This is a genomic window from Nocardioides zhouii (assembly GCF_004137345.1).
GTDB classification, from domain to species: Bacteria; Actinomycetota; Actinomycetes; order Propionibacteriales; family Nocardioidaceae; genus Nocardioides; species Nocardioides zhouii.
On record NZ_SDWV01000009.1, the window covers coordinates 115,344 to 171,693 of the forward strand.

Below are 56,350 nucleotides of genomic sequence, written 5' to 3' on the forward strand. Positions count from 1 at the left end.
GACCATCCAGACAGCCGACAGCGAGCTCAAGGCCCGACACCGCACCATGTGGGCATCGGGCGACTACCCGCACATGGTGGACACGTTCCTGCTCCCGCTCGGACCGCGCCTGGTCGAGGCGTGTCCCATCGAGCCCGGCACGCGCGTCCTCGACGTCGCAGCCGGAACGGGGAACGCCTCGATCCCGGCTGCGCAGCGCGGTGCGACGGTGACGGCCAGCGACCTGACGCCCGAGCTGCTCGACGCCGGCCAGGCCCGGCCGGAGGCCGCGGGGCTCGACCTCACGTGGGTCCCTGCCGACGCCGAAGCCCTGCCGTTCGACGACGCGGCGTACGACGTCGTGATGTCGTCGATCGGCGTGATGTTCGCGCCGCACCACCAGGCGGCGGCCGACGAGCTCGTACGCGTGTGCCGACCCGGCGGGACCATCGGCCTCCTGAGCTGGACTCCGGAAGGGATGCTCGGAGCGCTCTTCGCCACGATGAAGCCCTTCGCGCCGCCGCCGCCTCCCGGAGCATCCCCGCCGCCGCTGTGGGGCAGCGAGGAGCACCTGCGTGGCCTGTTCGGTGGGCGGGTCGAGCTCCACACGCTCGAGAAGCAGACCCTCGAGATCACCGCCTTCACCCAGCCCCACGACTACGCGGCGCACTTCAAGGCCTACTACGGCCCCACCATCGCGGTGCGTGCCAACGCCGAACGGGAGGGTCGAGCGGCGGAGTTCGACGCAGCCCTCGACGAGTTCTGCGACACCTGGAACCGCGGAACCACCGACGCGGCACGCTTCGAGAAGGAGTACCTCATCGCCGTCGGCACCCGCGTCTGAGACCGCGGCCGACTCAGGATCCGGCGGGCACGAGCTGCGCGCGAAGGTGGTCGATGACCTGCCCGTGTGCGACCTGCGGGGAGAAGAGGACGATCTCGGCGTCCTGGCGAACCGCGACGCTGTGCCCGGCGGGCCAGAAGAAGACGTCGCCTCCCGTCATCTGCTCGCTCTCTCCACTGGAGTAGCTGACGACGACCTCGCCAGAGATCAAGTAACCCCAGTGTGGCGACTGGCACAGGTCGTTCTCGAGGCCCACGAGCAGCGGTGCGATGTCGGTGCCGGCGCCGAGGGAGAAGTACTCCGCGCCGATGGCTTCGTCAGCATTGGTCGAGCCGAAGTCGGGCAGCTGTCGAGCAACGGCGCCAGGCACGTCGATGCGGGTGGGAATGTCCTGCTTGGCAAGGTGCATGTCATGGTCCTCTGATCGGGACGGGCGGGGTTGTCCGTCACCACCAAGGCGTGACAATCGATGTCACAATGCGACAGTGACCGACGTGGAGGCCGCGAAGGCAGCGCTCGAGCACGGTGACTGGCCAGCGGCCCTCGAGGCGGTCGGGCGCGTGCGCTCGCCCACCGATGACCCGGACGTACTGACGGTGCGCGCCCAGGCGGCGTACGGGGTCGGCGAGCTCGAGCTGTCCATCGGCTCGTGGGAGGACCTCTACTCTCTCCGCCTCCAGGAGGGAGCAGAGGCTGACGCGGCATGGGCGGCTGGCATGGTCGCGATGTTCTTGATGATCGATACCGGGTTGATGGCGCCGGTGCGCGGCTGGCTCCGACGGGCCGAACGGCTCCTGGCGAACCATCCCGACGCGCCGGCTCACGCCGTCGTCGCGATGACGCGCACCTACGAGCGCGTGATGTGCGGGGACCCCGTCGGTGCCTTGGCCTCAGCGACCCTCTCCATCGAACTCGGTCGGCGCTTGGACGTACCCCCTGCGGTCACTATCGGTCAGACCGCGACAGGTCGCCTGCTGATCGCCGAGGGACTGGTCGACGAGGGACTTGAGCTCCTCGATGACGTCGCGGTGCAGCTGATGCTCGGCGAGGTTGATCCGTTGACGACCGGGATGATGTATTGCGAGCTCATCTGCGCTGCACAGGGGCTCTTCCTCCACGACCGGGCGCGGGAGTGGACCGAGGTCATGGAACGGTGGAGCCACGGCACGGCCTACGGGGGCATCCATGGCCGCTGCCGCGTGCACAGGGCAGAGCTCCTGAGACTGACCGGACCCTGCGACGTGGCCGAGGCGGAAGCCCTCGGCGCATGCGAGGAGCTCCGACCCTGGATGCGACGCGAGTTCGGCTGGCCGCTCGTCGAGCTGGGGAACATCAGACTGCGCAAAGGTGATCTCCTCGGCGCGGAGGAGGCCTTCCTTGCTGCACACGAGCATGCGTGGTGCCCGCACCCGGGGCTCGCCCTGCTACGGCTCGCCCAAGGCGATGTGGTGGTGGCTGCCGACCTGGTCTCGAACGCCATCGAGCACCCCATCGAGGTGCCGTGGAAGGAACGGCCGCCGTTCGGCGACCTGCGTCTCGCACCCCTGTACGACGCGCAGGCCGAGATCGCAGCAGCGGCGAAGGACGCATCGACCCTCACCGTCGCGGCGACAGCCCTTCGTGACATCGCCGGGCGATACCCAAGCCCGGGACTGGCGGCATCGGCCGCGCTGGCCACCGCCCGCGAGGCACTGCTCGACGGTGACATCGACGCCGCGATCGACGCCGCCTCCGCAGCCATGGCCGCCTGGACGGACATGGGAGCACCGTACGAGGCGGCGCAGGCGCGAGTGGTGCTTGGCCAGGCGCACCACCTCGCCGGTGGCACGGCACGCGCGCACGTCGAGTGGACGACCGCCATGGCGAGCTTCACCGGGTTCGGTGCGATCGGTCGGGCGGCCCAGATGCGAGAGCTTCTGGCCGCGGCCCCTGAGACGCTGCATCCGAGGCCCGCTGTCATCGAGCCCCCTGCAGCGGCAACCGCGGTCCTCCGACGAACCGGTCGAGGCCACCTGGTGTGCTTCCGCGACCGGGAGGTGGTGATGCCAGACCTGAAGGGCCTGCGCTACCTCGAGCGACTGCTGGCCGAGCCGGGCCGCGAGTTCCACGTGATCGACCTGGTGGCGGTCGAGCACGGGACTCTTCGCGTGCGGTCGACCGAAGGACGCAGGCAAGGTGACGTCGCGCCGGCACCTGACGTCGGTCTGCCGGTGCTCGACGACGAGGCACGGAACGCCTATCGGAGACGCTTGGTCGAGGTGGAGGAGGACCTCGCCGAGGCTGAAGCGATGCACGACCTGGCCCGCCGGTCGTTGGCGCAGCGCGACCGGGACTACCTGGTGGCCGAGCTCACCAGGGCCGTAGGTCTCGGTGGCCGAGCTCGTACGGTCGGAGGCACGTCCGAGCGAGCGCGCAGCAGCGTCACGCGCTCCCTCCGCTACGCACTGAGCAAGCTCAAGGCTTCCCACAGCGAGCTCGGCGCCCATCTGGGCCGCACGGTGCGCACCGGTACGTACTGCAGCTACGAGCCGGACCCACTCGCACCCGTGTTGTGGGACCTCGGCTCGCCACCGACACCTGCTTCACCAGAAGCCCGTACCGCGAGGAGTGGCTCGCAGCGATCGACTGTCCTGTGATCCGGGTCGACACGTCTCGCCCCGCCCGGTTGACGAGCTGCTGGTCGTCCTGACGTGGAGTGAAAAATCCATCGGGCGGTGGTGTCGTATCGACCTCGACGCGTTCGTAGTAGGGGTGAGAGGCCGCCCAGCAGGGGTCGCCCGCAGCCGATGGGGATGACCGACATGCACTACCTCCTTTCCGTGATCGACGACTCCGCCAACCCGAGCCCGGCCGACGAGCCCGGTGCGGTCGACACCTTCAACCAGCAGCTCAAGGACGACGGCTACTGGGTCTTCGCCGGAGGTCTCGAGCGGCTCGACGCCTCGACGGTCGTCGACGCCCGCTCGGGCGAGACCGCGATCACCGACGGTCCGTTCGCCGAGACCAAGGAGTTCCTGGCCGGCTTCTGGGTCATCGAGGCCGACGACCTCGACGTCGCGCTCGAGCTGGCGGCGGGCGGGTCGAAGGCGTGCCACCGCAAGATCGAGGTCCGGCCCTTCGACGGGATCGCGTGAGCGACGTCGACGAGGTCATCGCCCGGGTCCACCGCGACGAGTGGGCCCGGGTCGTGGCCACCATCGCCCGGCGGTTCGGCGACCTCGACATCGCCGAGGACGCGGCGGCCGAGGCGTTCGCGACCGCCGTCGAGCGCTGGCCCGCCGACGGCGTACCTCCCCATCCCGGCGGCTGGCTCACCACGACCGCGGGCAACAAGGCCCTCGACCGCGTACGCCGGGAGGGCCGCCGCGACGCGAAGCAGCAGGAGGCGCAGATGCTCACCGACCAGCTCGCCGGACCCCCCGAACCGGTCGGCGCCATCGACGACGACCGGCTCCGGATGCTCTTCACCTGCGCGCACCCCGCCCTCGCGGTGGAGGCCCGGGTCGCGCTGACGCTGCGGATGGTCGGTGGCCTGACGGTCGCCGAGATCGCGCACGCCTTCCTCGTGCAGGAGACGACGATGGCCCAGCGGATCACCCGCGCGAAGGCCAAGATCAAGGCCGCCGGCATCCCGTACCGCGTGCCGGCGACCGCCGACCTGCCGTCGCGGGTCGCGGGCGTCCTGGCCGTGCTCTACCTCGTCTTCAACGAGGGCTACCTCGCCACCGGCGAGGACACCGATGCCGTCCGCGCCGACCTCACCGCCGAGGCGATCCGACTCACCCGCCTGGTGCGCGAGCTGCTGCCCGACGACGGCGAGGTGGTCGGGCTCCTCGCGCTGATGCTGCTCACCGAGGCCCGACGCCCCGCCCGCGTGTCCGCCGTCGGCGAGCTGGTGACGCTCGACCAGCAGGACCGCGGCGCGTGGGACTCCCGTCTCATCGCCGAGGGGCACGTGCTCGTCCGGGAGCGGCTCTCCTCTGGGCAGGCGCCCGGCCGCTACCAGGTGCTGGCAGCAATCAACGCCGTGCACACCGACGCGCGGGACGCCCGCGACACCGACTGGTCGCAAGTCGTCGCGCTGTACGACCAGCTCGTCCGGCTCGACCCCTCGCCGGTCGTCGCGCTCAACCGGGCCGTCGCGGTCGCCGAGCTCGACGGACCGCACGTCGCACTTGCGCTGGTCGACCCGCTGTCGCTCGACGGCTACCACGCCTTCCACGCGACGCGCGCCGACCTGCTGCGCCGACTCGGCCGCAGCGCCGAGGCGCGGGAGGCGTACGACCGGGCGATCGCGCTCGCCGGCAACACAGCCGAGACGGCGTACCTCACCCGACGGCGCGACGAGCTGGTGCGCTGAGCGTCGGCGACCGGGTGGCTGGGACAATCGAGGCGTGACCGCCCCCCGCCGACCCGGCCTGCTGACCGACCTCGGCGCGGCGGCCCTGACCCTCGTGCTGGTCGGCATCGCGGGCGCGCTCGGTCTGTGGCAGTACGACGCGTGGCAGGCGCACCGCGACGCCGAGGCCCGCGACCTGACCGGCACCGCCCCCGTGCCGCTGGACGACGTGATGGGCAGCGACGACCCGTTCCCCGGCCAGGACGTGGGCCGACCGGTCGAGCTGTCGGGCACCTGGATCGACGGCGGGTTCTGGGTGAGGGACCGCGCGCTCGGTGACCGGCCGGGCTACTGGGCCGTCGCACCCCTGCAGGTCGGCGACGCCGCGCTGCTCGTCGTACGCGGGTGGGCGCCCGAGCCCGACCCCGCGCTGCTCGCCGCGAGCGGCGACGCCGACGTCACCGGCTGGCTCCAGGCGCCCGAGGGCAGCATGGCCACCGACGACGACCCGGAGGACGACGTGTTCCCGGAGATCCGGGTCGCCGACGCCATCCAGCGCGTCGACGTCGACCTCTACTCCGCGTACGCCGTGAGCCAGGAACCGGCCGCCGGGCTGGAGGCCGCGGAGCTCGAGGCGCTGCCGAGCCCGAGCCGGTTCACCGGGGTCCGCAACCTGCTCTACGCCATCGAGTGGTGGATCTTCGGGGCCTTCGCCGCGTTCATCTGGTGGCGCTGGCGACAGGACGCGACGGCACCCCAGGTCGCCCCGCTCGGGCAACCGGTCGACGGATAGGCAGTGCCCGATAAGTTGGCGAGCGTGTCCCGCAACCTCACCGCCTACCGCGTGATGGCCACGATCGTCGGCGTCCTGCTCGTGGTCCTGATCCTCGTCGGCGTCCCGCTCGCCAACTTCGACGGCTCGCCCATGTGGGGCGTCTTCGACAGCACCCCGGCGTGGGTGACGACCGGCTCCGACGTCAACGACCTCGGCGAGCTGATCACGACCTACCTCGGCGTCGCGCACGGCTGGCTCTACATGATCTTCCTGCTGAGCGCCTTCCTGCTCTCGCGTCGCGCCGGCTGGGACCTGCCCTTCACGCTCGTCACGCTGGTCTGCGGCACCATCCCGCTGCTGTCCTTCTGGGCCGAGCACCGCGCGACGCAGCGGGTGCGCGCCGAGCACCCCGAGCTGGTGTAGGTCCGTGACCACCGCCTTCGTGCTCGGTGGCGGAGGCGTCCTCGGTGCGGTCGAGGTCGGCATGCTGCGCGCGCTCCTCGAGCGCGACATCGTCCCCGACCTCGTGCTCGGCACCAGCGTCGGCGCCCTCAACGGCGCGATGGTGGCCCGCCAGCCCGACCTCGCGGTGGTCGAGCGCCTCACCGACCTGTGGGTCGCGACCGCGCGCAGCCGCGACGTGTACGGCGACCGCCCGCTGCGTACGGTGCGCCGGGCCGTGTCGACCGGCACCCACATCTACTCCTCCAGGCCCCTGCGGACGCGGCTCGAGGAGGAGTTCGGCGACAGCCGGTTCGAGGACCTGCCGGTGCGGCTGGGCGTCTGCGCGGCGAGCATCGAGCGGGCCGCCGAGCACTGGTTCACCACCGGGCCCATCGTGCCGGCGATCCTGGCGAGCGCCGCCGTCCCCGGGCTGCTGCCGCCGGCCGAGATCGACGGCGAGCACTTCCTCGACGGCGGCCTGGTGAACTCCGTGCCCGTCGGTCGCGCGGTCGAGCTCGGCGCCACCCGCGTCTTCGTCCTGCAGGTCGGCCGCATCGATCGCCCGCTCACTCCGCCGAAGCGGCCCTGGGAGGTCGCCCGGGTCAGCTTCGAGGTCGCGCGCCGGCACCGGTTCATGCGCGACATGGCCACCATCCCCGACGGCGTCGAGGCCCACGTGCTGCCCGCCGGCGGCACCTCGTCGCGCGACGACTCCCTGCTGGCACACCGGGACTTCAGCGGCGTACAGGCCCGCATCGACGCGACGTACGTCGCCTCGCGTGCCTATCTCGACGACGCTCTCGGCCGGTCGTGAACCACCCCGCCGTCTGGGCGCTGCGCCGCCTGGTCGTCGCGCCGGCCGTGATCGGGCTGACCATCGCCCTCTGGGTGACGTTCCCGCTGTGGCTGCTCACCGCGGCCGCCCTGTCGCCGCTGCTGCCGGGGCGGTGGCGGGCGCTCCGGCTGCTGTGGGTCCTGGTCGTCTACCTGACCTTCGAGACGCTGCTCCTGGCCGTGATGCTGGGTCTGTGGCTCGCCAGCGGGTTCGGCTGGCGGATCCGTTCGCCGTACTTCGCCGGCATCCACTACGACCTGGTGCAGGGGACGCTGCTGGTCTTCTTCCGCGAGGCACGGCGCGTCCTGGCGCTGCGGATCCGCACCGACGGCCCCCACCCGCCGCGGGTGCCCGCGGGTCCGGTGCTGGTGATGTGCCGCCACGCGGGGCCCGGCGACTCGTTCATCCTGATGTACGCACTCCTCCACTGGTACGCCCGCGAGCCGCGGGTGGTCCTCAAGAACACGCTCGCCTGGGACCCGGCGATCGACGTCGTCCTGCGGCGGATCCCGGCCCGCTTCATCTCGCCCAACCCGGAGGCCGGCGAGGACCTCGAGTCGCAGATCGCGCACCTGGCGACGGGCCTCGACCACAACGACGCCTTCGTGATCTTCCCCGAGGGCGGCAACTTCACGGCCGCGCGCCGCGAGAAGGCCATCGCGCGGCTGCGCAGGCTCGGCCTCGAGCGGATGGCGGTGCGCGCCGAGGACATGACCCACGTGCTGGCGCCGCGCCCGGGCGGCGTACTGGCAGCGCTGGACGCCGCACCCGACGCCGACGTGCTGATGGTCGCGCACACCGGCCTCGACCACCTGGTGACGGTGAGCGACCTGTGGCGCGAGCTGCCGATGGACAAGCAGATCACCATGCGGTGGTGGCAGGTCTCCCGCGACGAGATCCCCGAGGGCCGCGACGAGCGGATCGAGTGGCTCTACGGCTGGTGGGAGCAAGTCGATGCGTGGATCGAGGAGAACCGCGTCGACTCCTGAGCGGTGGTCCAGCCACACTCTGCGCGCCGGGACAGTGGGTGGACCACCGCCACGACCGTGAACGCAACTCGAGCGGTGGCCCAGCCACATCTCGTACGCCGAAAGTGTGGGTGGACCACCGCTCGAGGCAGGGGTGCGTGCGGGGGGCTACTTCTTCTTCGGGACGTCCTCGATGTCGATGATCTCGGCGGGCTCGTCGGGAGTGGTCGCGTCGTGCGCGCCCTCGACTGCGTCGCTGATCGCCTCACCGGGGGCGCCGCCACCGATGTCGTCGGTGGCCGGCGGGTCGGCGGTCACCACGTCGTCGGCGGTGACCTCCTCGATCGGGTCGTTGAGCGGGTCGGCGTTCGGGTCGACCGACGTCGTGGCCGGGGTCACCGGCGCTGCCGGGGCGGCCGGCTTCGGCGGGGCCGGCGGGACGTACGTCGACTGCCAGTTGGCGCTCTCGTCCTGCTTGCCCTTGAGCTTGCTGAAGATCACGCCGCCGATGGCGAGGAGGCCGCCGAGCAGCAGCACCTTCTTGAGCTTGCCGCCCTTGGGCTCGGGCTCGATGCCACGCAGCTCGTTGGCCCTGGCGATCGCGGCGTCACGGCCGGAGGCCGCCCGCTCGGCGGCGATCGCGGCGCCGGCGGAGGCCTTCTCGGCGGCGCTGGCGCGGTAGTCGGCCAGCAGCGGTGCGGCCTTCTCGCGGGCCTCGGTGGCCTTGGCGGCGGCAACCGCGGCGCCGGCAGTGGCGGCCTCGGCGGCGCGCGCGCGGCCCTCCTCGATGAGGGGCGTCGCCTTGTCGCGCGCGTCGGTGAGGGCCGGCCCGGCCTTGTCCACGGCCTGCTCCCACGCCGACTCCAGCTGGGGGATGACGGTCTCCGTGAGCTGGTCCGTGAGCTGGTCGACGTAGTCGTGGGCGCGGTCCATGAGGGACTTCTTGCGGCCGAAAGGCATGCCTGACCTCCTAAGTCTGTGAGCCTCCATCTCACCATGCCCACCCTGAGCCGACCAGCCCCGTCCGGGTGGGGGGACCCGGCACCGGCTGGGGCACGGGCCGGAGCGTGGGTGCCGCGTGGCAGGATCGAGGCGCACGCTCGGCGTGCACCCAGACCCAGCAGTTGACCCACATGCGAGAGGCACATCCCATGGCCGACCAGAAGGCGACCCTCAAGACCAACCGGGGCGACATCGTCATCAACCTCTTCCCGAACCACGCCCCCGAGACCGTCGACAACTTCGTCGGCCTCGCCGAGGGCACCAAGGACTACCGCGACGACGCGGGCCGCAGCGGGGAGAAGTACTACGACGGGCTCGGCTTCCACCGGGTGATCGACGGGTTCATGATCCAGGGCGGGTGCCCGCTCGGCACCGGCACCGGCGGCCCGGGCTACACGTTCAAGGACGAGGTCCACCCCGAGCTCGTCTTCGACAAGCCCTACCTGCTCGCGATGGCCAACGCCGGCCCCGGCACCAACGGCTCGCAGTTCTTCATCACCCTCGGCGCCACCCCGTGGCTCAACCGCAAGCACACGATCTTCGGTGAGGTGGCCGACCAGTCCAGCCGCGACGTGGTCGACGCCATCGGCACCACCGCGACCGGTGCGATGGACCGTCCCGCCGAGCCCGTGGTGATCGAGTCCGTCACCATCGAGCGCTGACCGACCACCCACCGCCCCCGAGCCACTGACGCCGTGACCGAACCGACCGAGGGCGTGCCCGCGACCGGGGTGCCGACCTGTTACCGGCACCCCGATCGCGAGACCTGGATCCGCTGCCAGCGCTGCGACAAGCCGATCTGCCCCGACTGCATGCGCGACGCAGCCGTCGGCTTCCACTGCCCCGACTGCGTCAAGGCGGCCAGCAAGGGCTCGCGCCAGAACCGGGCGATGTACGGCGGCGAGCGCAGCGCCGACCCGCGCCTGACGACGTACGTGCTGATCGGCATCAACGCCGTGGTGTGGCTCGTGATCGCGGCCACGGGCGGTGGAGCCTCACGACTCGCCAACCTGTTCTCGCTGGCACCGACAGGGCTGTGCGAGCTGTCCGACGGGTCGGGTCGCTTCTACCCGGACGTGACGGACCGGGCCACGTGCTCGACGCTCCCCATCACCGAGTGGCACGCGGGCGTCGCCGACGGCGCCTGGTGGCAGCTGATCACCAGCAACTTCACCCACGTGGAGATCTGGCACGTCGCGCTGAACCTGTTCGCGCTGTACATCTTCGGTCCCGCCCTCGAAGGGATCATCGGACGGGCGAGGTTCCTCGCCGTCTACCTGATCGGCGGGCTGGCCTCGTCGGTGCTGGTGCTCTTCCTCAGCGGTGAGCACAGCTCGACCCTCGGGGCGTCCGGGGCGTTGTTCGCGTTGCTCGGCGCGCTGCTGGTGACGGCCCGCAAGGCCCGGCTCAACTCGCAGTGGCTGGTGCAGAACCTGACCCTCGGCGTGATCATCACCGTCGTCGGCTGGCGGATGATCTCGTGGCAGGGGCACCTCGGCGGGTTCCTCGGCGGCCTGGCCGCGGCGGCGATCATCGCGTACGCGCCGAAGTCGAACCGTTCGGTCGTCCAGTGGAGTGGGCTGGCCGTCCTCACGGGCGTCCTGCTCGTCCTCACCGGCCTCCGGATCAGCATGCTCGCCTGAGCGAGATCGATCTCCGGCCGGATCCCCCGCACCGCGTCGTACGACGGTGGTGGCGGGGGCTCTGTCGTCGGCGGAGTTACCCACAGGTGTGTACACAGCTGTGGATAACTACACGCGTGTAATTCTCCACAGGAGTTGTCCACAGTGTGGAAATCCGAACGCCTGCACGAGCGGTGCGTGAGGCGGCCTCCGAGCGCGCGGAAGCCGCCTCACGCACCGCTCCCGGTGCGGCGTACGCCCGAAATCGACTCGAGCGGTGAGAGAGACGCCTTCCCTTCCCCAGGAAGGCGCCTCACTCACCGCTCGAGGCGCGGGGCCCGTTCAGCGGGCCGAGGGAGAACCTACTCCCACTTGGTCGCGAAGCTGAACCCGACCGCCATGAACGCGATGCCGACGACGAGGTTCCACTGGCCGAGGTCGTTGAAGAGCCACAGGCTGGAGAGGTCGTCGGAGAACACGTAGAAGGTGCAGATCCACAGCAGGCCGATGAGGAAGCAGGCCAGCATGCCGATGACGACGCCGCGGCCACGGCCGAGCGGGGTCGAGGGGTGCGCGGAGACGATCAGGCCGAGCATGAGCAGCCCGAAGCCGATGGCGTAGTTCCAGTCGCCGAGGTCGGCGACGGCCTTGGGCGAACCCTCGACCGGCGGGAAGGCGAGCGGGTTGCCGCGGGCCTGGGTGTAGTAGAAGACGAGCCAGGCGATGCCGGCGACGACCAGCAGCAGGCTGATCAGGAACCTGACGGTGAAGAGCGTGCTCTTCTCCTCGGTGGTGATCGCGCTGGACTTCGACACTGCTGCTCCTGTGGTTCGACGAGTGTGGTGGGCGAGGGTGCACGCCGTGGCGCGCCGCTCCGGGGCGCCGGAGCGCCCGCCGGGGGGTTAGCGTAGTCGGCATGTCGCCGGAGCCCCATTCATCCCCCGGACGTCGCCGCGTCTGGCGGGTGGCGACGCCGCTGGTCGTGCTGATGAGCGGGACCCTGTTCGGGGTGAGCGCTGAGCAGAGCGACGGGCTCGACCTGAGGGGCGGCAGGCTGACCGACCTGGCGTCGGTCGTACGCGCCGAGCGTGATCGGGCGGGCGACCTGACCGCCCAGGCCGCCGACCTCAACGCCGAGGTCGAGGACCTCAGCACCCAGCTCGGCGACCGCTCGGTCTCCCGGGTGCAGGACGAGATCGCCACGCTGGTCGACCCGGCCGGGCTGACGGAGAAGTCGGGGTCGGCGATCCAGGTCACCCTGGACGACGCGTCGTTCGAGGTGCGCGAGGCGTACGAGGACAATCCCAACGACCTCGTCGTCCACCAGCAGGACATCCAGGCGGTGGCCAACGCGATGTGGAGCGCGGGCGCGACGGCGGTGACGATCCAGGGCCAGCGGCTGATCTCCACGACCGGCATCAAGTGCGAGGGCAACCAGGTGACCCTCCACGGGCTGCCCTACTCCCCGCCCTACGTCATCGTGGGCATCGGGGACCAGGCGCGGCTCGAGGCCGAGCTGATCACGGACCCGATCCTCGCGACCTATCGCGACTACACCGACATCCCGGGCGGTGGCGTGTCCTGGGACATGACGGCCCTGGACTCCGCGGTCGCGCCGGCCTACGCCGGACTGCTCGACCTCACCTACGCGACCCCGATCCCGGAGTGACCCGCCCGCTCGGCGTGGTCGGCGGCTCGGTCGGGACCACCGGCGTCGTGGGCGTCTCGGTGGGGGTCTCCGTCGGCGTCTCCGTGGGAATGACCGGCTCCTCGTAGGCCGACACGAAGATCACGATCGTCGTCCCCTGGTCCTCAGTGCCGCCGGCCGGGATCTGGTCGACGACCGTCCCCTTGGGCTCGACGGAGGTCGCGTCGGTGCGTACGTCCGGCACGAAGCCGGCCTCGCGGATCGTCCGCTCGGCCTCGCCCTGCTTGAGGCCGCGGACGTCCGGGACCTGCTCGGGACCGTCGGAGTAGGTGAGCACGATCGTGGTGCCCTCCGCGACGGCAGTGCCGGCGGTGGGGGTGGTGGCCAGGACCTGGAACTTCTCCTCGTCGGAGTCCTCCTCCTCGAAGCGCACCTTGAGGTCGGCGGCGAGCATCAGCTCGCGCGCCTCCTTGCGGGGCCGGCCCACGACGAAGGGGACCTCGACCTCGGGCTTGCCCAACGAGAGGACGAAGTCGATCGACGTCCCGGGCTCCTGGAACGTGTCGCGGTCGGGGTCCTGCGACATGACGGTGTCGGCGGGGACGGTGTCGGAGGTGTCGCGGGTGACCCGTCCGACGTCGAAGCCGCTCTCCACGATCGCGAGTCCGGCCTCCTCCTCGGTCATGCCGACCAGGTTGGGCACGGCCTCGCGGGTGGGCGCGTCGTCGAACAGGGCGTCGTTCATGAAGTAGGCGCCCGCGAGCAGCAGGGCGACCACCAGGAGGCCACCGAAGAGCCACCAGCCGGCGCGGCTGCGATGCGGCTCGTCCCGGCCCGGGGGCGGGGCGCCGACGGCGGCCGCGGCCATCGTGGTCGTCGCGTCGGCAGGCGGAGGGGCGTACGTCGTCTCCTCGACCGGGACCACGGCCGGGGCCTGGATCGGGTGGCCCGCGAGGTAGCGCTCGATGTCGGCCTTCATCGCCGCGGCGCTCTGGTAACGGTCCTCCACGCGCTTGGCGAGGGACTTCATCACGATCGCGTCGATCTCGGCGTCGAGCTGGTCGTCGAGGTCGGACGGCGGCGGGGCCTGCTCGCGGACGTGCTGGTAGGCCACGGCGACCGGGCTGTCGCCGACGAAGGGCGGGCGGCCGGTGAGCAGCTCGTACAGGAGGCAGCCGGTGGAGTAGACGTCGGAGCGCGAGTCGACGGTCTCGCCGCGCGCCTGCTCGGGGGAGAGGTACTGCGCGGTGCCGACGACGGCCGCGGTCTGGGTCATCGTGGACGAGGCGTCGGAGATCGCGCGGGCGATGCCGAAGTCCATCACCTTGACGTCGCCGGACGGCGTGAGCATCACGTTGCCGGGCTTGATGTCGCGGTGGATGATGCCGGCGCGGTGGCTGTAGTCGAGTGCCGACAGCACGCCCGCGGTGATCTCCAGGGCCCGCTCGGGCAGGATCCTGCGGCCCTCGCGGACGATGTCGCGCAACGTGCGTCCCTCGACACACTCCATGACGATGTACGGCTGCGCGACGCCGGAGCCGTCGGTCGCCATCTCCTCGCCCGTGTCGTACGTCGAGACGATGGCGGGGTGGTTCAGCGAGGCCGACGACTGCGCCTCGCGTCGGAAGCGGGCCTGGAACGTCGCGTCGCTCGCGAGGTCGGTGCGCAGTCGCTTGACCGCCACCGTGCGGCCGAGCCGCAGGTCCTTGCCCTTGCGGACCTCGGCCATGCCGCCGCGGCCCAGGGTCTCGCCGAGCTCGTAGCGGCCACCGATCAGGGTCGGCTCCGGCTGCGTCATCCTGCCTCGCCTCCTTCCTCGTCCTTCTGCCCGGGCGGGACCTTGCTCCAGTAGCTGACGGTCACCGAGTCGCCCTCCTGCAACGTGCCCGACGGCTCCACGGACTCCACGATGCCGTCCGGCTGGTCACCGGGGTTCTCCAGCTCCACGGGGACCGGCTCGAGGCCCAGCTCGCGCAGCTCCTTCTCGACGTCCTTGCGGTCGCGCCCGACGTAGGACGCGGGATCCACCTCGACGGTTGCCGCCTCGGGCTCGGTCGGCGTCTCACTGGGCGTCTCCGACGGAGTCTCGCTCGGCGTGTCCGAGGGGGTCTCGGAGGGGGTCTCACTGGCCGACCGGCTGGGCGTCTGCGCCGGCTCGTCCGTGCCGGACGTCTGCTCGGTGTCGCGGGAGCCGAGCCAGACGGCCACCAGCACCGCGAGGAGCACGGCGGCGATGCCGAGCACCAGGGGCCAGGGCACCGCGGACGGCGTACGTCGCTCGCGCGGGGCCGGGGCGGGAGCTGGGGTCGGCCGGGCGGCCGGAGCCACCGGCATCACCTGGGTGCCGTCGGCGGCGACCGGGGCCACGGCGGGTGCGGCGACGGTCGTCGCGGCCGCCGCCGATCCCGGGTCACGCAGCGCCTGGGCGAAGGCCGCGCCGTCGGCGAACCGGTCGCCGGGCGCCTTGGACAGGGCGCGGCGTACGACCGCGGCGAGGTCGCCGGGCACGCTGTCGGGCAGCTCGGGGACGGGGTTGCGCAGGTGGGCGATCGCGGTGGCGACCGGGCTGTCGGCGACGAAGGGCTTGGCGCCGACCAGGCACTCGTAGGCGACGACCCCGAGGGCGTACACGTCGGAGGCGGCGGTGGCCGTCCCACCCTCGGCCTGCTCGGGCGAGATGTAGGCGGGCGTGCCCATCACCTCGCCGGTCTGCGTGAGCCCCATGCCCTCGGCCGCGCGGGCGATGCCGAAGTCGGTGACCTTGACGCGACGGTCGGGCGTGACGAGCAGGTTGGCCGGCTTGACGTCGCGGTGCACGATGCCGGCGGCGTGCGCGACGCCGAGGGCGGTGGCCGCCTGGGCGACCAGGTCGCGGGCCACGTCGGGGTCGAGCGGGGCACCGGGTCGCAGGAGGGCGGAGAGCGGCTGGCCCTCGACGAGCTCCATCACCAGGTAGGGCCGCGGCGTCGACGACCCGTCGTCGAGCGAGCTCGCGCCGTAGTCGTAGACGGAGGCGATGCCCGGGTGCTGGAGGGCCGCGGCGTGCCGTGCCTCGATCTCGAACCGCTGCCGGAAGAGCGGGTCGTCGGCGTACTCGGTCTTGAGCACCTTCACCGCGACCGGCCGGTTGAGCACCGTGTCGCGCGCCGACCAGACCTCGCCCATCCCGCCGGTGGCGATGCGCGACTCCAGGACGTAGCGGCGGGCCTCGTCGACGTGTCCCCCCGGCGTGAGCGCGGTCACGGGGTGATCACCGCCTCCATGATCGCCTTGGCGATCGGCCCGCCGAGCGCACCGCCGCCGATCTCGTCGGGGGAAGTGTCGCTCGACTGCACGAGCACCGCGACGGCGACCTTGGGGTCGTCGGCCGGGGCGAACGAGACGAACCACGCGTACGGCGGGCGGTCGCCCGAGGACTGGGCCGTGCCGGTCTTGCCCGCGACGTCGACGCCCGGGATCTGCGCGGGGGCGGCCGTGCCGTCGGCGACGGTGGCCACGAGCATCTTGGTCAGCTCGTCGGCGGTGGTGCTGGAGATGGCCTTGCTGATGCTCTGCGTGTCGGTGCGGTCGAGCACGGACAGGTTGGGGGCGCGGACCTCGTCGACGACGTACGGGCGCATCACGTCGCCGTCGTTGGCGATGGCGGCGGCGACCATCGCCATCTGCAGCGGCGTCGCGGTGACGCTCGACTGGCCGATGCCGGACATCGCGGTCTGCGGGGCGTCCATGTCGCGCGGGTAGAGCGACTGCGCCTGCCCGGCGAGGTCCTCGAGCGAGGTGTCGTTGAAGCCGAACTTCTCGGCCTGCTCGGCCATCGCGTCGTTGCCCAGCTCGTTGGCGAGCGTCAGGAAGGTGACGTTGCAGGAGACCTGGAGGGCCTGGGTCAGGGTGATCCGGCGGCCGCCGCAGTTGCCGTCGTCGTAGTTGCCGATGGTCGTGTCGGACTGCGGCAGCTGGAACCGGTAGCCGCCCGGCACCATCGAGTCGGCGTCGTAGTTGCCCGACTCGATCGCCGCGGCCGCGGTGACGAGCTTGAACGTCGACCCCGGCGGGAGCGTGGTGCCGATGGCACGGTTGATCAACGGTTCGCGCTCGTCGGCGTTGAGCAACTTGCCGAGGTCGGAGACCGCGGTGAAGTCGTGGGAGGCGAAGCCGTTGGGGTCGAACGTCGGGGTGGAGGCCATGGCCAGCACCCGGCCCGTCGTCGGCTCGAGCGCGACCACGGCGCCCTGCGCGTCGCCCGGAAGGTTCTCCAGGCCGGCCCAGGCGGCGTCCTGCGCAGCGGCGTTGATCGTGAGCAGGACGTTGCCGCCCTTGGGGTCGGTGTTGCTCAGCAGGTCGACGAGGCGGGTGACGAAGAGGCGCGAGTCGTCGCCGGCGAGCACGGAGTTCTGCGAGCGCTCCACCCCGGTCTGGCTGTACCAGGAGAAGTAGCCGGTGATCGGGGCGTACTTGAACGGCTCGGAGTAGGTGCGCTGGAACTTGTACTTGTCGTTCGAGGGCACGCTGCGGGCGATGGCCTCCTTGCCGACGAGGATCGCCCCGCGCTCGCGGGAGAACGTCGCGGTGATGATCCGTCGGTTGCGCGGGTCGTCGGACAGCCCGTCCGCGCGGACGTACATCAGGTAGGTCGCGTTGACCATGAGCGCGAGGAACAGCACCAGGCAGAAGACGGACACGACTCGGATCGGCTTGTTCATCGGAGCTTCACCACCTGGGTCGTCTCGCTGTCGTCGGAGGCGTCGTCGGCCGGTTCCAGCCGTGGCGCGGGGCGGCGGGCCTGGTCGGAGATCCGCAGCAGCAGGGCGATGATCACCCAGTTGGCGACCAGCGAGGAGCCGCCGTAGGACAGGAACGGGGTGGTGAGGCCGGTCAGCGGGATCAGTCCGGTCACGCCGCCGATGACGACGAAGACCTGCAGCGCGACGATCGAGCCGAGCCCGACCGCGAGCAGCTTGCCGAAGCCGTCGCGCGAGATCAGCGCGATGCGCAGCGCGCGCTCCACGATGAGGCCGTAGCAGACGATGATCGCCATGACTGCCGTCAGGCCGAGCTCCTCGCCGATGGTGGCGAGGATGAAGTCGGAGTACGCGAACGGCACCCGCTCGGGGAAGCCGTTGCCGAGGCCGCGGCCGATCAGCCCGCCCCAGCCCATGCCGAACAGGGCCTCGACCGGCTGGTAGCTCACGCCGGGGTAGTAGTCCATCGGGTGCAGCCAGATGTCGAAGCGGTTCTGCACGTTGCCGACGAACGTGTACGCCGCCAGCGCCCCGGCCCCGAACAGCAGGCCGCCGACGACCAGCCAGCCGGCGCGCTCGGTGGAGACGTAGAGCATGGCGAGGAAGAGGCCGAAGAACAGGAGCGACGACCCGAGGTCGTTCTGCAGGACCAGGATCATCATCGAGACGCCGAACATCGCCATGATCGGGCCGAGGTCGCGCCCGCGCGGGAGGTCGACGAAGACCACGCGCCGTCCGGCCAGGGCCAGGGCGTCGCGGTGGAGGACGAGGTAGCCGGAGAACGCGATCACCAGCATCACCTTGGCGACCTCGCCGGGCTGGAACGAGAACCCGGCGACGTTGATCCAGATCCGGGCGCCGTTGATCTTGTTGCCGATCACGGGCAGGAAGGGGAGGACCAGCAGCAGGATGCCGATCAGGCCGGCGGTGTAGGTGAACCGCTGGAGCACGCGGTGGTCGCGCAGCAGGAACAGTGCACCGATGAAGAGCACCACCCCGAGGGTCATCCAGGTCAGCTGCTGGCGCGCGAAGGTGTGCTGGTCCTCCCCGAGCGCCTCGTACGTCAGGTCGAGGCGGTGGATGACCGCGAGGCCGAGCCCGTTGAGCGCGGCGACGAGCGGCAGCAGCACCGGGTCGGCGTACGGCGCGACGATGCGGACCGTCACGTGGGCGGCGACGATCAGCCCGGTGAGCCAGCCGCCGTAGCCGACGAGGTCGGTCGGCACGGCTCCCTCGACGCCGAGGCCGACCGCGGCGTACGCGCCGATCCCGACCGCGAGCGCCAGGACGAGCAGGAACAGCTCCGCACCCCGGCGACGCCGGTGCACGAAGCCCATGAGGGATCCGGTCTGACTCATCGCAGCCCGCCCGTCACTCCGCCTCGACGTCCTGGATCGCGGCGTAGTTGTCCACGGTCGAGCGGGCGTCGTCGAGGTCGTCGGCGTCGATGCCCTCGCGCACGGTCTCGGCGTCGATGTCGCTGAGCCGGTCGAGCGAGACGTCGGAGACCTCGTACGCGTGGGAGAGGGAGAGGCCCGGGAGGTCTGCGTCGATGCCGCGGAAGATCACTACGTTGCCGTCGACCTCGCCGACGTAGAACTGCTGCTGGCTCCACGACCAGCCGGCCGCGAGGACGACCCAGGCCAGGCCGAGCAGGAAAGCGGCGACCATCAGCCGACGCAGCCACGTGTAGCGGCCGGGGGGACGCGGTGCGTAGCGCATCGCCTCCGGGTCGATCGGGTCACCCGCGAAGGCGCCGGGAGGTACGTCGCTGGGCACGGGCGGGATCTCGCCGGTGTCGCCCGAGCGGTGGCCGCGGAAGAGGCCGCCGACGGCGCCGGAGAGCGGCATCCGGCGGGGCAGGTCGGCCGCGGCGCCGACGAGCAGCGGCTGGAGGTCCTCGGGTGGCGCCTCCTCGGCGACCTCGGCGACGATGCAGGTGACGTTGTCGGTGCTGCCGGCCTCGAGGCTCGCGCGGACCAGCTCGACGGCCGCGAAGTCGGGGCTGCCGCTGCCGAGGATGTCGGCCATCCGGGCGTCGGTCAGCGTCCCGCAGGCGCCGTCGCTGCAGACGAAGACCCGGTCGCCGACCTCGGCGGGGAACTCGAAGAGGTCGGGCTCCTCGTGGCGGATGCCGTCGAGTGCCTTGAGGATGAGGTTGCGGTGCGGGTGGGTCCGCGCCTGCTCCTCGGTGATGCGGCCCTCGTCGATGAGCGACTGGACGAAGGTGTGGTCGTGGGTGAGCTGCCGCATCTCGCCGCGGCGGTAGAGATACGCGCGGCTGTCGCCGATGTGCCCGACGCCGAAGCGGGTGCCGTCGAAGAGCACGACCGTGGCCGTGGTGGACGTGCCGTTGAGGGCCGGGTCCTCCTCGACGAGCTCGGCGATGCGGTCGTCGGCGCGGTGCACCGCACCCGCGACCTGGCCGAGGAGGTCCTCGTCAGGCTGCTGGTCGAGCTTGCGCAGGGCCTGCACCGCGGTGCTCGAGGCGAGGTCGCCGCGGACCGCGCCGCCGACGCCGTCGCAGACCGTGAGCAGCCACGGACCGGCGTACCCGCTGTCCTGGTTCTCCCGGCGTACGCGTCCGACGTCGGAGATCGCGGAGTAGTGGAGGTACATCACTTCCGCAGCTCCAGGATCGTCTTGCCGACGCGGACCTGGACCCCGAGGCCGATGGTGGTGGGCTGGGTGATGCGGACCGGGCCGACGTAGGTGCCGTTGGTCGAGCCGAGGTCCTCGACGAACCAGTCGTCGCCGCTGGCGGCGATGCGGGCGTGGCGGGTGGAGACGTAGTCGTCGTCGAGCTTGATCGCGGCGTCGCTGCCGCGGCCGATGAGCAGCGGTGCGTCGGTGAGCTCGGCGCGGGTGCCGGGGTTCTCGCCCTCGACCACGAGGAGGTGGGTGGGTGCGCCACGTCGGGGCTTCTTGTTGGCCTTGGCGCTCTTGCGGCGCTCGGGCACGGGGGCGGCACCGCGGGCGGTCTCGGGCACGCGCGCGCCGAACATGTCGGAGCGGATCACCGAGATCGCGGAGAGCACGAAGATCCAGAGGATCGCGAGGAACGCCGCGCGGATCAGGAACAGGGTCAGCTCAGACATTCCAGCCCCCGGCCTCGTCGCGGCCGCCGTCGATGCGGACCGTCATCTCGGTGTGCCCGATCTTGATGGTGGAGCCGTCGCGCAGGCGCGCCCGACGGACCTTGGTGCCGTCGACCAGGATCCCGTTCGTCGAGCCCAGGTCGACCGCCTCGACGCCGTCGATGGTGACCTCGAGCTCGAGGTGGCGCCGGCTCACGCCCGGGTCGTTGATCCGGAGGTCGGCCTCGGTGCCGCGGCCGATCACCAGGCCGGGCGGGCGTAGCGGGTGGCGGGTGCCGTTGACCTCGAGGGTCGCGTGCGACGAACGCGTACGTGTGCGCTGGTCGTTGTCGGTGACGCTGGCCTGCGCCTTGCTGCGGATCCGGAAGCGACCGGTGGTGAGGTCGTCGGCGGCCTCGAAGGCCACCGAGATCGGACCCGTGAAGACGTAGCCCTGCGCGTCGGCGTGGTCCTGCAGCTGGTCGACCAGGTCCTGCTCGAGCGCGCGGCCGAGGCCGAGCATCCGGTCGAGGTCGGTTGGGGACATCTCAACGTGGAAGTCGTTGGGCACCAGGCGGCGCTGGCGGCTGAGCACCTGGGCGTTGTTGTCGCACTCGCGCTGGAGCGCGGCGGCGATCTCGACCGGCTGCACGGCGCTGCGGAAGGCCCGCGCGAAGACACCGGAGATCACCGACTCGAGGCGCTGCTCGAAGCGTTGCAGGGCGTTCACGCCGGTCCTCCTCTCCTCGCGCTCGGATCTTTGTCTGGTCGGGGCTCGTGGTGGGCAGGCCTCACACACCGCCCGGCCGGTGCCGACGAGCGTACCGGCCGGTCGCCGTCGTACGACGGTGCCGCCCCGCCGTTGGGGTGGCCGTGCCTTCGCTGTCGGTTTCCCCGGGTACCCGGGGAAACTGGAGCCTCCACCCCGAAGTTTCGGGGGTGAGGCTCCAGTTTGGGACAGGAAGCCCCGGGCACCCTCAGCCGATTGGGAAGGCCCGAAACCCTTGGGGTAACCTGAGCCCGCTTCTTGCGCGAGTGGCGGAACGGCAGACGCGCTGCGTTCAGGTCGCAGTGTCCGAAAGGGCGTGGGGGTTCAAATCCCCCCTCGCGCACAGCGACGAAGGCCCCGGATCTCCGGGGCCTTCGTGCATTTCGTGGACCGACTACTTCGGGATCCGGATCTTCTGACCGGGGAAGATCAGGTCCGGGTTGTCGATGTTGTTGACCCGCGCGAGCACGTGGTAGTCCACGCCGTGGCGGGCACCGATCTCGGACAGGGTGTCGCCGGACTTCACGGTGTAGACGTCGTCGGCATGGGCCGCCTCACGGGCGTCCTGTCGGGCTTCCTGCCGCTCCTCCTGCCGCTCCTCGCGGGCCTCCTGGCGGGCTTCCTGACGCTTCTCCTTGCGGGCGTTGGCCTTCTCGAGTGCGCGCTGGGCGCGCTCGTCCGCCTTGCGGTCGGCCTCGGCGGACTCCTCCTGGGCCTTCTGTGCCTCTGCCTCGGCATCCTGGCGAGCCTGGTCGGCCTGCGCCTTCTCCTCGTCCGTAGCGGTCGGGAGACCGGCCTTGTTGGCCGCCTCGTCTGCCTTGCGGCGCGCCTCGTCGGCACGGGCCTGGGCCTCGACCTTGGCCTTGTCGGCCTCGGCCTGTGCCTGCTCGGCCTCCTGCTGCGCCTCCGCCGCCGCCTCAGCGTCGTCGGTCGTGAGCGCGTCCTTGATCTTGTCCCACACAGACATCAGGTGGTCCTCTCGTTGCGGCCCGACGGGGTGGTCCCCGTCGCGTGGGCCGTCCTCGAACCTAGGTCGCCGCGAGAGGTGCCACCACGCACCGACAGGTGAGGTGGACCCGCGTAGTCCGGCATCGCTAATCAGCAACAATGACTTGTCGCATGACAACGACCCTTGCAGTCCGTCACGGTCTGCGGTTGACTCGCCCCAAGCCGATCGGAGGAGTCCCCGTGCCAGATCCCCAGCTCGACAGGTGGTTCACCAGCGGTGCCGTGCTCACCGCGCGTCCCGCGTCCGGACCGGCCGGCCTCTGCCTCGTCGTGGAGGACGGCGCCGAGCATGGAATCGGCCGGGTCCTCGACCTGCGCACGCTCGAGCTCGGCCCGGTCCTGCCCTTCGAGGTGGGCTTCGACTCCCTGCTCTCGCCCGACGGCAGCTGGGTCGTCGGGCTCGACGACGACGGCGGCAGCGAGGTGGGCGCCCTCGTCGTACGGCACGTCGACGGCACCCGGGTGCAGACCCTCACCGACCGACCGCCCTTCGTCCTGCGCGGCCTGGAGTACGCCGCCGACGGGACTCACCTGCTCGCCACGATCGTCGACGAGGGTGGCCACCACCTCCTCCACGTGCCGGTGACCGACCCGACTGCTGCCTCGGTGCTGTTCAGCTCGCCCGAGGAGAGCTGGTACGGCCACCTGTCCGCCGACGGCACGCTCGCCTGCGCCGACACGACCGACCACGTGCCCGGCGTACGACTCCCGGCGGTGACGGTGATCGACGTGGTCACCCGCGCGGTGGTCGCCGTCGCCGACGACCTCCCGGACGGCGGACCCGTGCGGGCGGTGCGCTTCTCGCCCGCACCCGGCGACCCCCGGGTGCTGCTGGCCACCGAGCGCAGCGGCTTCGCGAGGCCAGCGCTGTGGAACCCGCTGACGGGCGAGCGGCGCGACTACGAGCTGCCCGAGCTGGAGGCGGACGCGATCGTCCTCGACTGGCACGCAGGCGCCGGAACGATCCTCGTCGTCGATGCGCTCCCGGGCCGGCACCGACTGCTCGCCGTCGACGAGCACACCAGCGAGATCCGGGTGCTGCGCGACGTGGGCGGCAGCGCCTGCGAGCCCGACGTCGCATCGGTCTTCCCGCACTACGCCCAGTCCTTCCTGGCCCCCGATGGTCGCGCGGTCGTGCTCGCGTCCGGCTGGACCACGCCCCTGCACCTCCAGGTCACCGACGGCACGGACACCCACGTCGTGCTGCCGACGGTCGACGTCCCTCGCGGGATCCCGCTCGAGTCACAGCTCGTCGTGAGTGCCGACGGGACGCCCGTGCAGCTCTGGTGGGCCGTGCCCGACGGTCCTCCGCGCGGCACGATCCTGCAGGTCCACGGGGGGCCGAACCTCGTCACCCTGGACCGCTACCACCCCGACGTGCAGGCCTGGCTGGCGAGCGGCTTCGCCGTCGGCTGCCTCAACTACCGCGGATCGGTGACCTTCGGCCGCACCTTCCGCGAAGGGTTCTGGGGCGTCGGCGGCGACCGCGAGATCGAGGACGTCGAGGCCGCGCTCGACTGGCTGCGTGCGCGCGGGCTCGCCGACCCCGCGTCGACGTTCATCACGGGCGCGTCGTACGGCGGCCACATGAGCCTGCTGTCCGTGGGGCGGTTGCCCGACCGTTTCGCCGGTGCGCTCGCGATCGTCGCGATGGCTGACTGGGAGTCCGCCTGGGACGAGATGAACCCCGCCCTTCGCAAGACCTGGACCAGCTTCATGTCGCTCGCACCCGACGGGTCGTTCGACTCCTCGCGGATCACCGAGACGCTCAAGCGGTTCTCCTCGATCAACTACGTCGACCGGGTGCGGGCCTCGGTCTGGCTGCACCAGGGCAGTCGCGACACCCGCACCCCACCTGCGCAGGCGCGCAGCTACGGCGACAAGCTGCGGGCGGCAGGCGGCGACGTGCTGGTCGAGTGGTTCGACGCGGGCCACGAGCCGACCGGCAGCGAGGCGGCCCTGCACGAGTGCACGCGGCTGCTGGAGCTCGTCGAGGCACGGCTGGACGGCACTCCGTGGCGCAACCTCGGAGCGACCGATGGCTGAGCCCGGCACCGACATCGGCATCGCCGGTCTCGAGCACCGGCGCCTCGAGCGCGACGGCGTCGGGATCGCCACCTGGGCGGGCGGCAGCGGCAGCACGGTCGTGCTGCTGCACGGCTATCCGCAGACCTCCCACATGTGGCGCCACCTGGTCCCGGCGCTGCTCGAGGACCATCACGTCGTGCTCGCCGACCTCCGCGGCTACGGCCGCTCCGATGCGCCGGAGCCGGGCCCCCTCGACGCGACGTACGCCAAGCGCGAGATGGCCGCCGACGTCGCCCTCGTGCTCGACTCGCTGGGCATCGACTCGGCCCACGTCGTCGGCCACGACCGCGGCGCCCGGGTGGTCCACCGCTTCTGCCTCGACTTCCCCGAGCTGGTGGCGAGCGCCGCAGTGCTCGACATCGTGCCGACGCTGCACATGTTCGACCACGTCGACCGCGCGATGGCCGAGGCCTACTTCCACTGGTTCTTCCTCACCCGTGACCGCGGGTTGCCGGAGACGCTGCTGCGCGCCGACCCGGACGCCTGGATCCGCAGCAGGTTCGACGGCCGGCACCGCGACGGCTTCGCGTTCGAGCCGAGCGCGATCAAGGCGTACGCCGACGCCTTCCGGCGCCCGGGCGTCGTCGAGGCGACCTGCGCCGACTACCGCGCAGCCGCGGGGATCGATCTCGAGCACGACCGTACGGACCGGACGTCGGGTCGCACGGTGGCGCGACCGCTGCTCGTCGGTTGGGGCACGAACGGCTACGTCGGGCGGTCGTTCGACGTCGCGGCCGTCTGGCGGGAGTACGCCGCCGACGTACGCCCCGTGGCGATCGAGGCGGACCACTACGTCGCCGAGGAGAACCCCGCAGCGACCCTCGCGGCGCTCCGTGACTTCTGGGCGTCGGTTCAGTGACGGTCGGGGCAGGGCGCGCGCTGGAGCGGCTGGAGCGGCTGGTCTCGATGGAGACGCCGTCGAGCGACGCGACCCGGCTGGACGCGGTGCACGACGTGGTCGCCGGATGGGGCGCCGAGGTGCTCGGACGCGACCCGGAGCGGGTCGTCGTCGACGGCGTGCCCCACCTGCTGTGGCGTACGGAGGAGGCGCCGGCCGTGCTCCTGCTCGGCCACCTCGACACCGTCTTCGCGGCGGGCACCATCGACCGGCGTCCCTTCCGGGTCGCCGACGGCCGTGCGACCGGACCGGGGGTCTTCGACATGAAGGCCGGGGTGGTGACCGCTCTCGAGGCGCTCGACGGGGTGGCGCGCCCCGAGCGCGTCGCCCTGCTGCTCACCGGCGACGAGGAGGTCGGCTCGATCACCTCGCGAGCCCTCATCGAGGAGGTCGCCCGGTCCGCGGGTGCCGTCCTGGTGCTGGAACCGAGCCTCGGCGGAGCCCTCAAGGTGGGCCGCAAGGGCGGGAGCTTCTACCACCTCGACTTCCACGGCCGGGCCGCCCACGCAGGCCTGGAGCCGGAGCGCGGGCGCAACGCGCTGCTCGAGCTGGCGAGGTGGGCGCTCGAGCTGCCGGCGCTCGCCGACCCGGCTCGCGGCACGACCGTGACGCCGACGGTCGCGTCGGCCGGCACCACCGTCAACGTCGTGCCCGACCGCGCCACGCTCACCGTCGACGTACGCGCCACGACGCTCGCGGAGCAGACCCGCGTCGACGAGGCGGTGCGCGCGATGGTCGCGCGGCACGACGGCGCCGACGGCGTGGTCGTCCGGGTGGACGGGGGCATCAACCGGCCGCCGCTCGAGACGTCGGGTTCCGAGGCCCTGGTCGCGTTGTGCCGCGGCGAGGCCCGACGCCTCGGCCTCGACGAGCCGGAGACCGCGTCGGTGGGTGGGGCGTCCGACGGCAACTTCACCGCCGCGCTCGGCATCCCCACGCTCGACGGCCTCGGCCCCAACGGCGACGGCGCCCACGCCGAGCACGAGTGGGTGGAGGTCGCCTCGATCGCCGAGCGCGCCGCGATCGTCGCCGGGATGGTCGCCGTGCTCACCGGCGCCCGGGAGTGAGCCTCACACCTGTGTGTCGGAGAGTCCCGTGCCGGCCTGGATCCGCGAGACCACCGAGTCGATCAGCATCTCGACACCGAGGTCGAACAGGCGCGGGTCGCCGAGGCTGAGCAGCTTGTCGGACGTGCGTGCGATGTTGGGGAACTCCTCCGCGGTGAGCTGGCGGTACTCCACGGTCCACGACAGCTCGTCCATCGTGCGGGTCTTCTCGGGCAGCGCCTGCAGGGATGCCTCGAGGGCCGAGACGGCGCGGGTGAAGTTGCCGAAGACGCGCGTCGCGACCACGGCCGACTCGTCGTCGAGTCCGGCGCGGCGGAACGCGTCGAGGGCGAACTCGACGTTCTTGAACTCGGTGGGACGGCGGGTCGTGCGGGCGGCCATCTGCAGCGCGAGCCCGGGGTAGCGGAGGTAGTGCTCGTGGATCAACCGCGAGATCAGCCGGAGGTCCTCGCGCCAGTCACCGGTCGAGACCAGGTCGGCGCCGTAGGACTTCGCGCGCAGCGAGTCGATGAGCTCCAGGACGAGCTCGTCCTTGTCGCGGAAGTGCCGGTAGATCGACGTCGAGTGCGCCTGGAGCTCCTCGCCGAGCGCACCGAAGGTGAGGCCCTCGAGCCCGTCGCGCTCCGCGATCTTCTCGGCGGCCGCGATGATCACGGTCCTGCTGAGGCTGTCCCGTGGACGACGCTTCTTGGGCGTCGCGTCGCGGGAGGGCTTTGCGCTCGTCATAGCACCCGTCTCTTCTCTGGCTGGACCCGCCGAGCGTAACTCACGCTCGCAGTCAGTGGCATTGACTATCAATGTGCCTACAACCCTTGCTAACCGGCGGCGGACCGTCCTAGCATGCCGTTGTCCGGCGGATCAGAGCCCGCCGCTCCACCCAGGAGGTGCGCATGTCGCGCAACCCATGTCCTTCGGTTGGTCAGCAGGCGCGCGGCACGCGGCGGGCTCCGGCCCTCGCAGTCGCCCTGGCGGCGATGCTCGTGAGCGCCTGCTCCAGCGGCGGCTCCGGCGCGCCGCAGCAGGACTCGGCCGACGTCCCGGTGGCCGACGGCGGCGAGATCGTCATCGGCGCCGAGCAGGAGCCCGACTGCGCCGACTGGCTCGGCACCTGCTCGGGGTCCATCTGGGGCTCGTACATCATGCAGATCACCACGGTGCCGGTGGCGTTCAACACCCGCCGCGAGGGCGAGGACTGGGTGCCGGCCGCGTCGTCACTGCTCGCCTCCGAGCCCACCACGGAGGTCACGGACGGCGCGCAGGTGATCACCTACGAGATCAACCCCGACGCGGTGTGGTCCGACGGCACCCCGATCACCTCGGCCGACTTCGCGTACACCGCGCTCGAGATCCGCGACGGCAAGGACATCCTCGACAAGACTGGCTACGAGAAGATCGAGAAGGTCGAGACCCCGGACGACGCCACCGTGGTGGTCACCCTCGACGAGCCGTACGCCTCGTGGAAGCAGCTGTTCAGCTCCTCGTACGGCGTCCTGCCCTCGCACCTGCTGGAGGGCAAGGACCGCGGTGCCCTGATGAAGGACGGCTACGACTGGAGCGGCGGCCCGTGGCTGATCGACGACTGGACGCGCGGCACCTCGGTCACCCTCGTCCCGAATCCCGAGTGGTGGGGCGAGGCCCCGAAGCTCGACAAGGTGACCTTCCAGTTCATCGGTGACACCGCTGCGGCCTTCCAGGCGCTCAAGAGCGGACAGGTCGACGCGCTCTACCCGAGCCCCCAGCTCGACGTGATGAGCCAGATCGACGCCGGCATTCCCGGCACCCGGTCCGAGGCGGACGCGCAGACCGGCAACCTGGAGGCGATCTGGCTGAACAACACCGCGTTCCCGTTCGACTCGCAGGCGGTCCGGCAGTCGCTGGCCTACTCCATCGACCGCAAGGCCATCGTGACGCGCCTGTTCGGCTCACTGGACGTCACCGAGCCGGCGCAGTCGTTCTTCACGCCGCTGCTGAGCACCTTCGCCTCCTCCGACTTCGACGCCTACGTCCTCGACCTCGACAAGGTCGACGAGCTGATGACCGGCGACGGCTGGAGCAAGGACTCCTCGGGTGTGTGGAGCAAGGACGGCCGCACCGCGTCGTTCGCCATCGAGACCCTCGCCGGCAACAAGCGGCGCGACCTCACCCTGCAGATCCTGCAGGAGCAGCTCGCCACGGCCGGCTTCGAGATGACGATCAACGCCACCACGCCGGCCGACCTGTTCGGCAAGGCCGCCCCCAACGGCGACTTCCAGGCGGCGCTCTACACGCTGATCGACACCTTCCCGGAGCCGCTCAACCTGTCGTCCACCCTGAAGTCGACCAACGCGCCCTCGGAGGCCAACGGCTTCTCCGGCATCAACTTCGGGCGGGTCGACATCCCCGGGCTCGACGACGTGCTCGACGCGATCGACCGGGAGACCGACGAGTCGGCCCGGGTGGCGGCCGCACACGAGGCAGACGCCCTGATCGCCGAGGCCGTCCCCGCGGTCCCCATGGTGGCCGTGCCCAACGTCCTGCTGTGGAGCGAGAAGCTCGCCGGGCCGATCGCCATCAACCCCTCGGAGGGTCCGTTCTGGAACCTCGAGGCCTGGGGCCTGGCCGAGCAGTGACGGGTCGGGACGAGACGATGCGGGGACACGGAGGGGGCCGAGCGTGATCGCGTACGTCGTGCGGCGCCTGCTGCTCTCCGTCCCGATCGTCCTCGTCGCGTCGTTCGTGCTCTTCCTCGCGGTGCGCGAGACGTTCGACCCGCTGGCCAAGCTGCGGCAGTCGCGCGACCCCGGGGTGCTCGAGCGGGAGACGGTCCGACTCGGCCTCGACCGGAGCGTGCCGGAGCAGTACGTCCTCTGGCTCAAGGGCTTCCTCACCGGCAACTGGGGCGTGAGCTCGCGCACCGGCGAGGACGTCCGCACGGTGATCTTCGCCGCCCTCGGTCCGACCCTCCAGCTGATCACGTGGGGCGTCCTGTTCGCCGTGGTGATCGCCGGCGCGATCTCGGTCTACTCCGCGACCAAGCAGTACTCCGCGGGCGACCACGTGCTGACGACGCTGAGCTACATCGGCATCGCGCTGCCGGCGTTCTGGTTCGGCCTGGTGCTCATCCAGCTGCTCGCGGTGCTGCCCCGACAGTGGTTCGGCCTCGACGAGCCACCCCTCTACTTCGTCGGCCTCCACTCACCGGGCCGGACCGGCTTCGACCTCGACTACCTGCGCCACCTCGTGCTGCCGGTCCTCACCCTCACCATCACCCTCGTCGCGTCGTGGAGCCGCTTCGGGCGAGCGTCGATGCTCGACGCCCTCTCCAGCGACTACGTACGCACGGCCCGCGCCAAGGGTGTGCCGCGCCGGCAGGTGATCCTGCGCCATGCGGCCCGCAACTCGCTGGCGCCGTTCGTCACCGTCGTCGCACTCGACGGGGCGCTGCTGTTCGGTGGGCTCATCGTCACCGAGCAGATCTACTCCATCCCCGGCATGGGCCGCCTCTTCCTCGACTCCCTGCTGACCGGCGACGTGTTCGTCCTCCTGCCGTGGATGCTGGTCGTCGCCGTGGCAGTCGTCCTCTGCAACCTGCTGGCCGACGTGGGCTACGCACTGCTCGACCCGAGGGTGAGGCTGCGATGAGCGCGGACATGGGCACGGTCGCCCAGATGGCCGAGGTCGCACCGGCGCAGGTGTCCGGGACGCGCGAGGTGCTGCGCCGATTCGTACGCCACAGGTTGGCCGCGATCGGCACCGTGGTCCTGCTCCTGCTCGTCGTGGCCTGCTTCGGTGCCAGCTGGATCGCTCCCTACGAGAAGGGTGCGCAGGACCTGCTGATCGGTCCGACCGGCCCGTCCGCCCAGCACCCCCTCGGCACGGACGAGCTCGGTCGCGACTACCTCACCGAGCTGCTCTTCGCCGGTCGCATCTCGCTGGCCATCGGCTTCTTCGTCGCGGTCTTCGCCACCGTCCTGGGCACGGCGGTCGGTGCGATCGCCGGATACCGCGGCGGGGCGCTCGGCGAGCTGATCATGCGGGTCACCGACCTGTTCCTCATCGTCCCGGGCGTGGCGATCCTCGCCCTGGCGCTGGAGGGACTGGGCTCGTCACCGACGACGATCGTGCTCGTGCTGGCCGGCATCAGCTGGACCTACATCGCCCGCGTGGTCCGTTCGCAGGTGCTGTCGCTGCGCGAGAAGGAGTTCGTCGAGGCAGCGCGGGTCGTCGGCGCGTCGACCACCCGGATCCTGGTCCGCCACCTGTTGCCCAACCTGGCCGGACTGATCGTCGTCAACATCTCCCTCGCCACGGCGACGGCGATCATCGTCGAGTCCACGCTGAGCTTCCTCGGCTTCGGCGTGCAGCCACCGCGCACGAGCTGGGGCAACATGCTCAGCCAGGCCGCCGGCCTCGTCGGCACCGAGCAGGTCTACCTCCTCTACTTCCCCGGCCTCTTCATCCTCGTCACCGTGCTCGCGGTGAACTTCGTCGGCGACGGCCTGCGCGACGCGCTCGACCCGCAGGGGAAGCAGCTGTGAGCGCCCCGGTCCTCGCCGTGGACGCCCTCGGCGTGGTCTTCGAGACCGACCGCGGGCCGGCCGTGACGGTCGACGGTGTCAGCTTCGAGGTGGCCGCGGGCGAGACCGTCGGGATCGTCGGCGAGTCGGGCTCAGGCAAGAGCACCACCTCGCTCGCCGTGATGGGGCTGCTCCCGCGCAACGCACGGGTCACCGGGTCGATCAAGCTGCAGGGCGAGGAGCTCGTGGGCCGCCCCGACACGGAGATGCGCGAGCTGCGCGGCAAGCAGGTCGCGATGGTCTTCCAGGACTCGCTGGCCGCGCTCAACCCGGTGGTCACCGTCGGCGACCAGCTCGCCGAGGCGGTCCGCGTCCACCACCCCGGAACCCGGTCCTCGGTCCTGCGCGGCCGAGCGATCGAGCTGCTCGAGCTCGTCGGGATCCCCTCGCCGCACACGCGCGTCGACCGCTACCCGCACGGGTTCTCGGGCGGCATGCGCCAGCGAGCCGTCATCGCGATGGCGGTGGCCAACGAGCCGAGCCTGATCATCGCCGACGAGCCCACCACAGCCCTGGACGTGACCGTGCAGGCGCAGATCCTCCAGGTCCTGCGCACCGTCCAGGACGAGACCGGGACGGCGATCATGCTGATCACCCACGACCTCGGGGTGGTCGCCGGCGTGGCCGACCGCGTGCTCGTGATGTACGCCGGCGGGCTGGTCGAGCAGGGCTCGGTCGAGCAGGCCTTCTACGAGCCCAGCCACCCCTACACCCGCGGCCTGCTCGCCTCGCTGCCGCGGACCGACCGCCGCAGCCGCGACGATCGCCTCTTCCAGATCGCCGGCCAGCCGCCACGCCCGACCGACCTGCCGCCGGGCTGCCGCTTCGGCCCGCGCTGCGAGTTCTTCGAGGCCGACCCCTGCTCGGTCACGGCGCCTCCGGCCGCAGAGGTCGGGCCGGGGCACCTCGCCGCCTGCCACTTCGTCGACAAGGTCGTCGCGTCGTCGCTCGACGCGGGGGAGCGGGGCACCGGTGACTGACGCACTGGTGATCGACAACCTGGTCACGGAGTACCCGATCCGCGCCGGCGTGCTCGGCCGCACCGTCGGTGCGGTGCAGGCCGTCGCCGGCGTCTCCCTCCGGATCGGGCAGGGGCGCACCTTCGGCCTGGTCGGCGAGACCGGCTGCGGCAAGAGCAGCCTGGGGCGCAGCGTCGTACGCCTGGTGGAGCCGACGTCGGGCCGCGTGCTCCTCGGCGGCGACGACATCACCGCGCTGGGCGAGCGCGGCTTCCGGGCCGTACGCCGCCGGGTCCAGCTCGTCTTCCAGGACCCGTACGCCTCGCTCAACCCCCGCATGACGGTCGGGGCGATCGTGGCCGAGCCGCTGGTGATCCACGGCCTGCGGCGAGGTGCCCGTGCGGAGCGGGTCACGGAGCTGCTCGAGCTGGTCGGGCTCGACGCGGGCCATGCGACCCGGCACCCGCACGAGTTCTCCGGGGGCCAGCGCCAGCGCATCGGCATCGCCCGGGCGCTGGCGGTCGAGCCGGAGGTGCTGGTGCTCGACGAGCCGGTCAGCGCGCTGGACGTCAGCGTCCAGGCCGGCGTGCTCAACCTGCTCGACGACCTCCAGCGCGAGCTCGGCCTGACCTACCTCTTCATCGCCCACGACCTCGGCGTCGTACGCCACCTGAGCCACGAGGTCGGCGTGATGTACCTCGGTCGCATCGTCGAGCAGGGTCCGGTCGACGCACTCTACGAGCGGCCGCTCCACCCCTACACGCAGGCGCTGCTCTCCGCCGTGCCGATCCCGGACCCGCGCATCGAGCGCACGCGCGAGCGGATCGTGCTGACCGGCGACGTGCCGAGCCCGGTCGACCCACCGTCGGGCTGCCGTTTCCGCACCCGCTGCTGGAAGGCCACCGAGCTGTGCGCCGAGGTGGTGCCGGAGCCACGGCTCATCGACGAGCGCCTGGTCGCCTGCCACCACGTCGACACCCCCTGACCCGCATCGCTTCCCGAGGAGACCCCCATGGCCCGGCCGCACCGCATCGCCGTCATCCCCGGCGACGGCATCGGGCAGGAGGTGGTGCCCGAGGGACTGCGCGTGCTGCGCGCGGCCGCCGGCCGGTTCGACGTGCCCCTCGAGATCGAGGAGTTCGACTTCGCCTGCGCCGACCACTACGTCCGTACGGGCGCGATGCTGCCCGACGACTGGTTCGAGACGCTGTCCGGCTTCGACGCCATCTTCTTCGGCGCCGTCGGGTGGCCCGAGGTGGTTCCGGACCACGTGTCGCTCTGGGGCTCGCTGCTCCAGTTCCGCCGGCGGTTCGACCAGTACGTCAACCTCCGCCCGTGCCGCCTCGTCCCCGGTGTGCCCAGCCCGCTCGCGGGACGCGAGCCCGGTGACATCGACTTCCTCGTCGTCCGCGAGAACACCGAGGGCGAGTACTCCAGCATCGGCGGCCGGATCTTCGAGGGCACCGACCGCGAGGTCGTGGTGCAGGAGACGGTCATGACACGGGTCGGCGTCGACCGCGTGCTGGAGTACGCCTTCGAGCTCGCGCGGTCACGTCCCGCGCGGCACCTCACGTCCGCGACGAAGAGCAACGGCATCTCCATCTCGATGCCCTACTGGGACGAACGGTTCGCCGAGGTCGGTGCGCGGTATCCCGATGTCCTCCGCGACCAGTTCCACATCGACATCCTGGCCGCCAACTTCGTCCTCAAGCCGGACCACTTCGACGTGGTGGTCGCGAGCAACCTCTTCGGCGACATCCTCTCCGACCTCGGCCCGGCGTGCACCGGGACGATCGGTATCGCGCCGAGCGCCAACATCAACCCGTCGAGGGAGTTCCCCAGCCTCTTCGAGCCGGTGCACGGGTCGGCGCCCGACATCGCGGGACGTGGCATCGCCAACCCGGTCGGCCAGATCTGGTCGGCCGCGATGATGCTCGAGCACCTCGGGCACCCCGAGGCCGGCGCCGCGGTGGTCGTCGCCATCGAGGACGTGCTAGCCCGCGGTCCGCAGGGTGCACCGCTGACCCCCGACATGGGCGGCTCCGCGACCACCGTCCACCTGGGCGCGGCGATCGCCGCCGAGGTGGCCAGAGCCGGCTGAGGTCAGCTCTGACATTCTCGGGACGTGGCCCCGACCGACGACGACAAGTGGCTCGTCGTCGACGGCCGCCGCTGGCGGCGTACGGACCCGGCCATCCCGCCTGACGCACTCGCCCGGCTGAAGTCCCACCTCGGCCGCGGCCGATCAGGCGTCCGCACCGCCGACTCCGACGCCGAGCTCGCGGCGACCCGGCACCGCACCCAGCTCGCTAAGGTCGGGCTCGGCGAGCGCGGCACGGCGTGGTGGGAGCAGACCGACGACGAGCGACGGGAGCGCTGGGAGTCGGCGCTGGCCGAGCTCGACGCGCTCGACCGGGGGGACGGCTGATGGACGTCGAGGACTACCGCGTTGCGCGCCATCGGCGGCTCGTCGAGATCGCGATCGAGCTCGGCGTGCCGACGGACCGTGCTGCGGGCGTGGTCGACCGGGTGATCGAGGACCAGCGACGTCGCATCCTCCGGGCCGCAGACCCCGACGAGGTGGTGGTCCCCGCACTCCGCGAGGAGGTGCTCGGCGGGAGGTCTCGCGGTCCCTCGCTCGCCGTCGCCGCCCTGGTCGCCGTCGTCGCGGCGGCGTTCGCAGTCCCTCTCCTGACCGGTCCCCCCGACCGCGAGGAGGTTGAGCGGAAGGTTGCGACGATCCCCTCGCTGGTGGGCCTCACCTCCACCGAGGCAGTGCGTGCGCTGGGTCGTGCCGGCATCGCGACACGAGTCGATCCGGTGCCCCAGTGCGACCCGGCCGGGCAGGTGCTCGGGTCCGTACCTCCGTCCGGTGACACGGTCCGGCCCGACGAGGTGGTGACCGTCGTCGCGACAGCGGCGCCGACCTGGAGCTGTCCGGCCGACGCCGCCGGACGCGTCCAGGCGTGGGCGTTCCTTCGCTTCCTCGTCTCCGGTTCGGGCCGCCCGCGCCTGGCTCCCGAGGTGCGGCTGTACGTCGACGGCGAGGCGGCCGGGACGGCCGACGGGACCCAGCCGGCCACGTCGTCCGACTGGCGCTGGCGCGTGCGCGATCCGGTCGTGGCGTACGCCGTGCGCCCGGTGGCCAACGACCTCGGGCAGCCAGTCGTCTCGATCACGCGGGGACCACTGCCGGCCACCACGTGCGGACTTCCCACGCCGATGCCGTCCGGCGTCGCGGCGGCGCCCACCCGGGTCGTGCTCACGATCGACAGCGCGGGACCGGAGCACGCGTGCCAGCTGACGATCGACCTCTACGAGGACGACGACGGAGCAATCGCGGTGGTCTCCGTGATCCTTCCCGGCGGCACAGGTCTCGGGCCGCCCCCCTGGGTACGCACCCGCGACGACCTCGACGACCTCGACGACTGACCCACTGGCATGCTCGCCGGGTGACCGACCCCGCGCACGAGCAGGCACCCCGACCGTCGGCCGAGGGCCTCGCGGAGCCGATGCGCTCGCGCTGGAGCGCCAGCGTGTACGACGACCGCCACCGGTTGGGCGAGGCCGAGATCGAGACCCTGCTGCATGCCGCGCAGTGGGCGCCGAGCGCCGGCAACAGCCAGCCGTGGCTGTTCTTCGTGTGCGTCCCCGGGACGCCCAACCACGACCGGCTGGTCGCTACGCTGAGCCGGGGCAACTCCGGGTGGGTGCCGCGGGCCTCGGTCGTCTTCCTCACCGCCGCGCACGTACGCACCGGCGAGGAGCCCGACGCGCCGGCGTTCAGCGACTACGCGTTGCACGACGTCGGCCAGGCCGCGGCCCACCTGACCCTGCAGGCGCGGGCGATGGGGTTGCACGCCCACCAGTTCGCGGGCTTCGACCACGACGCCCTCGCTGCGGCCCTCGGCGTACCGCCCACCCACCAGCTGCTCACCGGCATCGCCGTCGGCGCACCGGGCGACCCGGCCGATGTCGACGAGCGCACGGCGGCCCGCGACCACCGCGACCGGGTGCGCAAGCCGCTGGCGGAGTGGGCGTTCTGGGGAGGGTTCGGCGAGGGTCAGGTGGCAGACTCGGAGGCATGACTTCTCTCAACGACTTCTCGGCGCCCGCGATCGACGGCACGGACACCGACCTCTCGCAGTACGACGGCAAGGTCGTGCTCGTGGTCAACACCGCCTCGCAGTGCGGCTTCACCGGCCAGTACAAGGGCCTGCAGCAGCTCCACGACACCTACGAGGACCAGGGCCTCGTCGTGCTCGGGTTTCCCTGCGACCAGTTCGGCAACCAGGAGCCGGGCAACGAGTCGGAGATCTCCGACTTCTGCGAGCGCAACTTCGGCGTGACGTTCCCGCTGTTCTCCAAGGTCGACGTCAACGGCGACGAGGCGCACCCGCTGTTCGACTGGCTGAAGGACTCCAAGGGCGGCCTGCTCGGCAGCAAGATCAAGTGGAACTTCACCAAGTTCCTCGTCGGTCGCGACGGCCAGGTCATCAGCCGCTACGCCCCGACCACCGAGCCGGAGAAGCTGAGCAAGGACATCGAGAAGGCGCTGTGATCCGCGCCGGGGTCCTGGCCGCGGCGCTCCTCGCCGCGACGGTGACCTCGGCGCCCACTGCGTACGCGGACACGGTGGTCGGCAGCGGCACCCCGGCGTCGTGCACCTCGCAGGCGGTCGTACGCGCCGTCGCCGCCGGTGGTCTGATCTCCTTCGACTGCGGCCCGGAGCCGGTCACCATCGCGATGAAGCGGACGGCGAAGGTCGTCAACACCTCCGCACGGGTCGTCCTCGACGGCGGCGGGCTCGTCACCCTGAGCGGCCAGGGGGAGCGGCGCATCCTCTACCTGAACACGTGCGACCGCGCGCAGGTCTGGACGACGTCGCACTGCAACGACCAGGCAGAGCCGCGCCTCGTCGTACGCCGGATGCGCTTCGTCGACGGCAACGCGACCGGCGAGACGACCGACGGCGGCGGGGGCGGCGCGCTCTTCGTGCGGGGTGGCCGGCTGAAGATCATCGACTCGCACTTCGCCGACAACCGGTGCGACCGCACCGGCCCGGACGTCGGCGGGGGCGCCGTACGCGTGCTCGACCAGCACCGCGACCGGCCCGTCGTCGTCCGCCGCTCGAGCTTCACCGGCGGCCGGTGCAGCAACGGCTCGGCGCTGAGCAGCATCGGGGTGTCGTGGCGGATCGTGTCGTCGACGTTCACCGACAATGCGGCGATCGGCCGCGGCGCCAACCCCGCGCGGTCCGGCACGCCGGGCGGCGGCTCGGGAGGTGCCATCTACCTGGACGGCAACGACATCCACCTGACCGTCGAGGACTCGACGATCACCGGCAACCACGCACGCGAGGGCGGCGGCGCGATCCTCTTCGTCTCCAACGACCGCACAGGCACCCTCACCATCGACGGCTCGCGGCTGATCGACAACCCGAGTGACGGCTTCGAGACCCTGCCGGGCATCTTCTTCCTCGGCGCGAGCCGGACGATCACCGACAGCGTCGTCCGCTAAAGCGTCGGCGCGTCGGGCCCGACCCGTTCGGCCAGCCACTCCGCGACCTGCGCCTCGCTGGGAGCGAGCCCGTCGCTGATGACGTGCGGAGCGACCCGCGAGAAGAAGTCGGTGACCATGCCGTCGGACTCGCGCACCAGCATCCCGGCGGCCTCGCCGTCAACGATCCACGATCCGAGCACCACGCGATTGCCTTCGAAGCTCGGCAGGTCGGTGTAGGCCTGGTAGACCCAGCCCTCGTCGCCGTAGCCGCCCGTCATCACGACGTCCTCGATCATGTCGTCGAGGTGGATGCGGATGTTGTCGCCCTCGCGCCCGTGCAGCGGCTTGGCGACCCAGCGCTCGAGGTCGCGCGGCTCGTCGAAGTACGCCGGCAACAGCAGGCGGTGGCGCGGGTAGAGCTCCCACAGCACCGGCAGCAGCGCCTTGGTGCTGAGCAGCGCCTTCCACGGCGGCTCGATCCACCGGGCCGGTCTCGCCTCGGCCCGGTCGACGATCATCCGGCCGAACGGCTCGGCGAGCATCTCCTCCCAGGCGTAGAGCTTGAAGGCGTTGCGGATCGGCTCGTCGTGCACGTCGCGGTACTCGCGCGCGTCGGGGTTCCAGCCCACCTCGGCCATCGGGTGCGCGAGGGCGAGCCACCCGGCCTGGACGGCCGTGTCCATCAGGTAGTGGACAGTCATCTCCATCTCGCCGCCGTCGTAGGCGTCGGCCTCGCCGAGGTCGTAGAGGAAGTGCATGCGGTCCCCGTCGAAGTGCCCCGAGCGACGCAGCCGGCGCCAGCCCGCCACGAGCCGGTCGTGGACCGAGTTCCACTGGTCCATCTCCGGCATCACGTCCTCCATCCAGCGCCACTGGACGACGCCGGTCTCGACGAGGCCGGTCGGGGTGTCACCGTTGATCTCGAGCATCTTGATCGAGCCGTCGGCGCCGTAGGCGAGGTCGAAGCGCGCGTAGAGCGCCGGGTCGCCGGCCTCCACCGAGCGGCGTACGACGCCGAGCGAGCCGGGCGGCAGCCCGAGCCGCTCGGCGGTCATCGTCGTGGCCATGTGGGAGACGGCCGCCAGGCACATCGCCCACAGCTCCTCGGTGGCGACCTCGAGGGCCTCCACCTCCTCCGTCGTCACCTCGTACCAGGCGTCCTCGTTCCAGTAGGGGAGCTCGGAGCCGTCCGGCATCTTCGTGGTCGGGAAGACCAGTCCCTGCTCGACGACGGTGTCGCGCCAGCCCTCACGGGCCTTCGAGCGGTGCCGCCACATCAGGCGATGCTGGCGCAGACGATGGCGCCCACCGAGAGCGCGACCGACGCGGCGACGTAGGCCAGCGGCCGCACGGGGCCGGGCTCGGTGATGATCCGGCGCAGGTCGCCGGGAGTGATCGCCTCGACGGCGAAGAACATCAGCGTGTTGAGCGCGATGCCGAGCGCGCCGAAGGACACGGTCCAGGCGAGCGCCCAGCCCAGCGAGGTCTCGCCGTTGGTCCAGATCGCGGTGAAGAGCACGGCCGCGTTGGAGACCAGCCACGCCGAGGTGACCACGCCGGCCGAGCGCGAGTGCGCGTGCACCGACTCCAGGCCGTTCTCGTCCACGCCGCGTAGGTGGGTCCCGAGGTGGCCGGGGGTGGCCAGGTCGAGGACGTAGTAGGCCGCGACGAGCATGGCGCCGCCGATGAGGGCGTAGGCGACGGCGTGGAACAGGGCGTTGAGCAGGTCGGTCACGGGGTCTCCTGTGGCGCGGGATCGTGCGGGCGTACGGCGGTCATGGGTGCGGGCGCGGGCTCATCCACCGAAGCTGCGGTTGCTCCCGCCGAACCCGCCCTTGGTCGTGCTGGATCGCACCGTCGAACCGCCGGTGGTGGGCAGGCCGCCGCGCTGGACGGACCCGTTGAGCGTGGTGCCACGGAAGGTCCCGCCACTGACGGTCGAACCGACGCCGGGCACCACCGCCCGCGCGGCGAGGTAGTACCAGAAGAAGCCGGTGCCGGTGCCGTTGTAGTCCGAGTCGTCATCACACTGGTCGTCCTCGACCCGCTGCTCGGTGTCGGGGTCGACGCACACGGCCGCGTAGTCGGCGCTGGTGGCGCACCCGGTGAGGGTGGAGGCCATGACGGCGGTGATGCCGAGCGAGATGCTCGCCGACCGCATCCGGCGGCGTGCGGTGGTGGTCGTGGTGGTCATGGGCCCTCCGTGGCGACGAGGTCGGCGTACTCCGGGTGCTTCTCGATGTACGACGCCACGTAGGGGCAGGTCGGCACGACGCGCAGCCCGCGTGACCGGGCGTCGTCGAGCGCACCGCCGGCGAGGACGGCCGCATAGCCGTGGCCGCTGTGGGCCGAGCCGACCTCGGTGTGCACGAGGGTGATCACGTCGCCGTCGAGGTGGTAGGCCACGATGCCGATCAGCTCGTCGGGCGAGCGGAGCTCGTAGCGGTGCCGGTCGGGAGCGTCGGCGAACTCTATGTCCACAACCCCGAGCGTAGACGCAGGTGACTTGTGCGTAACCCCGGCGGAGGGGGAGGGTGCGGACATGGCAGCAACCGCGTCGTCGTACTCGATCACCATGCGGTTGTACACCGCGCCCGACCACGGCGTCGTCGGCGCGGTCGCGACCCAGATCGCCGCGTCGGGGGGTGTGGTGACCGCGATCGACGTCACGGAGTCGCGTCACGACCGGCTCGTGGTCGACGTGACGTGCTCGGCGTCCGACGCCCCGCACTCCGAGGAGCTCGTCGCCGCGGTCGCCGCGGTCGAGGGCGTGACGGTGCACAAGGTCAGCGACCGGACGTTCCTGCTGCACCTCGGCGGCAAGATCTCGGTGCAGTCCAAGGTGCCGCTGCGTACGCGCGACGACCTGTCGATGGCGTACACGCCCGGGGTCGGCCGCGTGTCGATGGCGATCTACAACAACCCCGAGGACGTCCGCAAGCTCACCATCAAGGGCAACTCGGTCGCCGTCGTGACCGACGGCTCCGCCGTGCTCGGACTCGGCAACATCGGCCCCGGCGCCGCGCTGCCGGTGATGGAGGGCAAGGCCGCGCTGTTCAAGCGGTTCGCCGACATCGACGCCTGGCCCATCTGCCTGGCCACCCAGGACACCGACGAGATCGTGCGCGCCGTCGAGATGATCGCGCCGGGCTTCGGCGGCATCAACCTCGAGGACATCGCCGCCCCGCGCTGCTTCGAGATCGAGCGGCGGCTGCGCGAGTCGCTCGACATCCCCGTCTTCCACGACGACCAGCACGGCACCGCGATCGTCGTGCTGGCGGCGCTCACCAACGCGCTGCGCTGCGTCACCAAGGAGCTGGCCGACGTCAGGATCGTGGTCTCCGGCGCGGGCGCCGCGGGCACCGCAATCGTCACCCTGCTGCTCGCGGCCGGCGCCGTCGACGTCGTGGTCGTCGACCGCGAGGGTGCGCTGTCGGCGGACGACGGCTCGCTCTCGTCGGCTCACTCCGAGCTCGCAGCCGCGACCAACCCGCGCCGGGTGACGGGCTCGCTGCAGGACGTCCTGGTCGACGCCGACGTCTTCGTCGGCGTCTCCGCTCCGGGCATCCTCGACGCCGAGTGGATCCCGTCGATGGCCCCCAAGCCGGTCGTCTTCGCGCTCGCCAACCCCGACCCGGAGGTCGACCCGGCCGAGGCCGGCAAGTACGCCGCGGTCGTTGCATCGGGCCGCTCCGATTACCCCAACCAGATCAACAACGTGCTGGCCTTCCCCGGCGTCTTCCGCGGGCTCCTCGACGCCGGCGCCGAGGACGTCACCATCGACATGCTGCTCCGCGCCGCCAAGGCGATCGCCGACACGGTGAGCGCCGAGGAGCTGCACCCGGCCTTCATCATCCCGAGCGTCTTCCACCCCGACGTGACCAAGCGGGTGGCGGCCGCGATCAGCGGGCCGATCGGCGGCCCGTCCGGTCGCAAGGACGGCTGAGGCCGGCCACTCCTGGGGGAAGTCTTGCGCGATGGGGCCGTTGCAACGGCCGATCCGCGCAGGAGTCCCCGCTGAGGCGGTGACTCCTGCAGGGGGCTAGCCGGTCACCTTCCGCGGCCACCAGAACTTCTCGTCGAGGGTCAGGGCGAGGGCGGGCACCAGCACCGTGCGTACGACGAGGGTGTCGAGCAGCACGCCGACGAAGATGATCGCGCCGAGCTGGGCGAGCACGACGAGCGGCAGCACGCCGAGCACGGCGAAGACCGCCGCCAGCAGGATGCCGGCGCTGGTGATCACCCCGCCGGTCGCGGTGAGCGCCCGCAGCATCCCCTTCCGGGTGCCGTGCTCGCGCGCCTCCTCGCCGGCCCGGGTGACGAGGAAGATGTTGTAGTCGACGCCGAGTGCGACGAGGAAGAGGAACGCCAGCAGCGGCACACCGGTGTCCATCGCCTCGAAGCCGAAGACGCCCTGGAACAGCCACCACGACGCGCCCATGCTCGCGGCGTAGGTCCCGACGACGGTCGCCACCAGCAGCAGCGGCGCCACGATCGAGCGCAGGAGCAGGAGCAGCGCGCCCAGCACCAGCAGCAGGATCAGCGGCAGGATGAGGAGCCGGTCCTTGGCGGCGTAGTCCTTGGCGTCGAGCGCCTCGGCGTCACCGCCGCCGACGTGGGTGTCGGTGAAGTCCGCGACCGCCGCGCGTACGTCCACGACGATGGCCTGCGCCGCGTCGCTGCCGGGGTCCGCGTCGGGTACGGCGTCGATGCGGGCGATGCCGTCGCCGGTGGTCGTGATCCGCGCCGAGTCGACTCCCTCGACCGCCTCGACGGCCGACAGCACCTGCTCGGACGTGTCGCGGGTGACGACCTGGACCGGGTCGCTGGTACCGGCGGGGAAGGACTCGCCGAGCCGCTCGGCGGCGGAGATCGCCTCGGGCTTCTGGAGGAACTGGTCGGCCGGGTCGAGACCGGTGGTGATGCCCAGCGTGCCGCTGGCGAGCACGGCCAGGGCGAGGACGGTGCCGACCACGAAGGTGCGCGGCCGGCGGGCGACGGCGTCGCCGACCCGGTGCCACAGCGAGGAGTCGGAGTCGACCAGGACGGTGTCGCCGACGTGGGGCACCTTGGGCCAGAAGACCCAGCGGCCGAAGAGCACCAGCGCGGCGGGGAGCACGACGAGCGCGAACGTCGCGGCGATGACCACACCGACCGCGCAGGCCAGGCCCAGGCCGCGGGTCGTGGGGATCGCCGACAGCAGCAGGGTCAGCAGGCCGAGCACGACGGTGATCGAGCTCGAGGCGACCGCCTCGGCCGTACGGGAGACCGCGCGCGCCATCGCCAGGTGGCGCGAGTCCTCCCGCTTGAGCTCGTCGCGGTAGCGCGAGATCAGCAGCAGGGCGTAGTCGGTGCCGGCGCCGAAGACGAGCACGCTGAGGATGCCGATCGTGGACTCGTCCCATGCCACGCCGGTGGCCTGCAGGACGTTGGTCGCGACGATGGCGGACAGGCGGTCGGCGATGCCGACGACGGTGAGCGGCACCAGCCAGAGGACCGGGCTGCGGTAGGTGATGATCAGCAGCAGGGCCACGACGCCGGCGGTCGAGAGCAGCAGGCGCAGGTTGGCGCCGTCGAAGACCTTGCCGAGGTCGGCCTGGATGCCCGCAGGCCCGGTCACCTGGACCTCGAGGCCGTCGGGGGCGTCGTCGCGCAGCTGCTGGCGCAGGTCCTCGACCTTGTCGATGTTGTCGGTCGCGGAGATCGAGGTGACCGGGATGGCGGCGAAGGCGGCCGTACGGTCCTCCGACACCACGACCGGGCCGGTCTGCCCGTCGGCGGGTTGGCCACCCTGGTCCGGCTGGCCGCCCTCGGCGCCGCCCTCCTGCGAGAGGAGCTCGATCGCCTGGGCGTCGAGGTCCTGCTGGGCGGCCTGGTCGATCTCGCCGGTGGCGGCCGTCCAGAGGACGATCGCGACCTGGCCGTCGTCCTCGGGGAGCTGCTCGGCGAGCTCGACGGCGAAGGTGCTGTCGGCGCCCGCGGGAAGGGAGTCGACGGCACTGGTGTCCCGCTCACCCTCGGGGACCAGCGCGATGATGGCGAGCGCGAGGAGGATGGGCACGAGTGCCACGAGCCACGCCGTACGACGTCCGGACACGAAGCGGGCAGGAGCGGGGGGCTGGTGACCGGGCACGTGAGTTCCTAGGCTGTGGTGGCTAACGGAGTAGATTGCTAAGTAAGTTAGCGATCATCGCCGCCCGACGCAAGACGAGAGGACGACCGTGACCCCACCGGAGCAGCCGACCCAGGGCTGGGACACGTCCGGCAGTCTCGAGGCGCTGCGCGAGCTGGTCACGACCGGCGCCCGGGTCAACCACGTCGTCGCGCGGCGGGCCGGCATCAGCGACACCGAGCTGGTGACGCTCGAGCACCTGGCGCGCGAGCAGATCGGACCGGCCGAGGTGGCGCGCCGGCTCGAGGTGTCCACCGCCGCGGCGACCGGGATCGTCGACCGCCTCGTCTCGCGCGGGCACGTCGAGCGCCGCCCCCACGCGGCCGACCGGCGGCGTACGGAGCTCGTGCTGACGGAGTCGGGTCGTGGCGAGGTGGTGGGCCACCTGCTGCCGATGTTCATCGCGCTCGACCAGCTCGACCGCGGCTTCACCGCCGAGGAGCGAGAGGTCGTGGAGCGCTACCTCCGCGGCGCGATCGCAGCGTTCGAGCGCGTGCTGGAGCCGTAGCCCTCAGTCCTCCTGGCCGGCCTTGCGGTGCGCGACGAGGGCGGCGCCGACGATGCCGGCGCGGTTCTCGAGCTTGGCGGGGATGATCTCGGTGTCGATCTCGATGAGGTGGCCGAACTTCTCCCACGACTTGCTGACGCCGCCGCCGACCACGAAGAGGTCGGGGGTGAAGAGCCGCTCGAGGTGGCGGAAGTACGCGGTGAGCCGCTCCGACCAGTCCCCCCAGCTGAGGCCCTCGCGCTCACGGGCGCTGGTGGCCGCCCGCGACTCGGCGAGGACGCCGTCGAGCTCGAGGTGACCCATCTCGGAGTTGGGCACCAGCACGCCGTCGTAGATCATCGCGGAGCCGATGCCGGTGCCGAGGGTGATGACCATGACGAGTCCCTTGCGCCCCTTGGCCGCGCCGTACTCCGACTCGGCCAGGCCCGCAGCATCGGCGTCGTTGACGACGTGCACCTCGCGGCCGAGGGCCTTGGTGAAGATCGCGTCGGCGTCCTCGCCGATCCACGACTTGTCGATGTTGGCGGCGGAGAGCACCACGCCGCGCTGGACGATGCCGGGCACCGTCACGCCGACCGGCGTGGTGGAGGTGGGGAACGTGTCGACGATCTGCTGGAAGACCGTGGCGACGGACTGGGGATCGGCGGGCTTGGGGGTGTCGATGCGGACCCGGTCCTGCGCGAAGTCGCCGCGCGCGAGGTCCACGGGTGCGCCCTTGATGCCCGTGCCGCCGAAGTCGATGCCGATGGGGTGCTCCATGGGGCCCGAGACTAGCGGCCCGGTGACGGTGCCTGCACGGCGCTCCGACAGCCGAAACTGCGCATTTGACAAAGCGGGGGGTCTTGTCAACGAAGTTTACAGATCGTATGGTCATGTAAACCCCACGGCAGGAGGTCACACCATGGCCGGCTACCCCACGAAGATTCCCAGTCGACTCGCTCCCAGCGGCACGGTGCCCGAGGGCACGACCGCGATCTGGCGAGACCAGAAGCGCTACCTCTGGCTCATCGGCCTCGTCGTGCCGAGCCTGGCGTTCGTCGCCTTCGGCGGCTACGTCACGACGGGCTTGAGCGCGTGGTTCTGGGTCGGCCCGATCGTGATCCTCGGCATCGTCCCGGCGATCGACCTGGTCGCCGGCCTCGACCGGTCGAACCCGCCCGACGACGTGATCGAGGCGCTGGAGCAGGACCGCTACTACCGCTGGATCACCTACCTCTTCCTGCCCATCCAGTACGTCGGGTTCCTCGGCGCGATGGCCGTGGTCGGCGGGTGGGACGTGTTCGGCGTGCTGGCCGACCAGCCGCTCGACACGATCGACAAGGTCGGCCTCGCGGTCTCGATCGGCTGCATCGGCGGCATCGGCATCAACACCGCTCACGAGCTCGGCCACAAGAAGGAGGCCAACGAGCGCTGGCTGTCCAAGATCGCGCTGGCGCAGGTCTTCTACGGCCACTTCTACATCGAGCACAACCGCGGCCACCACGTCCGTGTCGCCACCCCGGAGGACCCGGCGAGCGCCCGGCTCGGCGAGAACTTCTACCAGTTCTGGCCGCGCACGGTCGGCGGCTCGGTGAGGTCCGCGTGGCGGCTGGAGAAGCGCCGCCTGGCCCGACGCAAGCAGCGCCCGTGGCGCCTCGACAACGACGTCCTCAACGCGTGGCTGATGTCGCTCGCCCTGTGGGCGGTGGTCCTCGCGGCGTTCGGCCTCGAGGTGGCGCCGTACCTCGTGATCCAGGCGGTCGTGGGCTTCTCGCTCCTCGAGGTCGTCAACTTCATGGAGCACTACGGCATGCTCCGCCAGAAGGTCGGCGAGGGCGAGCGCCAGCGCTACGAGCGCGTGCTGCCCGGCCACAGCTGGAACTCCAACAACATCGCGACCAACGTGCTGCTCTACCACCTGCAGCGGCACAGCGACCACCACGCCAACCCGACCCGGCGCTACCAGACGCTGCGCGACTTCGAGGAGAGCCCGGTCCTGCCCACGGGCTACGCCGGGATGATCGTCCTCGCCATCGTCCCCGCCGTCTGGCGTCGCGTCATGGACCGGCGCGTGGTCGACCACTTCGGCGGCGACGTGACGCTCGCCAACATCAGCCCACGCAAGCGGGAGACGTACCTCGCCCGCTACGCCGCGTCGAGTCGAGTGCGCGGCTCCGTGGCCGATACGACCGCGAGCGCACTCGACCCGCGCGCCGAGGTGCTGGCCGCGCGATGCCCGAGCTGCGAGTACGTCTACGAGGTCGCCGCCGGCGACGAGCACGAGGGCTTCGCGGCCGGCACGGCGTGGGCGGACATCCCCGCCGACTGGTGCTGCCCCGACTGCGGCGTGCGCGAGAAGGTCGACTTCGTGCCGTACGAGCCCGAGCGGTCGGTCGCCTGACCACCGGCCTGAGCACCACGTCCGTCCCTGTGCGGGCGCTCCCTAGACTCGTGGGCATGCCCGAGACGACCCGCGACCGCATCATCGACGCGGCCGTCCGCCTCACCACCTCGTCGGGCTGGGCAGCGGTCACGATGTCCCGCCTCGCCGACGAGGTCGGGGTGAGCCGGCAGACGGTCTACAACGAGGTCGGGTCCAAGCCGGCACTGGCCGAGACGATGATCCTCGAGGAGCTGGCCCGGTTCCTGCAGGTCGTCGACCAGGCCTTCGACGCCGAGCCCGACGACCTGACCCGCGCCATCGAGCGCTCGGTCATAGACGTCCTCACCTATGCCAGCGCCAACAAGCTCCTCCACGCGGTCGTCAGCGCCACCCACGGCGCCGACACCGAGCTGCTGCCGCTCCTGACGACCAACGCCGGCTCGCTGCTCGACGCGGCGAAGGGGGTCGTCCTCGCCCGCGTCGCGCCGTACGCCCCGGGCATCGAGGTGGCGCACCTCGAGCCGGCCGCCGACATGGTCGTACGGGTGGTGCTGAGCCACGTGATGCAGCCCTCCGCGTCGCCCCAGCAGACGGGCGCGGACATCGCCTGGCTCGCCGGCCGGGTGCTCGAGCACTGAGCGCGGCGGCCGCTGACGGACCGGGCGCCTAGCCTGTGCCCATGGCCGCAGTCGTGTGGGGTACGCCGCAGGGCCGCGGCATCATCGCGGCCGCGACCCTCGGGTCCGGGCTCACCCTGCTCGACGGCTCGGTGGTCAACGTCGCGCTGCGCACCATCGGCACCGACCTCGACGCCTCGCTCGTCCAGCTGCAGTGGGTGGTCAACGGCTACTTCCTCTCCCTGGCGTCCCTGATCCTGCTGGGCGGATCGCTCGGCGACCGCTTCGGCCGGCGGCGGATCTTCGTGATCGGCACGATCTGGTTCGCCGCGGCGTCCCTGCTCTGCGGGATCGCGCCGACCGCCGAGGTGCTGATCGCCGCGCGCGTGCTCCAGGGCATCGGCGGCGCACTGCTCACGCCCGGCAGCCTGGCGATGATCCAGGGTGCCTTCGCGGCCGAGGACCGTGGCCGCGCGATCGGCGCCTGGTCGGGCCTCGGCGGGATCGCGGCCGCCATCGGCCCGTTGGTCGGGGGGCTGCTGGTCGACCACGCCTCGTGGCGCTGGATCTTCCTCATCAACCTGCCGCTCGCTGCACTGACCGTCTGGCTGGCCCAGCGCTTCGTGCCCGAGACGCGCGACCCCCGTACGCACGGCGGCTTCGACGTGCCCGGAGCCGTCCTCGCCTCGCTCACGCTGGCCGCACTGACCTTCGCCCTCACTGACTGGCACAACCCCCTGATGCCGTACGCCCTGGGCGTCGCCGCCCTCAGTGGCGTGGCGTTCTACGTCACCGAGCGGCGCGGGTCGGAGCCGATGGTCCCGCTCGGGCTCTTCGCCGACCGCACGTTCAGCGCCGCCAACGCGATGACGCTCGTCGTGTACGCCGCGCTCGGCGCGATCCTGTTCTTCCTCGTCCTGCAGCTCCAGACCGTCGCGGGCTACACCGCGCTCGAGGCAGGCCTCGCCACGCTCCCGGTCACGATCGTGATGCTCGCCCTCGCGGCCCGCGGAGGAGCGCTCGGCCAGCGGATCGGCCCCCGCATCCCGATGTCCGTCGGCCCGGCCGTGATGGCCGCCGGCACGATCTGGTTGATGGTGGTCGGCCCGGACGTCATCTGGTGGCGCGACGTGCTGCCGGGACTGACGGTGTTCGCCCTCGGCCTGGCCCTCATGGTCGCCCCGCTCACGGCCACCGTCATGGCCGCCGCCCCCGACGACAGCGCCGGGATCGCCAGCGGCATCAACAACGCCGTCGCCCGGGCCGGCTCGCTCCTCGCCGTCGCCGCGCTGCCGGTCGCGGTGGGACTCGGCGGCAACGACTACGCCGACCCGGCGGTCTTCGACTCGGCGTACGACTCCGCGATGGTGGTGTGTGCTGGCCTGCTCCTGCTGGGCGGCGCGGTCTCGTGGGTGACCATTCCCCACCGGATCCTCACACCTCCCGCCTAGGGTCTCTCCCATGCGCGTACGACGGGGACCGGGGGTGGCGGCCGCGGCTGCCCTCACCCTGCTCCTCGGCGCGTGCAGTGGCGAGGGCGGAGCCGAGCCCGACCCGACCCCCGCAGCCGGGAAGTCCGACCGGCCGAGCGCGAAGCCGCAGAAGCCCGAGAAGTCCGACGCGACCGTCGTCCCCGTCGCCGACCCCGACCACGCCGTCGACCCGCCCGGCAAGCGCGACGGCCGGCTCTGGAGCGCCGACATCCTCATCCAGTGGGACAAGACGATCGACGACGACCTGCTGAAGCAGATCGAGAAGCTCAAGGGCGTCGCCCACACCGAGCGGATCGGCCTGGGCCAGGTCAGCCTGGAGAACCGGGTGCTGACGGTCGCGGCCGTCGACCCCGGTGGCTATCGCAACTTCACGACAGTCGAGGTTGCCGACTCCCAGGTCACGTGGGACCGCGTCGCGGGTGGTGAGCTGGCGATTGACCAGAAGGACGCCAAGCGCCTCGCCGACAAGGACGGGATGATCCGCCTGGGCTCGCCGGACGACGACGCGCCGAGCCTGCACGTCGGGGCGTACGTCCCCCAGATCCCCACCGTCGACATGGTGGTCAACACCGCGTGGGCCGACGACATCGAGATGGCCACCGACAACGGCCTGCTGATCTCCACGGACAACATCACGCCGGCCACGATCCGCAAGCCGCTGGAGAAGCTCGTCGGCAAGGACGCGTCGGTCCAGATGCTCGACGTGGCCTCCGTCCTCGGCCTCGACCCCGACGCCCGGCTCACCGCGATCCCGACCGGCGGCAGCATCGGCAGCGTCGTCGGCACCTATCGCTACCGGGTCATCGGTGGCGGCCGGATCGCGCCGGAGTCGTCGTGGGTCGCGGCCAACATCCGCACCGAGGTGGTGCCGATCCTGGGCAGCGTTACCTGTCACCGGGACCTCTTCCCCCAGTTGCGCGCAGCCCTGCTGGAGATCCAGCAGTCCGGGCTGGCCGCGGAGATCCACCCCGACGAGTACGCCGGCTGCTACTACCCGCGCTTCATCGCCAACACCACGAGCCTGTCCAACCACTCCTTCGGGCTCGCCCTGGACCTCAACGTGCCCGGCAACGGCCGCGGCACGGTCGGCGAGATGAACCGCGCGGTCGTCGCGATCTTCGAGAAGTGGGGCTTCGCCTGGGGCGGCGACTGGCGCTACACCGACCCGATGCACTTCGAGCTCAGCGAGATCAAGCGCGTCGGCTAGCGTGCGTCGGATGAAGGCAGTCCAGGTCGTCACGCCCACCGGTCCCGCCGACGTCGTGGTGCGTGAGGTGGATGCCCCCACGCCCGGCCCGCACGACGTCCTCGTGGAGGTGCACAGCGTCGGCGTCTCGTTCCCCGATCTGCTGCTCAGCCGCGGGGAGTACCAGTTCAAGCCCGAGCCGCCGTTCACCCTCGGCGTCGACTTCGCCGGTGTGGTCCTCGACCCCGGCGCGGCGGAGTCGAGCGGGTTCCAGGTCGGCCAGCGGGTCGCGGGGGTCAACCTCCACGGCGGCGCCGCCGAGCAGGTCGCCAACCCGGTGATCTTCACCTTCCCGCTGCCCGACGAGGTGTCGTACGACGAGGGCGCGGCGCTGCCGATGAACTACCTCACCGTCCTCTTCGCGCTCGAGGAGCGTGGCGGCCTCCGCGACCGCGAGACGGTGCTCGTGCACGGGGCGGCGGGAGGCGTCGGCACCGCCACCTTGCAGGTCGCCAAGGGCCTCGGCGCCCGTACGATCGCGGTAGTCAGCACCCAGGAGAAGGCCGACTTCGCCCGGGCCGCGGGGGCCGACGAGGTCGTGATCGGGCCGGACTTCCGCGACGCCGTCAAGGAGCTGACCGGCGGCAAGGGCGTCGACGTGGTGCTCGACGTCGTGGGCGGGGACGCCTTCACCGACTCGCTGCGCTGCCTCGCCGAGAAGGGCCGCGTGCTGGTCGTCGGCTTCGCCGCCGGCCAGGGCATCCCCCAGGTCAAGGTCAACCGGCTGCTGCTCGGAAACACCGACGTCCGCGGCGTCGGCTGGGGCGCGTACGCCATGACCCGGCCGGGCTACATGCAGAAGCAGTGGCACCGCCTCGCCCCGATGATCGAGGCGGGCGTCATCAAGCCGCCGATCGGCGCGACCTACGACCTCGCCGACTTCGGTGCGGCGCTCGTCGACTTGGCCGAGCGCCGCACCCTTGGCAAGTCAGTCGTGCGGATGCGCTGACCCTCAGCGCCGTACGGTCAGCCTGACCGTTGCCTCGTCGTACCCCGTCTTCGTGGCCCGTGCCGCTACCCGACCGGGTCGCCTCGCGGCGAACCGGATCGTGCACCGGCCCGCACCGTTGGTGGTGCACCGCTCCCCGCCGGCGCGCACCCGGGCCCGGGCGACGCCGCCGTCGACGTCGGTGACCGTGAAGACCACCGTCTGCGCACGGCCGCTCGCCCACCGCCGCGGGGTGGCCTTGAGCACCAGCTGTGCGGCGACCGAGCGGGCGTTGAGCTGGATCGGGTCGCCGTTGTCGTTGCCGATCATCAGCATCTCGGCCCGCAGCGCCGTCGAAGCGGACACCGAGACCCCGAAGCTGTTGACCATGTCGGGCAGCAGCGTCGGTCGCCGGTCGACGTTCCAGCCGCGTGCCGCGACGCGGGAGGCCCGCGGCGCGTAGCCGATCGGGCCGACCGCGGCCACCCACAGGTGACCGTCGGGCAGCACGGCCAGCTCGGGCGCGCTCGCCCCGCCCATGCCGCGGACCCGGTGGACCTGGTTGGCCAGCACGTCCCAGAGCACGACCTCGTCGTCGAGCATGTACGCCGCCACCGGACCGACGCCCGGCCGGTTGACCACGGCCATCGGCTGACCGGGGTTGGTGAAGCCGCCGGGCGCGCGGATCGCGGCGCCGAGCGAGGGCCAGACCTGACGGGCGTAGACCCCGTCGCCGCGGATGCTCTGGTAGAGCACGTAGACCGCGGACCCGGTGCTGATCAGCGCAGCCGCGCCGGCGTCGTGGTCGGTGAACTCGGAGTTGGTCGTGGTCGGCTCCGCCGCCTCGGAGATGGTGCCGACGTGCCAGTGGAAGCCACCGGTGTCGCCGAAACCGCCGAGGATGCTGCCGTCGGGCAGGTTGACGAACGTGCTCCCGCCGCCGCTGGCGTCGGTCACGGCGAGCACCTCGCGCGGCACCGCCCACGTGGCGCCGCCGTCGGTCGAGACCGCGGAGTAGACGCCGCGGTAGGTGAAGAAGTTGGAGCTGTCGCCGTCCGGAGTGCCCCTGAAGGACATCCGCAGCACGCCCGCGGCGTCGGCCTCGAGGTCGACGGGCGTGCTCAGCTGGCCCCACGTCGTCGGCAGGACCCGGGTCACCGCGCCCTGCCGGCCGTTGGCGTCGATGGTCGTGTGGAAGTAGTTGGCGCCGCCCGGCTCGTCCACGATCCACACGACGTGCTGGAGGCCGTCCGCCGCACGGACCGCGCTGGCCTGGGCGAAGTTGGGCGTGGAGGCCGGCGCGAGCGAGGTCCACGCGCGGCTCGTCACGCGCGGGTCTGCGCCGCGTGCGCTGCCGGGCGGTGCCGCCAGCGCGGCGGTCACCGCGACCGTGAGGAGGACCGTGGCGGACCTCGTGAACAACCCTGTGGTGGATCTCGGTGCAGCGCGCATGGTCGTGAGCTCCCTACTTCTTGACCTTGACGACGTCCTTGCCGGCGCCGTAGCCACCCTCGGTGGCGACGAAGGCGAGGTTCCCGGCCTTCTTCGGGGTGACCGACAGCGAGCAGGTGCCGTTGGCCTTGGTCGTGCAGGAGTCGCCGCCGCCGCTGACCTTCACGCCCTGGAGCGCGGTCCCGGCGTCGGTGACCTTGACCTTCACCGATCCCGACACCCGGGCCCGGAGGCGCCCGGACGCGGTGAGCGTGAGTCCGGGCTTGACCGTCCGGAGCGAGATCCGCCGGGCGGTCGAGTCGTTGACCAGCACCGTGCCCTGGTCGAGCGAGGCGTCGACGGCGATGCTCCAGATCGCGGACGACCGCGCCGGGCTGCCGAGGTCCTGGACGGCGCCGAGGCCGAAGCCGGTGGGTGCGGTCCGCAGGGCGTACGCCGTGTTGCCGTCGGTCGACCAGGCGAGCCACATCCGGCCCGTGGCGCCGGTGTCGAGGGCGATCAGGTCGGCCCCCTTGCTCCCCGGGACCTTGACGACCTTGCTCGTGCCGACCTGCCAGAGGCCGATCGCGGTGGTGGTCGGGTAGCCGAGCTTGTACGCCAGCACCACGCCGCCGCCGGGCCGGGCGACCATCGCGATCGCCTGGTCGCTGCTGAGCGAGTCGCCGCCGACGCTGGACCCCGGTGCCTTGACGACGGCGCCGACGCTCGGGTGGACCTGCTGGACGAACACGCCGCTGGTCGCCTCGCTGCCGCCGTTGGCGTACCAGGCCATCCAGACCGAGTCGCCGGAGTTGACCAGCTGGGTGTCGTACAGGCAGCACGCCGGGCTGGTGTAGACGCCGTCGTCGGGCGCCGCGGACACGGTGCCCTGGTCGGTCGTGGCGATGTCGCCGACCCGGTAGGAGATCGACGAGTTGAGGGTCCCGGCCGTCACCGGGGTGCCGTTGGAGAGGGTGGTCGCGCCGAGGCCGTAGCCGGAGTAGACGGCGCCGAACTTCGTCAGCGCGTGAGGCTGGAGGCCCCACGCTGCGCCGGAGATGTCGCTCGTCGTGTCGTAGGCGTAGCCGTGGGAGTAGAAGTTCCCCGTGTCGGTGTCCTGGAGGCCGCTGAACACCAGGCGCAGGCCGCCGGTCTGCGAGCGCAGCAGCTCGGGGTTGTGGACGAGGGCACCCCAGGTGCCGACCGGCTTGCTGCGCGCGACGACCGTCCCCGCGGTGGAGATGGCGGCGTGCTCGTACTCGTCGGAGGTCCCGACGTCCTGCACGTAGACCGCGTGGAGCACGCCGTCCGCCGTCCGGGCGAGGGTGATCTCCGAGAGCGTGTCGACGGCACCGGAGGAGACCTGCTTCCAGCCGCCCGCCAGCCGCTGTTGCGTCGGCGCGGGCCGGTCGACGGCGCCCCCTTCCGCGGCGCCGGCGACGGTGGTCGGAGCCAGCGCGGCGACGGCGAGCCCGCCCGCCGCGAGCAGGGTGAGTAAGCGAGCGCGTACGAACATGGGATCCCCCCGGGACAGATGCAGTTCGGACCTCCAGACTCACGCACCCGAAAGGCCACGTCAGTGGTGCCAGCACGTGGTCTGGACCGGTCTGGACCGCTGCCACGTCGAACCCCAGGGATGTGTGCGGAATCCGCGGTAGGTGCCCGGGGTTAGGGTCGGGCGCGTGACAATCCTCGACGCTGCCCGCGAGGGCATGAACCCCGACATCCGTCCCCAGGACGACCTCTTCGGCCACGTCAACGGACGCTGGCTCGACGACACCGAGATCCCGCAGGACAAGTCGAGCTGGGGCGCGTTCATCGCGCTGGCCGACGCCGCGGAGCAGCAGGTGCGCGACATCATCACCGACCTCGCCGACCGCCCGCGCGACGAGCTCGACGAGGACGAGCGCAAGGTGGGCGACCTCTACGCGTCGTTCATGGACACCGACACCATCGAGGCCAAGGGCCTGCAGCCCGTCCAGGGGCTGCTCGACCGGGCGCGTGCGGTGGGCGACCTCACCGACCTCGCGGCCTTCCTCGGCGTCTTCGAGCGGATCGGCGGCCCCGGCCTCTTCGGCTCCTACATCACCCCCGACCGCGGCGACGCGTCGAAGAACATCGTCTACCTCGCCCAGGGCGGCCTCGGCCTGCCCGACGAGTCCTACTACCGCGACGACAAGTTCGCCGAGATCCGCGAGAAGTACGTCGCCTACCTCACCACCCTGCTCACGCTGAGCAAGCACGACGACCCGGCCGGCGCCGCCGCCCGCGTGCTGGCGTACGAGACCCGGGTGGCCGAGGGCCACTGGGAGGCCGCCGAGACGCGCGACGTCCAGAAGACCACCAACCACAAGACCCTCGACGAGCTCCGCGAGCTGTGCCCGGCCTTCGACTGGGTCACGTACGTCACCGGCCTCGGCGGCACCGAGGAGACGCTGCGCACCACGATCGTGATGCAGCCCGACTTCTTCTCGCACCTCTCCACGGTGCTCGAGGAGACGCCGCTGGACACGTGGCGCGACGTGCTGCACCTGCGCATCATCCGCAGCTCGGCTCCCTACCTGCCCGACGAGTTCGTCCAGGCCAACTTCGACTTCTACGGCCGCACCCTCAACGGCACCCCCGAGCTGCGCGCCCGCTGGAAGCGCGGCGTCGACTTCGTCGAGGGCTCGATCGGCGAGGCGGTCGGCAAGGTCTACGTCTCGCGCCACTTCCCGCCGACGTCGAAGGCGATGATGGACGACCTCGTCGCCAACCTCGTCACGGCCTACCGCCGCTCGATCGAGACGCTCGACTGGATGGGCGAGGACACCAAGCAGAAGGCGTACGACAAGCTCGACCGCTTCTACCCGAAGATCGGCTACCCGCAGGAGTTCCGCGACTACTCCGCGCTCACGATCTCGGCCGACGACCTGATGGCCAACGTCAACGCCGCGTCGGCCTTCGAGACCGACCGGCAGCTCGAGAAGGTGGGGCAGCCGGTCGACCGCGACGAGTGGCTGATGCTGCCGCAGACCGTCAACGCCTACTACCACCCGGGCACCAACGAGATCTGCTTTCCGGCCGCGATCCTGCAGCCGCCGTTCTTCAGCCCCGACGCTGAGGAGGCGGAGAACTACGGCGGCATCGGCGCGGTCATCGGCCACGAGCTCGGGCACGGCTTCGACGACCAGGGCGCGCAGTACGACGGCGACGGCAACCTCCACGACTGGTGGACCGCCGCCGACAAGACCGCCTTCGAGGCCAAGTCGCAGGCGCTCGTCAAGCAGTACGACGAGTTCGAGCCGCGCACCCTGCCCGGCGAGCACGTCAACGGCAGCCTCACCGTCGGCGAGAACATCGGCGACCTCGGCGGCCTCACCATCGCCCACAAGGCGTACGTCATCAGTCGTGACGGTGACGCCTCGCTCGACGAGCGCCGCACCCTGTTCCTCAACTGGGCGCACGTGTGGCGCACCAAGCGCCGCAAGGAGCAGGAGCTCCAGTACCTCACCATCGACCCGCACAGCCCGGCCGAGTTCCGCGCCAACATCGTGCGCAACCTCGACGAGTTCCACGAGGTCTTCGGCACCGAGCCCGGCGACGGACTCTGGCTCGAGCCCGAGGGTCGCGTCCGGATCTGGTAACTCGTTACCGGACAGTCGTGTCCTGATCGGCGTCGCTGGCGACACGACTGTCCGGTAACGGCGGACCTGTGGAGAGTGCCAGCAGGCGTACGCCGATCTGGTGCACGCTGCGACCGTGGCCAGGCACCGATGGGATCCCGTCGCGCCTCGGGTCTCCGTGGTGCATCCGCGGCGACTCGAGGACGGTCTGACGCCCGGTCAGGCCCGGGGTCCGCGGTGGGTCCGGACGGGCTCCGGGCTCTTCGTCCCGAGCGAGGTCAATCGCACCCTGACCCAGCAGCGCATCGTGGAGTGGGCCGCCCGGATGCCGCCGTACGCCGCCCTGACCGGATGGGCCGCCTGCCTCCTCCACGGGGCCGCCTTCCTCGACGGTCGTGACGTGGACGGCACGACCGAGCTGCCGGTCGGCATCGTGGTCGGGCACCGCGGTTCGATGCGCCGCGCCGCTGCGATCGCCGTCTCCTTCGAGGCGCTGCACGAGTGGGAGGTCGTCACGCGCTACGGCGTGCGGACTGTGGTCCCGGAGCGAGCCGTGTTCGACGAGATGCGGCGCCACGACGAACGGGAGGCGCTCGTCGTGCTCGAGTCGGCGCTGGCGGGCCGGATCACGTCGCTGCCTCGTGTCGCCGCCCTTGCCCGTGCTCGTCGCAGCGCGCGCAGGGACGGGGTGGTCGGGTGGGCACTGGCGCGGGCACGCGGACGCGTCCGCTCGCCGATGGAGGTCCGGGCGCGTACGGTCGCCGAGGAGGACGCGGGCTGGCCGCGTCTGCTCGTCAACCGGGTGGTGCTCGCCTCGGACGGCACACGCATCGGCGAGGTGGACCTCATCGACGAAGAGGCGGAGGCGG

The 56,350-nt window shown here is 71.5% G+C and carries 54 protein-coding genes and 1 tRNA gene (2 of these 55 only partly in view); 35 read left to right on the top strand and 20 right to left on the bottom strand.

Annotated features, from left to right (window positions below):
* On the top strand, positions 1–823 hold the 3' portion of the coding sequence (locus EUA94_RS22920) for a class I SAM-dependent methyltransferase (protein ID WP_129426879.1). 2 nt of this gene lie to the left of the window's left edge; 823 of the gene's 825 nt are visible here — the last part of the coding sequence; the start codon is cut by the window's left edge — 1 of its three bases falls inside, at position 1; the stop codon is at positions 821–823.
* Between the two features lie 13 nt (positions 824–836).
* On the opposite strand, the gene EUA94_RS10770 is transcribed toward EUA94_RS22920, so the two are convergent.
* Entirely contained in the window at positions 837–1,232 is a 396-nt protein-coding gene (locus tag EUA94_RS10770; RefSeq protein ID WP_129426880.1) for a cupin domain-containing protein, read from the bottom strand.
* A 307-nt stretch (positions 1,233–1,539) separates the two neighbouring features.
* Between EUA94_RS10770 and EUA94_RS10775 the strand changes: the two genes are divergently transcribed.
* The 7 genes from EUA94_RS10775 (at position 1,540) to EUA94_RS10805 (ending at position 8,205) form a co-directional block, all read left to right on the top strand.
* Complete coding sequence (locus EUA94_RS10775; protein WP_207210498.1) at positions 1,540–3,459, top strand: hypothetical protein; 1,920 nt, start codon at positions 1,540–1,542, stop codon at positions 3,457–3,459.
* Positions 3,460–3,624: 165 nt separating this feature from the next.
* Entirely contained in the window at positions 3,625–3,957 is a 333-nt protein-coding gene (locus EUA94_RS10780) for a YciI family protein (RefSeq protein ID WP_129426947.1), read from the top strand.
* Entirely contained in the window at positions 3,954–5,183 is a 1,230-nt protein-coding gene (locus EUA94_RS10785; RefSeq protein WP_129426881.1) for an RNA polymerase sigma factor, read from the top strand. The genes EUA94_RS10780 and EUA94_RS10785 overlap by 4 nt, the downstream gene beginning before the upstream one ends.
* Positions 5,184–5,217: 34 nt before the next feature.
* A complete protein-coding gene (locus EUA94_RS10790; RefSeq protein WP_129426882.1) occupies positions 5,218–5,955 on the top strand; it encodes an SURF1 family protein in 738 nt (245 codons plus the stop codon).
* A 24-nt stretch (positions 5,956–5,979) separates the two neighbouring features.
* Entirely contained in the window at positions 5,980–6,360 is a 381-nt protein-coding gene (locus EUA94_RS10795; RefSeq protein WP_242494795.1) for a DUF3817 domain-containing protein, read from the top strand.
* A 4-nt stretch (positions 6,361–6,364) separates the two neighbouring features.
* Complete coding sequence (locus EUA94_RS10800) at positions 6,365–7,195, top strand: patatin-like phospholipase family protein (RefSeq protein ID WP_129426883.1); 831 nt, start codon at positions 6,365–6,367, stop codon at positions 7,193–7,195.
* Positions 7,192–8,205 (top strand): 1-acyl-sn-glycerol-3-phosphate acyltransferase, encoded by a 1,014-nt coding sequence (locus EUA94_RS10805; protein WP_129426884.1) that lies wholly within the window; start codon positions 7,192–7,194, stop codon positions 8,203–8,205. The genes EUA94_RS10800 and EUA94_RS10805 overlap by 4 nt, the downstream gene beginning before the upstream one ends.
* A gap of 147 nt (positions 8,206–8,352) precedes the next feature.
* Here EUA94_RS10805 and EUA94_RS10810 read toward each other — a convergent pair whose 3' ends face one another.
* Entirely contained in the window at positions 8,353–9,144 is a 792-nt protein-coding gene (locus tag EUA94_RS10810) for a hypothetical protein (RefSeq protein ID WP_129426885.1), read from the bottom strand.
* A gap of 191 nt (positions 9,145–9,335) precedes the next feature.
* Between EUA94_RS10810 and EUA94_RS10815 the strand changes: the two genes are divergently transcribed.
* Both EUA94_RS10815 and EUA94_RS10820 read left to right on the top strand, forming a co-directional pair.
* A complete protein-coding gene (locus EUA94_RS10815; RefSeq protein WP_129426886.1) occupies positions 9,336–9,848 on the top strand; it encodes a peptidylprolyl isomerase in 513 nt (170 codons plus the stop codon).
* A gap of 33 nt (positions 9,849–9,881) precedes the next feature.
* On the top strand, positions 9,882–10,829 hold the full coding sequence (locus tag EUA94_RS10820) for a rhomboid family intramembrane serine protease (RefSeq protein ID WP_129426887.1): 948 nt from the start codon (positions 9,882–9,884) through the stop codon (positions 10,827–10,829).
* Positions 10,830–11,170: 341 nt separating this feature from the next.
* Here EUA94_RS10820 and EUA94_RS10825 read toward each other — a convergent pair whose 3' ends face one another.
* Positions 11,171–11,623, bottom strand: coding sequence for a cell division protein CrgA (locus EUA94_RS10825; RefSeq protein WP_129426888.1), 453 nt, complete (start codon positions 11,621–11,623; stop codon positions 11,171–11,173).
* Between the two features lie 101 nt (positions 11,624–11,724).
* Between EUA94_RS10825 and EUA94_RS10830 the strand changes: the two genes are divergently transcribed.
* Positions 11,725–12,477 carry a DUF881 domain-containing protein gene (locus EUA94_RS10830; protein WP_129426889.1) on the top strand — a complete coding sequence of 251 codons (753 nt, stop codon included), beginning with the start codon at positions 11,725–11,727 and terminating at the stop codon, positions 12,475–12,477.
* Here the strand turns inward: EUA94_RS10830 and pknB are convergent.
* The 7 genes from pknB to EUA94_RS10865 are packed head-to-tail and all read right to left on the bottom strand — an operon-like array spanning position 12,449 to position 21,002.
* The gene (gene pknB / locus EUA94_RS10835; protein ID WP_129426890.1) at positions 12,449–14,254 is read right to left on the bottom strand and encodes a Stk1 family PASTA domain-containing Ser/Thr kinase; all 1,806 of its coding nucleotides are present in this window, start codon (positions 14,252–14,254) and stop codon (positions 12,449–12,451) included. The genes EUA94_RS10830 and pknB overlap by 29 nt on opposite strands.
* Positions 14,251–15,699: a serine/threonine-protein kinase gene (locus tag EUA94_RS10840; protein WP_129426891.1), complete on the bottom strand. Its 1,449-nt coding sequence runs from the start codon at positions 15,697–15,699 to the stop codon at positions 14,251–14,253. Before EUA94_RS10840 ends, pknB begins: the two co-directional genes overlap by 4 nt.
* Positions 15,696–17,156 (bottom strand): peptidoglycan D,D-transpeptidase FtsI family protein, encoded by a 1,461-nt coding sequence (locus EUA94_RS10845; protein WP_129426892.1) that lies wholly within the window; start codon positions 17,154–17,156, stop codon positions 15,696–15,698. The genes EUA94_RS10840 and EUA94_RS10845 overlap by 4 nt, the downstream gene beginning before the upstream one ends.
* The gene (locus EUA94_RS10850; protein WP_129426893.1) at positions 17,153–18,553 is read right to left on the bottom strand and encodes an FtsW/RodA/SpoVE family cell cycle protein; all 1,401 of its coding nucleotides are present in this window, start codon (positions 18,551–18,553) and stop codon (positions 17,153–17,155) included. The genes EUA94_RS10845 and EUA94_RS10850 overlap by 4 nt, the downstream gene beginning before the upstream one ends.
* Before the next feature lie 13 nt (positions 18,554–18,566).
* Positions 18,567–19,814, bottom strand: coding sequence for a protein phosphatase 2C domain-containing protein (locus EUA94_RS10855; RefSeq protein ID WP_129426949.1), 1,248 nt, complete (start codon positions 19,812–19,814; stop codon positions 18,567–18,569).
* Complete coding sequence (locus EUA94_RS10860; protein ID WP_129426894.1) at positions 19,814–20,293, bottom strand: FHA domain-containing protein FhaB/FipA; 480 nt, start codon at positions 20,291–20,293, stop codon at positions 19,814–19,816. The genes EUA94_RS10855 and EUA94_RS10860 overlap by 1 nt, the downstream gene beginning before the upstream one ends.
* Positions 20,286–21,002: an FhaA domain-containing protein gene (locus EUA94_RS10865; protein ID WP_129426895.1), complete on the bottom strand. Its 717-nt coding sequence runs from the start codon at positions 21,000–21,002 to the stop codon at positions 20,286–20,288. The genes EUA94_RS10860 and EUA94_RS10865 overlap by 8 nt, the downstream gene beginning before the upstream one ends.
* A gap of 299 nt (positions 21,003–21,301) precedes the next feature.
* On the opposite strand from EUA94_RS10865, the gene EUA94_RS10870 reads away from it, so the two are divergent.
* Positions 21,302–21,384: transfer RNA gene (locus tag EUA94_RS10870), tRNA-Leu, on the top strand.
* A gap of 51 nt (positions 21,385–21,435) precedes the next feature.
* Here the strand turns inward: EUA94_RS10870 and EUA94_RS23065 are convergent.
* Entirely contained in the window at positions 21,436–22,008 is a 573-nt protein-coding gene (locus EUA94_RS23065; protein ID WP_129426896.1) for a LysM peptidoglycan-binding domain-containing protein, read from the bottom strand.
* Between the two features lie 221 nt (positions 22,009–22,229).
* Between EUA94_RS23065 and EUA94_RS10880 the strand changes: the two genes are divergently transcribed.
* From EUA94_RS10880 to EUA94_RS10890, 3 genes are read left to right on the top strand one after another with little or no spacing between them, the layout of a single operon-like run.
* Positions 22,230–24,095 carry an alpha/beta hydrolase family protein gene (locus EUA94_RS10880; RefSeq protein ID WP_129426897.1) on the top strand — a complete coding sequence of 622 codons (1,866 nt, stop codon included), beginning with the start codon at positions 22,230–22,232 and terminating at the stop codon, positions 24,093–24,095.
* A complete protein-coding gene (locus tag EUA94_RS10885; protein WP_129426898.1) occupies positions 24,088–24,996 on the top strand; it encodes an alpha/beta fold hydrolase in 909 nt (302 codons plus the stop codon). Before EUA94_RS10880 ends, EUA94_RS10885 begins: the two co-directional genes overlap by 8 nt.
* Positions 24,993–26,102 (top strand): M20 family metallopeptidase, encoded by a 1,110-nt coding sequence (locus tag EUA94_RS10890; RefSeq protein WP_242494796.1) that lies wholly within the window; start codon positions 24,993–24,995, stop codon positions 26,100–26,102. Before EUA94_RS10885 ends, EUA94_RS10890 begins: the two co-directional genes overlap by 4 nt.
* Positions 26,103–26,105: 3 nt before the next feature.
* Here the strand turns inward: EUA94_RS10890 and EUA94_RS10895 are convergent, their stop codons facing one another.
* Positions 26,106–26,828: a TetR/AcrR family transcriptional regulator gene (locus EUA94_RS10895; RefSeq protein ID WP_129426899.1), complete on the bottom strand. Its 723-nt coding sequence runs from the start codon at positions 26,826–26,828 to the stop codon at positions 26,106–26,108.
* A 164-nt stretch (positions 26,829–26,992) separates the two neighbouring features.
* On the opposite strand from EUA94_RS10895, the gene EUA94_RS10900 reads away from it, so the two are divergent.
* Genes EUA94_RS10900 through EUA94_RS10950 form a run of 11 tightly spaced genes read left to right on the top strand, consistent with a single transcriptional unit; the run spans position 26,993 to position 37,137 of the window.
* Positions 26,993–28,711, top strand: coding sequence for a peptide ABC transporter substrate-binding protein (locus EUA94_RS10900; protein WP_207210499.1), 1,719 nt, complete (start codon positions 26,993–26,995; stop codon positions 28,709–28,711).
* A 43-nt stretch (positions 28,712–28,754) separates the two neighbouring features.
* A complete protein-coding gene (locus tag EUA94_RS10905) occupies positions 28,755–29,723 on the top strand; it encodes an ABC transporter permease (protein ID WP_129426900.1) in 969 nt (322 codons plus the stop codon).
* Positions 29,720–30,619: an ABC transporter permease gene (locus tag EUA94_RS10910; protein ID WP_129426901.1), complete on the top strand. Its 900-nt coding sequence runs from the start codon at positions 29,720–29,722 to the stop codon at positions 30,617–30,619. Before EUA94_RS10905 ends, EUA94_RS10910 begins: the two co-directional genes overlap by 4 nt.
* Positions 30,616–31,638, top strand: coding sequence for an ABC transporter ATP-binding protein (locus EUA94_RS10915; protein WP_129426902.1), 1,023 nt, complete (start codon positions 30,616–30,618; stop codon positions 31,636–31,638). The genes EUA94_RS10910 and EUA94_RS10915 overlap by 4 nt, the downstream gene beginning before the upstream one ends.
* The gene (locus EUA94_RS10920) at positions 31,631–32,602 is read left to right on the top strand and encodes an ABC transporter ATP-binding protein (RefSeq protein ID WP_129426903.1); all 972 of its coding nucleotides are present in this window, start codon (positions 31,631–31,633) and stop codon (positions 32,600–32,602) included. The genes EUA94_RS10915 and EUA94_RS10920 overlap by 8 nt, the downstream gene beginning before the upstream one ends.
* 27 nt (positions 32,603–32,629) lie before the next feature.
* On the top strand, positions 32,630–33,718 hold the full coding sequence (locus tag EUA94_RS10925; protein ID WP_129426904.1) for a tartrate dehydrogenase: 1,089 nt from the start codon (positions 32,630–32,632) through the stop codon (positions 33,716–33,718).
* Positions 33,719–33,742: 24 nt separating this feature from the next.
* Entirely contained in the window at positions 33,743–34,045 is a 303-nt protein-coding gene (locus EUA94_RS10930) for a biopolymer transporter Tol (protein WP_129426905.1), read from the top strand.
* Positions 34,045–35,049, top strand: coding sequence for a PASTA domain-containing protein (locus EUA94_RS10935; protein WP_129426906.1), 1,005 nt, complete (start codon positions 34,045–34,047; stop codon positions 35,047–35,049). Before EUA94_RS10930 ends, EUA94_RS10935 begins: the two co-directional genes overlap by 1 nt.
* A gap of 20 nt (positions 35,050–35,069) precedes the next feature.
* The gene (locus EUA94_RS10940) at positions 35,070–35,705 is read left to right on the top strand and encodes a nitroreductase family protein (protein WP_242494797.1); all 636 of its coding nucleotides are present in this window, start codon (positions 35,070–35,072) and stop codon (positions 35,703–35,705) included.
* Entirely contained in the window at positions 35,702–36,178 is a 477-nt protein-coding gene (locus EUA94_RS10945; protein WP_129426907.1) for a glutathione peroxidase, read from the top strand. Before EUA94_RS10940 ends, EUA94_RS10945 begins: the two co-directional genes overlap by 4 nt.
* Entirely contained in the window at positions 36,175–37,137 is a 963-nt protein-coding gene (locus tag EUA94_RS10950) for a hypothetical protein (RefSeq protein WP_207210500.1), read from the top strand. The genes EUA94_RS10945 and EUA94_RS10950 overlap by 4 nt, the downstream gene beginning before the upstream one ends.
* Here EUA94_RS10950 and EUA94_RS10955 read toward each other — a convergent pair.
* Genes EUA94_RS10955 through EUA94_RS10970 form a run of 4 tightly spaced genes read right to left on the bottom strand, consistent with a single transcriptional unit; the run spans position 37,134 to position 39,600 of the window.
* Positions 37,134–38,396, bottom strand: a complete 1,263-nt coding sequence (locus tag EUA94_RS10955) for a glutathionylspermidine synthase family protein (protein ID WP_129426908.1) — start codon at positions 38,394–38,396, stop codon at positions 37,134–37,136. The genes EUA94_RS10950 and EUA94_RS10955 overlap by 4 nt on opposite strands.
* Complete coding sequence (locus tag EUA94_RS10960) at positions 38,396–38,854, bottom strand: DUF350 domain-containing protein (protein WP_129426909.1); 459 nt, start codon at positions 38,852–38,854, stop codon at positions 38,396–38,398. Before EUA94_RS10960 ends, EUA94_RS10955 begins: the two co-directional genes overlap by 1 nt.
* Before the next feature lie 60 nt (positions 38,855–38,914).
* Positions 38,915–39,313, bottom strand: a complete 399-nt coding sequence (locus tag EUA94_RS10965) for a hypothetical protein (protein WP_242494798.1) — start codon at positions 39,311–39,313, stop codon at positions 38,915–38,917.
* A complete protein-coding gene (locus EUA94_RS10970; protein ID WP_242494799.1) occupies positions 39,310–39,600 on the bottom strand; it encodes a GNAT family N-acetyltransferase in 291 nt (96 codons plus the stop codon). The genes EUA94_RS10965 and EUA94_RS10970 overlap by 4 nt, the downstream gene beginning before the upstream one ends.
* 61 nt (positions 39,601–39,661) lie before the next feature.
* Here EUA94_RS10970 and EUA94_RS10975 point away from each other — a divergent pair, with 61 nt between their 5' ends.
* On the top strand, positions 39,662–41,065 hold the full coding sequence (locus tag EUA94_RS10975; protein WP_129426911.1) for an NAD(P)-dependent malic enzyme: 1,404 nt from the start codon (positions 39,662–39,664) through the stop codon (positions 41,063–41,065).
* Positions 41,066–41,161: 96 nt separating this feature from the next.
* Here EUA94_RS10975 and EUA94_RS10980 read toward each other — a convergent pair whose 3' ends face one another.
* Positions 41,162–43,252 carry an MMPL family transporter gene (locus EUA94_RS10980; protein WP_129426912.1) on the bottom strand — a complete coding sequence of 697 codons (2,091 nt, stop codon included), beginning with the start codon at positions 43,250–43,252 and terminating at the stop codon, positions 41,162–41,164.
* A gap of 88 nt (positions 43,253–43,340) precedes the next feature.
* On the opposite strand from EUA94_RS10980, the gene EUA94_RS10985 reads away from it, so the two are divergent.
* Positions 43,341–43,799, top strand: a complete 459-nt coding sequence (locus EUA94_RS10985; protein WP_129426913.1) for a MarR family winged helix-turn-helix transcriptional regulator — start codon at positions 43,341–43,343, stop codon at positions 43,797–43,799.
* A gap of 3 nt (positions 43,800–43,802) precedes the next feature.
* On the opposite strand, the gene ppgK is transcribed toward EUA94_RS10985, so the two are convergent.
* Entirely contained in the window at positions 43,803–44,558 is a 756-nt protein-coding gene (gene ppgK, locus EUA94_RS10990) for a polyphosphate--glucose phosphotransferase (protein WP_129426914.1), read from the bottom strand.
* Between the two features lie 142 nt (positions 44,559–44,700).
* On the opposite strand from ppgK, the gene EUA94_RS22925 reads away from it, so the two are divergent.
* Genes EUA94_RS22925 through EUA94_RS11015 form a run of 5 tightly spaced genes read left to right on the top strand, consistent with a single transcriptional unit; the run spans position 44,701 to position 50,466 of the window.
* A complete protein-coding gene (locus EUA94_RS22925; protein ID WP_129426915.1) occupies positions 44,701–46,179 on the top strand; it encodes a fatty acid desaturase in 1,479 nt (492 codons plus the stop codon).
* A gap of 56 nt (positions 46,180–46,235) precedes the next feature.
* Entirely contained in the window at positions 46,236–46,799 is a 564-nt protein-coding gene (locus tag EUA94_RS11000; protein ID WP_129426916.1) for a TetR/AcrR family transcriptional regulator, read from the top strand.
* 41 nt (positions 46,800–46,840) lie between these two features.
* Positions 46,841–48,229 carry an MFS transporter gene (locus tag EUA94_RS11005; protein WP_129426917.1) on the top strand — a complete coding sequence of 463 codons (1,389 nt, stop codon included), beginning with the start codon at positions 46,841–46,843 and terminating at the stop codon, positions 48,227–48,229.
* A 10-nt stretch (positions 48,230–48,239) separates the two neighbouring features.
* The gene (locus tag EUA94_RS11010) at positions 48,240–49,478 is read left to right on the top strand and encodes a M15 family metallopeptidase (protein WP_129426918.1); all 1,239 of its coding nucleotides are present in this window, start codon (positions 48,240–48,242) and stop codon (positions 49,476–49,478) included.
* A gap of 10 nt (positions 49,479–49,488) precedes the next feature.
* On the top strand, positions 49,489–50,466 hold the full coding sequence (locus EUA94_RS11015) for an NADPH:quinone oxidoreductase family protein (protein WP_129426919.1): 978 nt from the start codon (positions 49,489–49,491) through the stop codon (positions 50,464–50,466).
* A gap of 3 nt (positions 50,467–50,469) precedes the next feature.
* Here EUA94_RS11015 and EUA94_RS11020 read toward each other — a convergent pair whose 3' ends face one another.
* Both EUA94_RS11020 and EUA94_RS11025 read right to left on the bottom strand, forming a co-directional pair.
* Positions 50,470–51,867: a hypothetical protein gene (locus tag EUA94_RS11020; protein ID WP_129426920.1), complete on the bottom strand. Its 1,398-nt coding sequence runs from the start codon at positions 51,865–51,867 to the stop codon at positions 50,470–50,472.
* Between the two features lie 43 nt (positions 51,868–51,910).
* Entirely contained in the window at positions 51,911–53,392 is a 1,482-nt protein-coding gene (locus EUA94_RS11025) for a hypothetical protein (RefSeq protein ID WP_129426921.1), read from the bottom strand.
* Between the two features lie 166 nt (positions 53,393–53,558).
* Here EUA94_RS11025 and EUA94_RS11030 point away from each other — a divergent pair, with 166 nt between their 5' ends.
* Positions 53,559–55,502 carry a M13 family metallopeptidase gene (locus tag EUA94_RS11030; protein ID WP_129426922.1) on the top strand — a complete coding sequence of 648 codons (1,944 nt, stop codon included), beginning with the start codon at positions 53,559–53,561 and terminating at the stop codon, positions 55,500–55,502.
* Positions 55,503–55,617: 115 nt separating this feature from the next.
* On the top strand, positions 55,618–56,350 hold the 5' portion of the coding sequence (locus EUA94_RS11035; RefSeq protein WP_129426923.1) for a hypothetical protein. Its footprint extends 308 nt past the window's final position; 733 of the gene's 1,041 nt are visible here — the first part of the coding sequence; the start codon lies at positions 55,618–55,620; its stop codon lies beyond the right edge, outside the window.

What these genes read in the sequence shown, in the direction of transcription:
- EUA94_RS10770 (WP_129426880.1), bottom strand. Translation starts at nt 1,232, where the DNA reads ATGCACCTTGCCAAGCAGGACATTCCCACCCGCATCGACGTGCCTGGC.
- EUA94_RS23065 (WP_129426896.1), bottom strand. Translation starts at nt 22,008, where the DNA reads ATGTCTGTGTGGGACAAGATCAAGGACGCGCTCACGACCGACGACGCT.
- EUA94_RS11005 (WP_129426917.1), top strand. Translation starts at nt 46,841, where the DNA reads ATGGCCGCAGTCGTGTGGGGTACGCCGCAGGGCCGCGGCATCATCGCG.
- ppgK (WP_129426914.1), bottom strand. Translation starts at nt 44,558, where the DNA reads ATGGAGCACCCCATCGGCATCGACTTCGGCGGCACGGGCATCAAGGGC.
- EUA94_RS11025 (WP_129426921.1), bottom strand. Translation starts at nt 53,392, where the DNA reads ATGTTCGTACGCGCTCGCTTACTCACCCTGCTCGCGGCGGGCGGGCTC.
- EUA94_RS10810 (WP_129426885.1), bottom strand. Translation starts at nt 9,144, where the DNA reads ATGCCTTTCGGCCGCAAGAAGTCCCTCATGGACCGCGCCCACGACTAC.
- EUA94_RS11010 (WP_129426918.1), top strand. Translation starts at nt 48,240, where the DNA reads ATGCGCGTACGACGGGGACCGGGGGTGGCGGCCGCGGCTGCCCTCACC.
- pknB (WP_129426890.1), bottom strand. Translation starts at nt 14,254, where the DNA reads ATGACGCAGCCGGAGCCGACCCTGATCGGTGGCCGCTACGAGCTCGGC.
- EUA94_RS11015 (WP_129426919.1), top strand. Translation starts at nt 49,489, where the DNA reads ATGAAGGCAGTCCAGGTCGTCACGCCCACCGGTCCCGCCGACGTCGTG.
- EUA94_RS10885 (WP_129426898.1), top strand. Translation starts at nt 24,088, where the DNA reads ATGGCTGAGCCCGGCACCGACATCGGCATCGCCGGTCTCGAGCACCGG.
- EUA94_RS10965 (WP_242494798.1), bottom strand. Translation starts at nt 39,313, where the DNA reads ATGACCACCACGACCACCACCGCACGCCGCCGGATGCGGTCGGCGAGC.
- EUA94_RS10830 (WP_129426889.1), top strand. Translation starts at nt 11,725, where the DNA reads ATGTCGCCGGAGCCCCATTCATCCCCCGGACGTCGCCGCGTCTGGCGG.
- EUA94_RS10855 (WP_129426949.1), bottom strand. Translation starts at nt 19,814, where the DNA reads ATGTACCTCCACTACTCCGCGATCTCCGACGTCGGACGCGTACGCCGG.
- EUA94_RS10910 (WP_129426901.1), top strand. Translation starts at nt 29,720, where the DNA reads ATGAGCGCGGACATGGGCACGGTCGCCCAGATGGCCGAGGTCGCACCG.
- EUA94_RS10955 (WP_129426908.1), bottom strand. Translation starts at nt 38,396, where the DNA reads ATGTGGCGGCACCGCTCGAAGGCCCGTGAGGGCTGGCGCGACACCGTC.
- EUA94_RS10925 (WP_129426904.1), top strand. Translation starts at nt 32,630, where the DNA reads ATGGCCCGGCCGCACCGCATCGCCGTCATCCCCGGCGACGGCATCGGG.
- EUA94_RS10850 (WP_129426893.1), bottom strand. Translation starts at nt 18,553, where the DNA reads ATGAGTCAGACCGGATCCCTCATGGGCTTCGTGCACCGGCGTCGCCGG.
- EUA94_RS11000 (WP_129426916.1), top strand. Translation starts at nt 46,236, where the DNA reads ATGCCCGAGACGACCCGCGACCGCATCATCGACGCGGCCGTCCGCCTC.
- EUA94_RS10945 (WP_129426907.1), top strand. Translation starts at nt 35,702, where the DNA reads ATGACTTCTCTCAACGACTTCTCGGCGCCCGCGATCGACGGCACGGAC.
- EUA94_RS10845 (WP_129426892.1), bottom strand. Translation starts at nt 17,156, where the DNA reads ATGAACAAGCCGATCCGAGTCGTGTCCGTCTTCTGCCTGGTGCTGTTC.
- EUA94_RS10935 (WP_129426906.1), top strand. Translation starts at nt 34,045, where the DNA reads ATGGACGTCGAGGACTACCGCGTTGCGCGCCATCGGCGGCTCGTCGAG.
- EUA94_RS10860 (WP_129426894.1), bottom strand. Translation starts at nt 20,293, where the DNA reads ATGTCTGAGCTGACCCTGTTCCTGATCCGCGCGGCGTTCCTCGCGATC.
- EUA94_RS10900 (WP_207210499.1), top strand. Translation starts at nt 26,993, where the DNA reads ATGTCGCGCAACCCATGTCCTTCGGTTGGTCAGCAGGCGCGCGGCACG.
- EUA94_RS10895 (WP_129426899.1), bottom strand. Translation starts at nt 26,828, where the DNA reads ATGACGAGCGCAAAGCCCTCCCGCGACGCGACGCCCAAGAAGCGTCGT.
- EUA94_RS10815 (WP_129426886.1), top strand. Translation starts at nt 9,336, where the DNA reads ATGGCCGACCAGAAGGCGACCCTCAAGACCAACCGGGGCGACATCGTC.
- EUA94_RS22925 (WP_129426915.1), top strand. Translation starts at nt 44,701, where the DNA reads ATGGCCGGCTACCCCACGAAGATTCCCAGTCGACTCGCTCCCAGCGGC.
- EUA94_RS10780 (WP_129426947.1), top strand. Translation starts at nt 3,625, where the DNA reads ATGCACTACCTCCTTTCCGTGATCGACGACTCCGCCAACCCGAGCCCG.
- EUA94_RS10975 (WP_129426911.1), top strand. Translation starts at nt 39,662, where the DNA reads ATGGCAGCAACCGCGTCGTCGTACTCGATCACCATGCGGTTGTACACC.
- EUA94_RS10775 (WP_207210498.1), top strand. Translation starts at nt 1,540, where the DNA reads ATGGTCGCGATGTTCTTGATGATCGATACCGGGTTGATGGCGCCGGTG.